We start from the raw sequence: 45,642 nt of genomic DNA on the forward strand, positions 1-45,642 counted from the left end.
AGATGACAACCTGGAGGTTGACATCGTCTCCCGGGGAAAACTCGTTGGTCCCCGCGATATACACGCTCAGGTCGGGGCTGCCGGTCATGAATTTCGTACCGGCCAGCACCGGCGAGACGGCGAGCAGCGCAAGCACAACAGATGCGATGCACAGAAACCGCAGTGCGCTGATGCGGTGTCCTGAAGAATGGTTGTAAGCCCCGTCAGAATGCCTGTTGACAGGTGATATTTTTCCACTTATTTCACTCATGCAGATCCTCGAAAATGTTATACAAATCTTAGTCCATTTTGCAATTCTTACCATATATATTCCGATCCCACATTCCCCGCCGGCCTCAAAACTTCCTCCTGAAACTTCGATTTCATCATACGTTTGCTGCGCCTGTACAAGATGCCCGACATGATTTTAACGTCCGGTTGTTAATGGACATTTTTTAGAGCGCCCGATATTACCTGTCATGAACAACTCTCCTGTTTTTTAAACACTACTCAAGTGTGCGTCTGAAGGTGACGATGCCAAGGACAATCATTGCCGTCGAGAAAACCAAAAGGGCAACAAGATCGATCCCGATTACGTTAAGCCCCTGATTCCTGAGGATGATGCTCCGCAGGGCATGGATCCCGTAATATTCGGGGTTGATGACGGTGATCCAGCGCAGCCAGCCCGGCATCCCGATGACCGGATAAAAAGCACCTGAGGTCATGAACAGGATGAGGTTGAGGAAGGCGATGACGGATGAGTACTCCTGCTGGGACGCGAACCGGGATGCAAAGGAGACAACGAGGCTCGTCACCCCGACACAGGCGATAAGGATCACCAGCAGGACCAGCAGAAAGTCCTGGAAACTCTGGAGGATGATACCGGTGACCAGCAGATCGATCCAGAAAATGGTAAATCCGGCGATAAATGCCCTCACGGTACCACTCGAGATGATCCCCATGATGATACTGGAACGTTTGATCGGCGTGACCAGGTACCCTTCGTGGATACCGTTCTCACGGTCCTTGATGAGTGCAATACCCCCCCCAAACATGGTGGCGGTAAAGATAGCCATCATGATCACACCTACGCCAAAGAACTGGAGGTACTTAATGTCCCCGTAGATCTTGTCGACCGTGACCGGGTTGTGCGCCCCGAGACCGAGAAGGACCTGGTTTACCGCCGCTTCAACAAGCGGTGGCGTTATGGAATCGGAACTATCCACATACAGTCTCACAGCGTTGTCGTTTGAGACCGATGAAGGAAAGACGATCACGGCCGATAGTTTTCCGTTAGCCAGATCCTGTTTGGCTGCCGCCTCATCTGCATAAACCGTAACGTCCAGCAGTTTGTCGGCATCAGTCTGGCTGATATGGTTGAGCTGGTATACTGCCTCTGTAAAGAGCGGCGTATCATTGTAGGGTGGTACTTCCTGTACGACACCGACCGGAATGTGGCTGAGGGTTCCCCCGAACGCATTCCCGAAGATCACCAGGTACATGATGGGCATAAAAAGTGTCATCATGATGATGAACGGGTTGCTCAGGAACTTCTTGAAATCCCGTTTGAAGATGGCGATGGCGCTTCGCATCATAAGGGCCGCCTCCCTCCTTTACCTGGTGTTTCCTGCTCGTCGCCATTGTTGAGCCCCTTCCCGGTCAGGTAGATGAAGATGTCCTCAAGCGAGGGAGAGCGGATCGAGATAGAGATGATGGGTATGGCGTACTGCTCGAATACAGCAAGAATAGCGGGGATCACCCGGCTGCCATTTGTCGCTGATATGGTAACGGTGTGCTCGACAACCGAGACTGCGTTAACCAGGGTGACGTTACGGATCGCTTCTTCGGCGTGCGGGTCCATGTGGTCCACACCGATCTCAATGAGGTCCCCGGCCGGGATCAGTTTCCTAAGATTTTCCATGGTATCGAGAGCGATCAGCTTTCCGCGTTCAACAAAAGCGATCCGGCCGCAGAGTTTTTCTGCCTCATCCATGTAGTGTGTCGTGAGAATGATTGTCGTGTGCTCTGCGTTGAGCATCATGATCTGCTGCCAGACCTCCCTTCTTGCCTCGGGATCAAGGCCGATCGTGGGTTCGTCCAGGAAAAGGATAAGCGGCCGGTGGATGAATGCCCGGACGATCTCGAGCTTGCGCTTCATGCCCCCGGAAAACGTGCCAACTGGCATATATGCCCTATCGGCAAGGCCGGCCATTTTTAAGAGTTCCCAGATCCGGTCCGGGAGGATGTTATCCGGGACGTTTTCGAGTTTCCCGTAGAATTCGAGATTATCGTATGCGGTCAGTTCGGAATCGCTGGTGTAGTTCTGTGCGCATACTCCGATAATCTCCCGGATCTTTTCAGGGTCTTTGGTGATATCGTAATTATTAACAAATGCCTGTCCCGATGTCGGGGAGAGAAGGGTCGTGAGGATCCGTATGAGGGTGCTCTTTCCTGCACCGTTTGCCCCGAGAAGCCCGAAGATCTCTCCGCGATTTACGTCAAACGAGACGTCATTTACGGCAGTTACGGTCTTCGTCTTCCCGGCAAAGACCTTGGAGAGGTGGTTGATCCGTATGATGGCAGTTCCATCATCTACGCGTCCGTCCCCGGAAAAGAGGGGTATACTGCTGTCCGGGACGTAGTCGGATCCGTACGTGCCGGTTTCGTTTTTTTCATCATCGGTTGCGGGTAAGTTTTCGTGACTGAAAAGATGCACGTTTATCTCTCCTGCTGGAGTTTTGCGAGGATCTGGTTCGCTTCTTCGATCGCAGCACACAGTTTTCGGACATCCTGGTCATCAAGACTGGTGAAGTTTTCTTTGAGATCCTTTTTGTACCACGAAATCGATTCTTTAAGGTATTTTTTACCTTTCTCTGTTATTGTGAGATTGATCACCCGGCGATCCTGGGAATCCGGCTGGCGCTCCACCAACCCATCAGCGATCATCAGATCGGCGAGCCGGGTCATGTACGGACGGGAGATATAAAGCTGGCTTCCAATCTCAGACATCGGTACCGATCTGTATTTCATGAGCACCCCGAGCGTGTGGATCTGAGCCAGCTGTACCCCGTTGATCGTATGCCTGTTGCGCATCACGTTCTTGTAGTAGAGGGGTATGAGGGCAAGCAGTGCATCTGCAGCCCGGTCCCTGATATCTTCAGCCATGCGTTCTCAAATCCTGAAACTAGTTTAGCCGCTTAATAGTTAAATAAGTGAACTATTTCTCTAGTGAACTATCTGGAAAATCTGCCTAATCGTGAATGTCATCTGTAGGATCCCACATGACACTTCAGAACCCGGAAGAATAATGTATCCGAAAAGTGACGGCGGATCGGTGAAACGTGGCGCTCGTTTCAGATGATGGATTGCATCAGGATCAGTTCGGCGATCAGCACAACCCCGAACAGAGTTATTACTAGACCGGCAATCCGGTTGATCAGGTGCAGGCGCTCCCGTGTGAGGTAACTTCGCATGGAATCCAGTGTCCCGCAGAGAATAACCCACCAGCCGATCTCTCCAAGTAATACACCGGTAACAAAGATCGCGGGGGTGATCCAGGTGCTTCCGCTGCTCACCACCCAGATGCCCGGGATGACGATGGTAAAGAAGAGGATGGTAAGCGGGTTTGCAAGCGTTATGGCAAGCATCGTGGTAAAGTCAGCAACGTAGGATTCATTCTCGGGAGTTGTGGATATCGCCGGGGGCGCTGCGAACGTGATACGGAGACCTACTGCAATGAGGGCAAGTCCTGCGAACAACCGGAAGAACCACTGGTTCGCCAGCAGGAAGTCAGATATGAGCGCAAAGCCGAAAGCAGTCACCGCCGCATAGAATGCATCGGCAGTGGCAATGCCGAGACCGGACGTGATACCATGCAAGCGTCCATGGGCAAGCGTGCGCTGGATACATAAAATTGCGATTGGACCGACCGGCGCAGCAAGCAGAAGTCCGATGATAATACCATGGATGAACAGTCCGGTCTCCACTTGCATTCACCTTGCAGATTGTCTGTTGCCGGATATGTCGACAGATAAGGGTCGGCACGCAGGACGTCCCTGAGAGATGGACACATCCTGACTCCGGATTTTTTGTCCCTGCACAGACCTGTGTACCGTTACCTGTTGCGTGTCCCGCATCATCAATATGCCACTTGGGTTTGATCTTTAAACGTATCCGTTTAACTCTGTCATAGTTAGATAATCCGACCGCGGGGCAGGGTGAATGAACGTTAATTCAGGAGAAAGCGCCATGTAAGGGCGGCTATGCAGATTACCGAACAGATAACGACAAGTGCGATAGTGATCGCTTTTTCGCGCCCGGTCATATCAGCCCAACGGGATCGCTGCATCTTTGCAAGGTACCCGATAAAAAGGCCGATTGCAGTGCCCGCCATGAGCCCGATCACGGTGACCATGGCAATAGATAGAAAATCAGTACTCATGGAATATATCAATCGTAGATTTGCGCTGCAGGGATATAAAGCACAGCGAGGGTGTTCATGTCGTTCCTGTCGCGGGCATTCATCCGGGTTGGAGGAGAAACTGTGGATCTAAAAAACGGCGGACGGTGGGTATTGCTCGGGAAGTGTGAGGGTTTATGGTGATTTAAGGTGGAATAATATAATCATACGATCCCGGGTTTTCCCGGGACATGGAGAAAATATTATGATCTCACTGCGGTTTTACCGCATCTATGATATCGGCCGGGAGATCGATATCGACTGGCTTGAAAAGTCACTTGCCAGGAATTATTTTACTGCACGTACGAGCTTTGTCCGGGTTAAACCCAAGTCCATCATGCTCGAGTCGTCACCGCTTCTTATCCGAATGCTGCCGGTGACGGTGGAACGGGAGGGACGCTCGTACGAGTTTTCCGCGGTCGCCCGTGTCTACGATATCGGTGTAATCAGCCTCTGTTTTATCTATGATGATGAGCACGCAGACCACCGGGAACTTGAGGATATTGCATTCCGGTTTGCCGGCCAGGAGGGGCTTTCGGATTTCTTCCTCCAGTATCTCAATACGCTGGGGGAGATCATCAAGCCGCACATCAAAAATTTTGCGTTCGACCCGGATTTTTACGAGGATTACACGATCTACGTAACCGACAGGCGGGATGACTCGATCGACCCGGTGCCGTTGCTCCTTGGGGACCGGACCTGTGTCTCACCCCAGATCCGCGAGGACATCCTGAAAAATTCCCTCAGTTACTCAAACGAGGAACTTGCGGTCATCTCCTGGGACTCGGCCCTGCTCTGCGGTCCCGAGAGCCCGACTGATCTCATCGATCTGATCGAGTTTGCAAATGTGCAGGTGCTTGAGCTCCGGTACTATGACCGGGAACTGACCCGTGAGATGGCGCGGATGTACGATGATATCGAGCATGCGGATCGCTTGTCCCTGTTCAGCCGGAACCGTCAGTACCATGCGATCATGAAACACCAGATGAAGACGTCTGCGGAGATCTCGGAGACGATCGAGAAGGTCGACAATCTGATTAAGGTGACCGAGGATATTTACTATGCCCGTGTCTATGCGACGGCACTGAAGATCTTAAGGAGCAGCCAGTGGAGCGAGAGTGTGAGCCGGAAGATCGCGGTGATCCGGGAGAATTACTCGATGCTGTCCGACGAGGTCAGGATCCAGCACTCGAACTTCCTCGAATGGGTCGTGATCATTCTCATCGCGTTCGAGATTGCCGTGATGCTCTTGGAGAGAGTGTGGTAAGCGGGCAAATGCCCGCCCGCATACTTTATTTTCGATGCAGAACACGGTGACTTCCCCCATTTTATCTCCCGTTTCTGCGCCCTGTAAATTCGTTACTTAAAAATATCTGATCTCTGCCCCGGCCATATTTTTTATATCTTCCGGAATCCCCGGAAAACCTATGGCCCACCATACCTTGCGTACCTGGCTTCTGCCCTTGTTCTGCCTCGCAATTCCCCTGAGTGTGGGGATAGTCGGTTCGTTTTTTACCGTGGGGAGCATCCCGGGCTGGTATGCCGGGCTTAACAAACCTGCGATCAATCCACCAGCGTGGGTCTTTGGTCCGGTCTGGACCGTGCTTTACAGTCTGATGGGGCTCTCACTCTACCTTATCCTCCGCTATGGTACTGAACGCGCCTTGATCCAGCGGAGCGTTTTTTTCTTTGCAGCCCAACTGGCACTCAATCTCCTCTGGTCGCTGGTCTTCTTTGGGGGACACGCTATGGCGGCAGCTCTCGTGGTGCTCCTTTTACTTATTGTCCTGATTGCAGCCACGATGCTCACGTTCGGGCGCATTTCACTGCCGGCTGCATGGCTGCTCGTCCCGTACCTCGCCTGGTGCTGTTTTGCTGCGGTCCTCAATATGCAAATCTGGATACTCAACGGAGTGAATGCATAACGTTCAGGGACAACACTCTGGTAATGGCAGCCCTTCACTCCTTAAACCCGGGACAGATCCTGTGGTATGCCGTGGATGCTAAACGACATCATCGGATTACACATAATCCAAGAGAAAATTGCTCTAAAAAAGAAAAAATAATTATACGGTTATGTAATTAGAACCGGGGCTTGCGGTGTTTTGGCAGGCATTCCTGGCAATACACTGGGCGACCTTCGGTTGGCTTAAACGGTACTTCGCACTCTTTTCCACAATCGGAACAGGTGACCTTTGTCATTTCACGTGGGCCGGAGTCTCTGGGACCGCGACCGCCAAAATTGGATGATCCATACATAGCTTTCACATACAGTCAAAAAACTGTGATAGTTAACATGCTGTCCCTGCTTAAGTACTTCTGTATGGTCGCACGGGAAAAACGGTGATTTTTAAGCGTATGCGTGTGCATACGTAGTCCCCGACGGGGATTTGGGATAAAAACGGGTGCCCTCTTTTAGGTCTGGGGCTGCCGGGGCTTCTGGACACTACAGAGCTGGCCGACACTGTTGATACTGTACGATGCGAGAATCATATCATCGCTCATGCTCCGCTCCCCGATTCCGATGCGGGTCAACCGGTCGCGGATCAACCGGATCTTCTTCTCGTTTGTCAGCATATATGAGAAGATAGTTAGCCGTCCGGGACCATGAAACAATGGTTTGCCGGCACTCTTTGCCAGCGAATACACAAATCTTAAAAAAAGCGGCGGATCAGAGATACCGGTTCTTCCGCAGCCAGTCTACCTGGGGCGGCAGGTAGCGGTAGATGATATCGCACTTATCATCCTGGAAACTCCACGGGACAATAATCAGGGTATCCCCTTCCCGGATCCAGACGCGCTTTTTTATCTTCCCCTTGATCCTCCCCATACGGGTGACCCCGTCAAAACAGCGCACACGGATATGGTTTGCCCCCATCATCAGGTCGGCGGAACCAAACATCTCGTTATTCCATTTTTTGGGCAGCCTGACCCGGACAAGTGGCGTCCCGTCAGGATTTACTGCATTGGGATCGAAATCATTGTTCCCTTTTCTCTGGTTATTATCGGTTATACCAACAACTCCTCATATATTAACGGCGTCGGGAATCATTAACATATCCCTCAGGGACCCATGTCCCGGTCTTGTGTCCTTTTCCCTCAGGCCGGATACCCGATGCAGGTTCACCTGCTGAAAGTCCCGTATATTTTTCCCGTCATACTCCCTACAGAACGGGTATGTCCGCACAAGCTACGCCCCCGTCTGCTTCTCATGACACCCCACTATCTGTCATCTCCGGGTTTTTCGGGGGATTTCTTGGCGTAGCCGCAGCCCTTGCGCTCGCCCTCCTTCTCCTCCCCTCAAAACAGTACGTCTCTTTAAGCAATTACCTCCAGATCCTCGCGGCGTTCGCCGGGGCTGCCGTATTCTGTTATTGCTACCTGCGGCATGAGGGCGGGCCGGGCCTGCTCTGGGCGGCCGGGGCGTTTGCCCTCTGGGGTATTGTGAACGTCGCCTGGTATGCCGCGGTCTTTTTCGGGGCCGGAACTTTTTCGTTCCCGAGCCTGATCGACATGGGTTTTGTCGCTGCGATCCTGCTCCTTTCATCGGCATATAACCGGCTCTACCCGAGAAAGCAGGTAGGGGGGCCGGTCCTTCTTGCGCTCCTGTTCCTGATGCTTGTCGTGCCGCTTGCCATCCTTGCCACGGGGGGAATAACCGACAAGACCCTGATGATCCTGCTCTATTTCTTTGCCTGCGGGTCGCTCATCATCACAGCGCTGAACCATTCGTTTACTGAGCACCCGGCAGCGCTTGCCGGGACGATCCTCTTTGCCATTTCGTTCATGATCTACCCGATACGAGAGACCTTCTTTGCCGGGAACGCCGTGCTTGCTATCCTTGGTCCGTGTGTCGCCGCCGGGTTCTCGCTCATTGTCCTCGGGCTCATTCAGAAAGGTAAAGGAACGCACCAGCCTGCCCCGGAGCAACCGGCAGCCGCTCCCCGGGATTTGTAAACCCCGAACCCCCCTCAAAAACGGCACATTTTTTTTGCCTTGGGATACCCGGGCCTCCCTCACGTTAAAACAGGGTCTGCTGCCCGGCGTCCTGCTTCCAGAGCCCCGAGACACGGAGGCCGAGCCGCCGGATCTTCTGCCCTTCACACAGGCTGCGGAGCAGTTCCCCGGCAGAGGACCGAAGCGTTGCCTCGTCGTTATGGTGGTGGAGCAGGGACTTTGATTTGGTTTTTGACACAAACCCTTCGTACCTGACCCGGACTGTGACGGTCTTAAAATGCAGGCCTTCATCGGCAAGCGACTGCGTCACTTCGCGGACGAGCCATTCTATGGTGGCGGCGATCTCGTCAGCGTCGTCCGTGTCACAGGCAAAGGTAGTCTCTTTCGAGATGGACTTTACCCCGTCGCGCTCCACGACTTCACTCTCGTCATGCCCGAGCGCCGCTTCGTGCAGCAGGGCCGCAGAACGCCCGAATGCCCCGATGAGACGCTGGATATTGCATGAGGCGAGGTCGTCGATGGTTTTTATTCCGAGATCTTCGAGGAGTGCGCCGGTTTTCCCGCCGATCCCCGGGATCTTCCGGACCGGCATCGGGGCAAGGAATGCCGGGACATCGTTGGGCTCCACGACCGTCAGGCTGTCGGGTTTGTGGAAATCCGAGGCGATCTTTGCGACGATCTTTGTCGGGGCAACGCCGAGCGAGCAGTTGATCCCGGCCCGGGCCCGGATCTCCTGTTTCAGCTGTGCAGCAAGGTCCCGTGCCGCATCAAAACTCCCGACCGGGCTGATATCGAGAAATGCCTCGTCAATGCTGACCTGCTGGACCCGGTACCCGGTCCCCCGGAAGATGCCCATGATCTCCCCGGACGCCACTGCGTACCGGGCCATGTCGGGCCGGAGGTAGACTGCATCCGGGCAGAGCCGGTACGCCTGCGAGATCGGCATAGCGGACCGCACCCCGAACGCCCGGGCCTCGTACGAGCAGGTGGAGACCACGCCCCTTCCTGATCCTCCCTGCGGGTCGGCGCCGACGATGACCGGCTTCCCGGCTATCTCGGGATGGTCGTGCATCTCGACTGCCGCATAGAAGCAGTCCATATCGGCGTGCAGGATGATCCGCGGACTTGTGGCTCCCGGGTTTTCGCTCACCGTCTCCTCCCGATTGCGTTTGTCATCATTGCCCGGCACCGATCCGTGGTCAGGCTGTCCCTGCGGCACCACCAACTCTCTCCTGCGGATGATGGGGCATGGAAAAATCGCTTAAGGTGCACTGGCGCTGGCGGAGGCTCTCCTTTAAGAGCGTGGTCTCGGTGATGAACCGCTGCATGGGCAGGGTGAAGCGTTCCGAGATGTTGTTTAGTGCCGATTTGAGATCCTCGAACTCGGCTGGCCGTTCCCGCATCGCGTTCCTGACGTTCTCCCGCACGTTAAAGACCCCCATCGGCACATACCCGGGCAGCGCCTCCCGGAGGATGATGGCACCGGCCTGCCGTTGTTCCTGCGCGAGGGCTTCGAGCACCGCCATCTTGCAGGAGTAATAGCAGCCGCCGAGCGGCGAGTAGCCGGTCTTTTTTCTGAACCCCTCGTGATCGGAGAAGACGTACTCCTCGTTCCCGAGCACGTGGAGGAATGCCTCGGTCCACTCGTACTGCCACGCGGTTGGCAGCAGGATCACAGCATACCGGTTGTGCAGGCTTGCATACTCGTACAGGCGCACGGTATCGATCACCGGGCAGGTCTTTACCCGGGTGAGCAGGTTGTCGCCGATCATCGTGTCGCAGGCAGTAATGGACCACCGGGTTGGAACGAGATGCCGATTCGCGTCTCTCCCCATCGTCCCAGCCGAGAACGCCTTCTGGATCGTAGAGAATGGCGTCCCCGTCTGGTGGAGGCCGAGGACCGCATCCCGGGAGAGGAGATCGGTATCGTAGTACACCTTCTCAAGCGAGCGATCCCAGCGCTGTGCCGTAATATCGAAGCGTCCGAGAGGGGCGCTGGGCCCAAAAGGTGTGTGCTCCTCGGAGAATGAAAGGCCGGCGGGCGCGGTCTCAAACGCGGCCTCGCTTTCGATGGAAGTTGCGGAAAGGACAATCTCCTGGAGTTTATTGACAAACCGGTTGTCAATATCGTAGGCGTTATTGAGCATTTTCCCCCGCACAAGGTTCATCCGGTACCCGATGATCTCCTCCTGCGAGTGGTGGCCTGCTATCCAGTCCTCCGGCCGGTCCATGATGCCGGTATCGCCGTGGACAGGTGCGATCATCGGCCCGGCGTAGATGTCCGGGTAATTCCAACTGCCGATAAAAACTGAGGGTGGGGAACTCCCGGTCATCTCCTTTCCCACGTCCACCGATTTCATCTGCATCGTAGCCGCGGTCAGCTGTTTTAAGTATGCCCCTTTCCCGAGGATCATGGTTCATGGAAAGATCCGTAACGGGATATTAAATTCCTTGGGGGTGCGGGGGGAAAGTGACCGGCCTTTTCCCACAGGGGCCATAGTGAGAAAATGATTCATACCCCATGAGCGCCAGACAGATCCATTGTCATGGTATTTTGGGACAGGAAATCCGGCAGGGAACATGCCATTAAAGCAGGAGTCTTTTGTCATGCTTGAACTCCTTGCACAGCAAACGTGGTCGCCGTACGCGGCCGGCGCCGGTATTGGAATTCTGGTCTGCATCTCATTTTTGCTCTCCGATCGTCCCCTTGGGATATCAACGGCATATGCGAAGGTGAGCGGACTTCTGGAAAAAGCACTATCTCATAAAAGGGCAGAAAATGAGTTCTACCGGGAGACTGTGCCCCGTGTTGACTGGATCCTGATGATCCTGCCCGGTGTAATTATCGGGGCATTCCTCTCTGCGATTCTGTCAGGGCAGTTCCATCTCGTCTGGGTACCTGGTCTGTGGGAGACAGCATTTGGTACAAATGCAGCGCTCCGTCTCCTTACTGCGCTTATCGGGGGGATCATCCTTGCCTTCGGTGCACGGTGGGCAAATGGCTGTACGACCGGTCACGGTATCAGCGGTACCAGCCAGCTCTCGCTCTCGGGCATCCTGTTTACTGCCTGTTTTTTTCTTTCGGGAATCGCAACGGCGTTTGTGCTCTCCCGTTTTATCGGGGTGTAAGTAACCCATGACCCTGCTGACACGTCTTCACACGAATGCCCGGCTCCAGCTCGTCATGGGCCTTCTTATCGGAATTGCTTTTGGTTTCCTGCTCCAGAAGAGCGGGGTCACCGATTACAACGTGATACTCGGTCAGTTGCTGCTTCAGGACATGACCTTTTCAAAACTTATGGTTTCTGCGATCATTGTTGCGATGCCCGGTGTTTACCTTCTGGTGCACTTCGGCTGTGCACAGATGCACGTCAAACCCGGAACACTCGGATCGGTTGTGGTTGGTGGGCTCATCTTCGGTACCGGCTTTGCCCTTCTCGGGTACGGCCCGGAGACCGTAGCAGGGGCGGCCGGCACCGGGGCGCTTGATGCCCTTTGCGGAGGGATAATCGGGATGATTCTTGGCTCCGGGCTTTTTGCAGCGCTCTACCCCAAAATAAAGACCCGGTTCCTGAACCGTGGCCCTTTTCCTGCACAGACGCTGCCCGAACTTCTGAACATGAACCCTTGGGTGGCGATTGGTATCGCGGAATTCGTTTTGATCGGAATTCTTATCCTACTGTGAGAAGTTCCTGACGACATAACCTATGTTCAGGGTGGTTTTCAGCCATATAGTCCATTATTCGTATATTGCCGCTTTTTTAATGGAGGATTTCTGGTAATTCCCATAATAGGTGATGGTGTCCGCTGCCGTCCAGTTGATGGTGCAGGCATCAGTCCTATCGGTGCCGGTCGTGATATCCGTCCACTGTTTTCCTGATTCAAGGGCAATTGTCTGGTTACTGTACGTAATATACAGCGTACCGTCAGATGTAAACCCGTTGATCGTCATATTTCCTGAAGTATAGGGAAGGGCATATCCTCCTGAGACCATTCCCGAACTGCCGGTGCCGTAGTCTCCTGACAGGCTTGTGCTTTCCCCATAGATGAGGGTAAGGGAGTCGTTAACCTCAAAAGGTACTACTCCTTCGAGAATCCCTGTGTCAGTGTCGAAGTGGTACGTGGAAAAATTGATCGGCGCCATGGGGCATTTCCCCCCCACCAGCGTGCCGCCATAGTACGTATGGTGGTCGAGAAAAGCGTACTGGTCTCCCTGCGGCATCCCCGAGGGTCGTGGCTGGGACAGGATGCAGCCGGAAACCCCGACAAAAGCCAGTGCAAGTAACAGTGCACAGAGACTCAATCGGAAACCCGGCCGGCTGCTCATATCCATATATTATGCTGGATGCAACATCTCTCTTTTGCACTGGCAGGAGTGATTCCTCTATTAAACCATAAATCCAGACAAAATAAAGAAGATACCGGAATGATCCCGATTCTTTACGGCCTGGTTGTCTTTGCACTTTACATCCTCGCGAATATCTCCGTGTTCTGCCTGTACACGTACGATAAACACATGGCCCGCAACGATGGGTGGCGGATTCCCGAACGTATTCTTCTTGTGGCGGCACTGATCGGGCCGTTTGGCGCATACGGGGCAATGCGCATCTTCCGGCACAAGACAAAAAAAATAAAATTCTACCTGGTACCGGTTTTTATGATCCTTCACATCGCCGGAATGCTATATGTGGCAGTTCTCCTCCTTCATATCTCCCAGTGAATGTCCCGGCATACCAGAACCCTGCTCCTTTAATACCGGGATTTGCCATACTTCTTTGATGCGGACCAACAGGCACCAGTACTTCCTTGACCTTGCACAACGGTGCGCCAACCAGGGCACCTGCCTTCGGCGCAACTTCGGTGCGATCATTGTGGATGAATACAATACCATCGTCTCGACCGGCTACACCGGCGCCCCGCGCAAGCAGATGGACTGCACGGAACTCAACCGGTGCTGGAGAAAAGAGCACAATATCCCCTCGGGCTCGAACTACGAGCGGTGCCGGAGCGTGCATGCCGAGATGAACGCGATGCTCCAGGCAGGAAAACTCGCCCGGGGCTGTACGCTCTACCTTGCGGGATTCGATGTCGCCACCGGGGAACTCACGCAGATCTGGCCGTGCTTCCTGTGCTCGAAAATGATCGTCAATAGTGGAATTACGAATGTTATCATGCGGACGACCCCGGACGAGTGCAAGGAGATGGACCCGATGGTGCTCTACCAGATGCGAAGCCGGGAATCGCTTGGGGAAGATTCCCCGTTATAATCCCTTCTGCAGCTATGCGGCGCCGGTCCGGTATCTGTTCCTAGATGGCACTCGCGTAGGTTTATTCTGGCAGGTTGGTGAGATCGATGTTCCACGTTGCCTCGTAGGGAACCGGGGATGTTCCCTGGAACCTGTATTTGAGGGTCGATCCCTGACTGAGCTGGTTAAGGACACCTTCGGGAAGGGAGATTGTTCCTGTCTGGGTGACTTTGTGACCCGGTGCGATCTGGCTGAAAAAGACCGTCTGCCCGACATATGACTGGCCGATCGGATCATTGAGTGAGGACATAGCGGAGAGGGTCATCGCCTGCTGCCCGGTATTGTCTATGGTAAACGTCACGATTATTGTCTGGTTGTTCTTTATTTCGATGTGATTGATGGCCGCAGTAAATGCGTAATCGTTGTTCTCAAAATTCGCCTGCTGGTTGAGGTTCAGTGTCTGTTGTGAGCCGGGGAGAGACGGAACCGTTGAGGCGCATCCTGCCACGATGATCAAGGCAATGAGTGTCGGCAGGAGAAAAAGCGTTCTCATGGAAAACACTGGTGCATGGTATCATATAAACCTATAGAGGGGCCCATATCCCACAAAAACTATGCTCCCCCACATCCCATGTTTTCCTGACAATGCTCTCTCAATCAATCCCCGTTGTCCTCGTTCATGGCTGGAAGAGTCATCCTGGCATCTGGAACCGGCTCACCCCGCAGCTGAACGAGGCGGGTATCCCCTTCTGGATCTTCGATTACACATCCTTGAACGGTGCATCCATGGAAGAGATTGCGCGAGCCCTTCGGGACTACATCTCTACGCAGCGGGAGGAGCAGGAATATATCGGCAGCATCGACATGGTGTGCCATTCCATCGGCTCCTGCATCACCCGCTACCTGCTTGAGATAATGGATGGCAGCGACCGACACGAGCAGGTGCGCCAGCTCATCGCTATCGGCCCGCCCAACAATGGGTCTTCCCTTGCCGAACTCTTTTGTGACCCGGTAATTGGGCCGGAGATCACCAAAAGACTTGTTGGCACCTTCGTTCCCGAACATTTTGATCCGACCGCCGATATCATCGTCCAGGCCTGCCGGCCGGGGAGCACGACAATGACCGCTCTGCGTAAGGCCGGCATCCGCCCCGATATCGCGTACCGACTCCTCTGCGCAGAAAATACTACGTGTACTCCTTCATTTTTTCCCTGTTTTGAAGGAAAGACCTGTGAATTACAGCCTGACGGAAACTGGCACATGACGTATTCCGGTGACGGCATCGTGCCTCATTCAGATTCGGTTCTTCCTGGTGCGGCCATTGAGATCCTGCCTGCCGATCCCGCAGCGCTTGACGGCGATGCAGCCCAGTACTGCCACATCAGGCTCCCCCGGGCCCCCGAGGTTGTGGAAAGAGTTCTGGGTTACCTTCGCCAGAGTCTCACCACTCCGGGATAACGGGTCGGTCTCATACCGGGTTATTGATCGCCTATAGGTATTTTCGGGACCCGATGTTCAGGCAGCTCTCTTTGCCTCGTTGTAGAGTGACACGAGCGAGATGCTGATCAGGTTGAGCGTGGTTGCACTGTACCACAGGTAGGCTTCCGTTTGCGTCAGCTGCATGATCCAGCCTGACCAGAGCATGAGACAGATAATCGAAAATGAGATCAGGGTGTCCACCGCGAGAAAAAGCATCGGACGGTGCAGAAACCGTCCGAGCTCGGCAAGCGTGCAGTATTCCAGCCGAGTGGGAATATGCAGAAGATCACTTGCTGCACGAATAGCGTTCATAGTAAGATCGGTGGCTGCCCATAGTACTACAATCCACCCAAAACCTGCAATTATAGGATTTGATGGTGTTCCTGCCTTAATGGCGGCAAGACCAAAGAGCCCCTTGAAGATACAGAACGGGATACCAATTGTCAGCGTAAGAAAGAACGGCCGGATAAAGAATTTCTGGATGCGATCCGCTGGATGCATACCGGGGCAGGTTTCCCCACATTCCTGTTTCTGGATCTGTACTGGTGGCATTGGTATGGGACAATGGAATTAGCAGTATCCGTTTTATTGAATTTTCCGTGGCCTGTCAGGTTTCAGTTCTAGATTCGGGCGATCGCCTATGATACTCCGGTGAGCATTAGGGCGGGGAAGAATATGAAGGATTTTGGTACGGGGAATAGCGAACTGGTTACGCGTGGCCATCCCGGTGCAATGGCTACAGCCGGGTACGAGGCATGGTTTTATTATTCCGCAGCGATGAACGCTTGCCTATGTCACCAAGACGCGAACCGGTACCCACGCCCCACGATCACCAGATGCATGATCACGACGCCCATGAAAATGTGCTTGGAAGTCCGGATAAGACCCGTCATGCCGAGCTCCGCGATCACCACCCTGAATCTGGTCCTGCCGTACACCCTCCACATCACCCGCAGAACAAGGCCCCGCTCCCGCCCCGACACAATCCTCACACCGGGCCAGAGAACAAGGCTCTGAATCAGGATCACGGAACGCATGAGGATCGACCACGGCCCGGTAAGATTGCAAAGAAAGGTGACCCCGACAGATCCAAAAAAACAAACCGGTAATTTCATACCATTATGATTACCCCTGCCGGGTTTCTTTTCGGCAATAAGGACTGCTTTTGAACCGATTACTTAGTCTGCCTGTTACCATATACGGCAGAGTGCCGGAAATAGTCCTGCCCGGTTAAGTGCGTCGAAAAGAGGAAACTTACCGGAACCGTACTGCACAGAGCGCAGTCCCGACCGCGATTATGGCAAGGAGAGTGCCTACCGGTGCCGTGGGGGTCGTCGCAGGTGCGGTGACCGGCGTGGTGCCTGCGGTCGTTTCTGGCAGGGATGGAACCGGACTCTGTTCCAGCGTTGCGATGGTTGTGGTTGTCAGGATCGGTTTTGTCGGTCGGGCGGCCACGCCCTCAATCGACACCGAACCTCCGGTCACTGTCGTATCCCCGCGCTGCACGAGAAGCGTCTCGTTGTTTACCGATGTGGGGTTCTCGACCCGGACAGAATATGAAATCATGGCGGTGTTCATGGAAGTCCCGAATGCCACGACTGCCTGTCCTGACTCATCGGTCGTGACCAGCGCGTAATAACTGGTATTAGGCATGAGTGACGAGGAAGGCGCTACATCATCAAGGATCGTACGTCCACCCCCGTTGTAATACCGGTAAGAGCCGATGGTGTAGGGCCCGTTCTCCGGATCCTGCTCCACATTCTCCTGGTTTGGGACAACTATCGGTGGCTGGTCTCCAGCCCCTCCCGACAGCGACCAGGTGCCTGGCAGCCAGACGTAATATGCCGTATTTGGATTTCCCGTTATATCGATGGTGAACTGGTGACCCCTTATCAGTGTGCCCCCGATGCCTGAAGTAGTAGAGATAGCAAGCGCGGGCGCCGCAAGGAGGCAGATACAGCAGGCAGACAGGATAAGGATAACAACAGTAGATTTGACCGACATACTATTACCCCGAGGTGGATTTTTTCCGGTGAGATGACAGTCTACCCCGTGCGGGATAAACATATGCGTTGTGATTTTTTTTAAAAGGGTTCTCTCCTCCAAACACGTGATCGCAGGTTTTTCCTGCCGTACCAATATAATGAGCTTTAAACGTCCCCCGCTCCTATCCGGGATCATATGCACGCAATAGAGGTTTCACATCTGACCAAGAAGTTCGGCGCCCTGACCGCGTTAAACGATGTGAACTTCTCGGTAGATGTGGGAGAAACGTTTGGTTTTCTGGGCCCCAACGGTGCGGGAAAGACCACCACGATCAGGATCCTCACTGGTATTTCTTATCCTACCTCAGGGATCGCGACTATCTTCGGCCACGATATTGGGCGTGACACGATTGCGGCGCGGCTGTCCATGGGGATTGTTTCCGAGACCTCAAATGTCTACGACGACCTGACCGCGTGGCAGAACATGATCTTTTCAGCAGAACTTTATCATGTGGGCCGGGTCGAGCGGGAGAAAAAAGCGGCCAAATTGCTTACCACCTTTGACCTGTACGAGCGGCGCAACGACAAGGTTCATGGTTTTTCCAAAGGTATGAAACGGCGGCTGACGATAGCCATGGGGCTTGTCAACAGCCCGCGCCTGCTTTTCCTTGACGAACCGACATCAGGTCTCGACGTCCAGAGCAATCTCATTATCCGTAATGTGATTACGGGTCTTATCCATGAGGGGGTAACCGTATTTTTGACGACCCATAATATTGAGGAGGCAAACCTGATGTGCGACCGGGTGGCAATCGTGAACCGGGGGAATGTCGCCGCCATCGATGCCCCGGAACGGCTCAAGAAAACGATCCAGAGCGCGCAGTCAATTGTGGTCTCCTTTGACCATGGGTCTGTCGGCCAACTCGAAGAGGTTTGCAGCCTTCCGATGGTCAATGATGCCATAAAGGAAGGAGATAAGTTCCGGCTCTATACGGAAGATCCTGCAACGGTCATTGAATCGGTGATGGAGTATGCCCACTCAAGAAATCTTCGGGTGATCAGCATCTCCACCTTGGGACCAAGCCTTGAGGATGTGTTCATAAAGTTGACCGGTTTGCAGAGAACAGGGGGGGCGATCCATGCCATCGACTGAGGAATGGAAAACCAGCGCATGGTTTGCGCGGTTCAGTCACGAGATCTCCGCAGCGTGGGCGATCTCGCGCAAGGACATGATCACCTACTACATCAAACCCAATATCATCATGATGGGGATACTCTTCCCGCTCTTCATGTTTCTTGCGTTTGCTATCGGGAAGAACGCACCACCCGGCACTCTTATCCCGGGCCTCATCGCGATCACGCTGCTCTTCTCAGCTTCATCGATCGAGCCGGTGTCGATCCCCATTGAGCGGCGGGTTAAAACATTTGACCGGCTGCTCTCGGCACCAATTTCGCTTCATTCACTGGTTTTCGGTGAGAGTCTCAGCGGTTTTCTCTATAGTCTCGGCATTGCATGTCTCCCACTCATAGTTGGGATCATACTGTTTGCCACACCGATTGAACATGCGCCGGTTCTCGTGATTGCAATGGTGCTGACCGCGTTCTGCTTTGCGACACTCGGAACCCTGTTTGCCGCGTACCCCACCGAGAATGTCGGGGAAGTTATGTCGATGCTTAACACGGTCCGGCTGCCGCTCATCTTTATCTCCGGTGTCTTTATCCCGCTATCGGCTATGCCGCAGATCGGCCAGGATATTGCACTTTTCTCCCCTCTAACGTATGGGAACGACATGATCGCATACGCGTATACCGGCACGTCTCTCTTCTCTCCGCTGCTGGATATTGTGGCGCTGCTGATCTTTATTCTGATCTTCCAGTTCGCGGCTAACCGTCTTTATAAAAAATTTAATGAATAGTCAGGATCTCTACAGAACTACAGAGAAACCGGGTCAATCACACCCTGAATTTTTTTATCGTTTTTCCGAGACCGTAGGCCTGATAGACAAAAGGGTAATTTAAGTGCGGCGGGATATCCTGCTGCCCGCGCACGAGACTGGTGATGGAAAAAGCCTATCCTGAAAATGGCAAATTACCGGTATAGCAAAACATGGATGGGGGAGCACGAGAACCATGAGGGCTTCCCGGTCAGGTATATGTAGGGATTGTAAAACGCAAAAAAGACGGGGAATGCCCTTACATCTTTGACTGGTCAAAGGTAATGTTTGCCCCGGCGGGAACATTCCGTTTCCGTCCCTTGGCGTCCGGGAAGAAATCTTTGGATTTTTCCTTATGGGATTTCCGGTTGGGATCGTCACGCTTTGCGGCTTCCTCTTCTGCATGAATGCCAAGGAAGCAGTCCACCGGGTTTTTCCCACCCTGACAAAGATCATTCTTTTTGTCCTCACATTCGCTGCACCCGGGAACATGGGAAGGGAGAAGATGGGGGAAGTGGATCTGCCAGAGGTTGGGATCTATCTTCCCCTCTTCGAGGAATTTTTTTATGTGCCGTGGCGTATACTTCATGGTTCGTACTTATTGTCTCAGGGGTATTTTATCAGTATCTCAAAAACCGGATGGCGGAATCAAGGTTTGTCTGTTATTATTGTCCGACTTTGCGGTACCGATGCGGGGAGGGTAAGGACATCCGGCTTTTTTGGTTTTTACCGGTTCCCGATGCAGAAATTCAAAATATTTTTCCGGTAAGCCTGAATGCCGAGAGACTCGCGTGTGCCTGAGCAAGATCCCGTGCACTCTTCTCGATGACGGGCTGGAACTTGACACGGTTCTTGAAGATCTTCTGCTGGATCGCGTGCAGTTTTTCGATACCGATTAAAAGTTCACGCTCCACCGGTCGGATCTTTGGCTGGAACGTGTGGATCAGGCCCTGAACATCAGATGTGGAGATGCCTTTTCCCTCGTCAAATACAAATCGGTTTTCCTGCTGCTTTCGCCAGTTCATCAGCTCAGTTGTCATTGCGGTATCAAAACCCGGGATGCTCATGACCTTATAGGGAGCGATGTCCGCTGCGGTCTCGATACCAAATGACCGGAGTGTGGCCTTCCGGTTTTCGCCAAGTTTTGAGGAGGTACAGGTATCGATAAAGCAGTTCTCCAGGAATTTCTTTTCCTGCCGCTCCCGTGACGTGTGCTGGAGGGTAACAAGCGCGTTTTTGTATTCCTGTTCAATCGTCTCGTACCTGCCTTTAAGAGCGGTGAGTGCCCCAAGCTGGGCGGTAAATTCCGCGTCGCCGGCCTCGGCTTTCCATTTTTTCTCCCAGAGCCGCCAGCTGTACCGGGCATCTTCGAATTCCTTTTTCCGGCGTTTCTTCTCCGCCGTGTCCCGTCCCGGGTACATCAGGAGAAAACCGGCAATCACAGCCGGGACAAGACCCGCAAGGTCTTTCGTACTATATGTTCCGGTCCATAATGGCCCTACCATGAGACCGGCACTTATGATCAGAAGCAGGGCCGCAGCTACCTGCAGTACCTTCCTGAACTTAAGCGCCCGTGCTATATCCGGGGAGAGCGGTGCCGGCAGGCACCGGTACTTCTGTGGGTTGATCTCGGGAATAGGCCCCGGCGGTTTTATCACAAGGACTTTCTGCCATTCTGCGGCAACATCGATCCTGGAAATGGTATCAGAACTCAAGAATAGCAGGATGCCGGAGCTGTTCTCGAGAGTACACCATGGGCAGGTGGCAATGCCGGTGTAATAGGTGTGCATCGATTCCGTGGGGCATTTTTTAAGCCGTTTTTCCAGTGCGTCGAGTACATTCCACCAGTCGTTTGCGCTCGGGCGTCCCCAGGACTGGATACCGGATTCGGCAAATGCCTGCTCAAAGAGGCTGGAGACCTCTCCCGGTACAACGGAGAGCCCGACAGAATTTGGCGGCGGTGACATCGCCTTGAGTGCTGCACTCCTGCCAAATGCAAACCGGTGCTCGGCTATTGCCCGTTCGATCGGCATATCGTCAGTTCCCTTGTAGACTCCCGAGAAGGGATGCCTCCCCATAAAGAGCAGCAGAAAGATCAGGATCGCAAGCCCGAAGTTGTCGTGGTTCTGCGTGCGCAGCATCTTGAAATCCTTTGACTTCTGGAGTTCTGGCGGCGTGAACTGGGCGACCCCTACTTCGCAGTGGAAGATTTTGTCATGAGTCTGTACCTGGAACGAGTCGCAGTCGATCAGCCGTACGCATGCCTTTTTTGTGACGAGAATGTTTCCCTCGTTGACGTCCCCGACCACGTACCCGTACTTGTGGATGATGTAGAACGCAGCGGCGAGGTTTTTGGCGGTTCGTACAAGGAATTTCCAATCGGCGTTCGGGAAGGATTCCTTCCGGTGTGAGGGGCCGTACACCTTGTGGATCGGTTCGCAATCGATGATCCTCGGCATTACAAACCCGCAGACAGGGCCGTTATTTCCGGCGTGGAGCAGGTCGAGAGGCCATGCGGCAAACTCCTTCAAGTCATCGTTGCAGCCACTCACCATCAGCCGGAGTTTTTCCTGCCTCTCTTCGGTAAGTGGTCGGTGGTAGATCTTGGCGAGCACATCCATGCGGTGGGGTGCAATCTCGTAGACGTCGCCTTCACCCCCGCTTCCCACTTTTTTTCCGAGAGGAACGTGATTCCCTCGGCTGTCAAAGAGGTTGTAGTGCGGCGGCTGGCTCATGTTTTTTCAGCTCACTGGAATATTTACGGCGAGAACCAGGGTCTTGTCGTCATCGCTTCGCGCATTCACGTCGTCCCGGGAGAGCAGCGCGATCAGGTGCGTGGTGAGATCCGCAAAATCGCTGTCGGGTTTTTTCCTGAGTGCGGCAAAAAGGGGCCGGAAAAATCCCTCGTGTACTGTCCGTGTGGAAAACGAGAGTACTAGGTTCTGGAGGCCATCGGTGAAAAGTGCGATTTCGTCTGGTGCGGCGCCTTGGCGTTCAATCTTTATGTGCTCCAAGAATGTGTCATCGGAAACAAAATAGGTCGTGTTCGCGTATTCGCCCTGCTCCGGCCAGAAGATAGTGCGGTATCCGGTACCGTCGCCGGTCACGATGCAACCATCGCCGATCTGGAAATAGAGCGCCTGATCGTTTGTGGCAACAACGCCGATCAGGGTGCAGGCATAATCTTTTATCCGCTGTCCGTTGCCCTGTGCCCGGGCGGCAATGGCCTCCCGGGAAGCGGAGACCCAGGTCCTGATGTTGTCATCTGTGATGGATGAAATATTCTCTCCCTCGCGGATCACGGAAAGGATCTGGAGGTACAGCGTTTCACAGGCAATCTCTGCACCGACTCCCCCGTGGGTCGTGCTCCCCGCCCCATCTGCGGCAAGACTAACAAAAAAATCACGGTCTGAAAACCTGAGGGCACCTGTGCGGCAATAATCCTGACCCGGCTCGTTCCTGTCGCTGTGTGATTTTCCCGTGACCGATAAAGAGAGGTGTTTCCAGATCATATCTCGCTCCACCCTGATGGTGGAGAGAGCAGGATCCTGTCTCCCGGATTGCTGCGGGAGGCAGATTTCATGGAATTGGAGAGCCACTGGAAGAATTCGCGGAACCTGAGTCCCTGGAGCTTGAGCGGCTGCCGGACTGTGATCTGCCGGAGTACCGACATGTCCGCGTTCTGGACGCCGACAGCAAAGAAAGCAAAGGATTTCGAACTCTCACCTTCACGGACTGCAGCGGCCGCACGCTGCCACTCGTCTGTTGGTGAACCGTCGGTAATTAAAAAGATCCAGGGCCGGTAAAAGGAGATCCCGTTTGCCCGGTACTCTTCTTTGCGCTTCCTCACCAGATCTATACCCTGAAGAATGGCATCGCCAAGGGGAGTGTCACCTTCGGCTTCAAGCGTTGGGTCGAGGAAGAAATCTGCGGTGTTGAACTCGGAAATGACCCTGACCGGGCCAAAGGAGACCAACGCCACCTCGACCCGTTTTACCGCAAGAGAATCTCCCTGGAGTTCCTCGTAAAATGATCGCAGGCCGGCATTGAGTTCTGCGATTGGCTTTCCCGCCATGGAACCGGAAGTATCCAGCAGCAAGAGGCAGGGGCAACGGGGTTCGGGATTTTCTGCGAAGGTAACGGGCCCCAGCGGCTGCTGGTCAAACATGGTGTCGTCGCTCATCTGGTGTCTCCAGTTTGTGTAATGATCATATCAACGATTAACTGTATATCTTTGTTGAGGCATTTGTGTATCCCGGGGTGCAGTACTTCACAAATTTCATTTTGGATCAACAACTCCCAAAATTGGTATTCGTCCTGTAAACACCGAAACACCCACCATTTTTCATCATTTTCCTGTACACCTCCAGTCCGGATTCGGGCTCATAGTGACATCCCGGGGCCCGTTCGGGCGCCAGATAATCATCAGGTCGACTAAAAAAATACCCCTTCCAGAACACCGCTAAAGAGAAAATATAACTCCCCGCAATTTGCCCGGTTTATGATTTTCGCCTCAAACCGTGGGGATAATTCCCGTGGTGGACAAAATGGCTCTATTTTTGTGTTCACCACCAGACCCTGATGGGAAAATAAGCCCGTTTCGGCCCCGGATCGAGGGAGAGAGACTGTGTGTGAGGGAAGGGTGGTTTTACGCCTATTGAGGGATAATCATTCACTGTTCATTGAGGCTTCTTTAGTTAATTACTGGGACGGTTTGTATGAGCGTGAGTTGCCCTGCCTTATACTGTTGGATACGTTAAGGATCACTTCTTTACGGCGACCCGGGGAAATTTTCTCTTTTCATCTTGAACCAAAGTTCATGATGACTACGGGAATTTTTGCAGTCAAATAAATCCATAAATAATTATGGATCGCACCATGAACCAGAGAATTGTCTGGAGTGAACGAGTATGAATTTCCCGCTTACGTTTATGGGCCTGGGCGTCCTCTGCCTCGCCGTACTGGTTGTTGCCGGTTGTCTTGGCACCGGCTCGCAGACACCATCAGGACTGACGAATGAACCTCAAAAAACTCCCGCTGTGGGGGAGCACGTTACTATCGATGAGAGCCAGAACGGGGCGACGGTGTATGTAAACCGGACCTCAGATATCATGCTCAAACTTAACGAGAACCCGACCACGGGCTACCGGTGGAACCTGACGGCAACCCCCGGCCTTGTGATAGTCAATGATACCTTTGATCCTTCGAACACGACCGGCAAACTGGTGGGATCGGGTGGCACCCGTCTCTGGGAGATGAACGCAGCAGGTACCGGTACGCAGACAATCAACGCGGTGTACATGCGATCATGGGAACCGGTCACCGGGAATGAAACCACATTTGCGATGACGGTGATCGTGCAGTAAGCATGGTTTCTGGCACCTGATATTTCATTACCGGATCATCCCTCCTTTTTCTACCGGTGTCATGGCCACTCTTCTCCGTCTTTGTGTCATTCCCCATGATACACTCTGTATATTAGCGACCGTCACAGGGAAAAGCACGGTCTTTGAGCGGGGGATCTGAACCGATTATTCGGGAATAAAAAAAGGATTGCCGATCTTTTCAAATGCACGTCCCGGGGATGTTCACTGATATGACTGCCCAACGAAAGGGAACGGTCAACGTTTTCTGTACACGGCAATACCGGCGATAACTCCGCAGCCGATGAGTGCAGAGAACATGTCATAACCCGGTGACTTTTTTGTCATGGTGGCTACCACAGCGTTTTGCTTGGCAAGCCAATCCGCTGTGGAAGAATCAGTTGTTTCGGCAGCCGTGATCGCGAAAGTGGGTGCCAACGGTGTCGGAATCGGTGTTGACTGTGTCACGGTCTGTGCGCCGGTCACCGTTATGAGATTCGTTTCTGTGGCGACATTGCTGCCTTCTGCGTTTGCAGCAGTCAGGGTGACGGTGTACGTCCCGGCAGTTGAGTAGGTATACACAGGATTCTGTACCGAACTTGAACTGCCATCGCCGAAACTCCATGTCCACGATATCGGAGTATTAGTCGAGGAATCACTGAACTGGACCATTAACGGGGCTGCCCCGGACATGGGAGTCGCGGAAAAACTTGCCACCGGTGCCGCAGCCCCAACTACGATATACCCGGTCATAGTTGTTGCGTTCGTACCAATCGAGTTTGTTTCTGTCAGGGTCACTGAGTATGTTCCGTCGTTTACGTAGGTATTGGTTGGATTTTCCAGAGTGCTGGTATTGCCATCCCCAAAGTTCCAGATCCATGATGCCGGGGAACCGGTTGATGCATCTGCAAACGTTACCGAAAGAGGTGCAGATCCAGATGTCGGTGAGGCAGAAAATATTGGTAACGGGACGGTCGTTGCTGCCGAGGCAAAGGTGTATTTGTCACCGGCTACTGAGGTGGATGTGCCGCTGGGTGTCGTAACAAGGATATCAACCTGACCAACCGTTGAACTTGCCGGGGTTGTTGCGGTGATTTCTGTATCGCTGACAACCACGAGATTGGTAACTGCTGTGCCGCCAACGGTTACCGCAGTCGCTCCGGTAAAGCCCGTCCCGGTTATGGTTATTGCGGTGCTGGTGGAAACCGGGCCATATGCTGGTGAGATGGCTGTCACAACGGGAACTGAAGTGGTTGCTGCCGCACTCACCGTTATGGTCTGGGTGTAGGCAGAACTGCTGCCCGCCGGATTTGTTGCTATGAGTGATGCTGTATAGGTTCCTGCGGTCGCGTACGTGTACGATGGGTCCTGGAGAGAGCTGGTGCCACCGTCTCCGAACGTCCAGTTCCATGATGTAGGCGTGTTGGTGGATCCATCAGTAAACTGAACGGCGAGTGGTGCAGTATTTTCTGCGGCAGCCCACGTAACGGTGAATGTAGCAACCGGTGGGGTTGCAGTAGTAGCAGTAACCGTTGGGGTTGCTGTTACAGTTACAGTCGGAGAAGCAGTAACTGTTGGGGTTGCTGTTACTGTTGTGTTAGTACCTGCGGCAACCGGGATAACAATGCCCGCGATGAAGACCAGCATCAGGCATCCAATGAGAAGGATGAGACGGTTTGTCACGAGGCATCACCAGTTATTTCATCATGTATCCTGTGCTTCCTGATTGGGCAGACCATACTTTTTACATCCTTACGTGGGAGACCTGACACATTCTCATGACCCATCGACACGCTGGAGAACAGCGGTACGAGTCGGCTTGCAGGGATATGTGGGGTCTTCGTACCTTTTTGTAAATCAAGCATTACATTTTGTACTATAAACAATCTGCTGTTCAGGGCATCGAAATATTGTCGTTGATCCGGCTGTACCCTTTAAAGGATCACCTTTGCCCTAAACCTGATCAATAGGATCTGAAAGATCCACCATCCTCCGGGTTCTCTTCCTGATAATGATCCGGTCTAGTACGCATCCGTTACCATGCACTATCCTATACAGGAAATTATTTCCTTCATGCGGACTGTATTTTTCATTTTATATTTGTATATTGAATATTATGTCAATCCGGCAAATTGATCATCCTTTTATACCCCTTTACTTCCACTGGAGATTACGGCAAAGGTTACCTTATTTTGTTTGTAAAGACCAGATTTTTGTTTATTTAAATAGGGTTTAAATGGGGATCTGCCTGAAGATCGGTGCCTTGTCATGTGCGTTTTCAGGTTCGCGCGATCGTATCCGGTTGTACTTATAAATTGTTTTGTGTTATGACAAGAGGCAGCGGTGGTCGCTCACAACATTGTCTTTCTAAAGAATAATTCAAGCCTCGTGAACGATGGCCGTGGTAGTGAGTACTCTAAAGGGAATCCAAGGCGCATAACACTAGGTTGCATACGGTTTCTGCCCTTGGTTGAAGTAAAAAAATGGGCTCTTAACGGCGAGCCACACGGTGATGATACCATCCGCGGATTCCTGCGCTCCAGTGTGCTCCCATGCAAACATTAACAAAAAATCCCGGCTCATTCTCTTTTACTGGAAAGCAACAACCATGAAATATCCATTTCTTATTTCTATTCCTCATGGTGGCGTTGAGGTTCCGGCAGAGGTCTCTGGCCGGATCGCTCTTTCAGAGCCGGAGATCCGCTGGTACTGTGATCCCGCGACCCGGCTGCTCTTTGATTTCGGTAGTTCTGTCGAATCTACCATAGATACCTCCATATCCCGGATGGTCATCGATCTCAACCGCCCTCCTCTGCCTCTCCCTCCAAAAGACCCGGATGGTGTTATCAAAGTACTGACTGTCGACAGCCGGAACGTCTACCTGCCCGGGCAACTCCCTGACCTGCCGCTTATCCACCGGCTGATGATGAAGTGGTATTTTCCCTATCACCAGCGCATCGATGAGCTCATCGACCGGTATCCCGTACGCATAGCCTTCGACTGCCATTCGATGCAGCCGTACGGATCAGCGGAACAGAACGACGCCGGGAAACCCCGGCCGCTGATCTGCCTTGGAAACTATGGCGACCAGAACGGCTGGGCAAAGCCCGGGAGCATCACAACCTGTCCGGCAGACTGGATCATCAGTCTCGCAGATGCGTTCAGGGAGGAGTTTCCCGGAACCGGCGATGTGGCGATCAACACGCCTTTCTCCGGTGGTTTTATCTCGAACGCCCATTACTGGCGCAAAGGTGTCCCCTGGATCCAGATTGAGGTAAACCGGACACTGTATGAGCCTCACGGCACTCTGGCGCATCCGTCAGAGATGATCGAGGAACGGATCCCGGTGTTACGCAGCAGGATCTGGTCGGTGCTGACCCGGTTCTGGGACGGGATCACTGTTGATGCACCCCCGGGGGGTGAAGATCTTGCGGGATCGTATGATAAGGAAAGACCCGATGCCCGCACTGGTACACCTATTCACGAGGAAGATAACTGACGAGCGTATCCATGAACTGCTCCATGGTTGCGTGCGTGATTGCAGGAGTTCCATAGCCGGTTACAAGTGTGAGCCGTCCCTTAAATGTCGTCACCCCAAGCGCTATCCCCGGTGGATCGATCACAATACCGGCCACAAACGCGTTTGCCACAGAAAGATCCTGGGAGAATGCCACGCACTCGTCCGGGATAATGCCAATATTCCCTAGGAACGGGGGGTTTGCATGGCGGGCAGCGTAGGTTGTTTTCATCGTCTTTACCCGCTCACGGATGCGGGAGAACCCGGCATACCCGAATGATTCAAGGTCAACTGCAGAGGCAATGCCCGGGTTATGGGCTTTGTGTGCCTGCATCGCGTCGTGGGCATATACTATTATCTCATCTCCTGACTGCGTGTCCGGTTTCATCAGGACCGGGAATGCGACAGACTGGTTGCAGATCGTGTTGTTTTGGGAAACCGGGTGGGGATTGTTGAGATACCTCCTGAGGTCAATTGAGACCATGACCGGCACCGGCTGGCCGGGTGGTGGCCCGATAGTCGTGCAGAGTGTTTGAAAATATGCCGCCAGCAGGACGTCGTTTACAGTTGCCCCCTGCAGTTTCCCGGCACGTTTTACCGCATCGAGACAGACTGCAGGGAGTGTCCGTATCGCAAAGTCATGGGTACTGCCGTCCCCGGGCATGGCAGGAAATGCCCAGCCCTGTGGTGGATCTTCCGGTGCAGTCTGATTGCAGAGATTTTTGGCTTGAGGGAACCCGGCAAGCACCGTGGTGAGGGAGCGATCCGTTGGTTCTGTCTGTTGTGCCGCTTTGCGATCAGGGTTCCGGTAGCACTCAGCCAGCAGGCGGGAGCAGGCAAGTAACCCGTGGGCATCCATTGCCGCATGGTGCACGGTGACACAGAGCGTATCGCTGCAGTTTGTGCGGAGCAGGTGAAGGCATATCTGCGGGCCGGCTGCAGAGTCAACCGGTATGGCAAGTACCCTCGGAAGGTCCCGGTATGGATCAGATGAGAGGTGGATACGGATAAGCGCGGCGCGGTTCATTTCAGGCATATCCTCCCAGTACGGTGCATCGCATTCGACAAACCGTGAGCCGAGAACGGGTACTTCAGCGAGCACGGATACTGCCGCTTCCATAAGGCGCCGTTCATCGATCAATCCTCCAAATGCGATCACCATGTGCATAGATTGATCGCCGAGCGCCTGGAGCGCGTAGTTAAACTGGTCCATCGGAGGTGCGGGAATACGGCAGAGTGGAGAATTGTTCATGTGCTGGCTCCGCATTTTGGTGTTAGTACCTTCTGACATATCCTGAAAACCGGGCCCTGGCAGATCCCGGGTGCAGGTATCAGGATGCGTGAAGAGATCTTGGTGTCCCGGCTCAAATGCATGGCGGCGGTCTCCAGAAATGGATCTTTTAGAACCGGTGCAAGGGTCAGTTATGCATCAAATTTTATAAAAGTGGTTGTTCAGCCTTTGATCACGAAAAAACCGCAAATCTGCGTGCCGGAGGATATAATATTAAATGGGATCAGGAAAGAACAATCGTTAATGATTTCCCTGCTCTATGTCGATGATGAGCCGGCATTGCTGGATGTGTGCCGGCTCTTTCTTGAGCAGGAAGGAGACATTTCTGTCGTTACGGTGTCATCGGTTGGTGAAGCGCTCACCCGCATGGTCTCGGAGAAATTCGATGCCATCATATCCGACTACCAGATGCCTGAAATTGACGGCATCGCGTTTCTCCGCAGTGTCCGTTCGCAGTATCCCGAAATTCCCTTTATTTTGTTTACCGGCAGGGGGCGTGAGGAAGTTGTTATCGAAGCGATCAACAGCGGCGCGGATTCCTATGTTCAGAAAGGTGGCGATCCCCGTGCCCAGTTCAAGGAGCTTTCCCACCTGATCCGGCAGATCGTGAGACGGAGAAAAGCCGAGAATGAACTGCGGCTGATGAAATTTTCTGTTGATCATGCATCTGAAGGCATTATCTGGATGAGGGAGAACGGCGAAATCGCCTACTACAACGATGCCATCTGCTCCATGCTTGGGTACACTTTGCATGAATTCACCAGACTATCTGTCCTGGATATCATCAGGCCCGGATTTACCGCTGCTTCTTTTGCTTCTGGCTGGACCCGGGTGAGTGCCCGGACCAGTGCCACGATAGAAGAGATCCTCAAAAAAAAGGATGGAACGCTTCTCCCGGTCGAAGTGGTGCTCAACTACAACGAACTAGGGTCGGAATCGCTAATGTTTGCATTCATCCGTGATATAAGCGAACGGCGGCATTCGGAACAGGAACTCAAAGAGGCATTTCGTCAGCTGATGATCACCGAGGAGGGGTTGCGTCAGCAGTTTGAAGAACTCAAAAAGAGTGATTACGCTATACGGGAGATACAGCAGAGATATCAGATGCTTTCAGAGGAGACCGAAGACTGGATCTGGGAGAGTACTCCTGACGGTCGTTTCACCGGTTCAAGTGCACAGGTACAGGATATCCTTGGTTACACTCAGAAGGAAATGGCAGGAAAAACATTTGAGGATTTTATGGCCCCTGAAGATGTTGCCCGGGGCGGGTCTGCATTTGCCGACATTCTCGCAAAAAAAGAAGCGTTCCAATCTCTCACGCTGCACGAAGTGCGCCGGGATGGCCAAAAGGTAACAATTGTAGTCAACGGCTTCCCGGTCTTTTCCCGTGACGGGATCTTTTCCGGGTTCTATGGTTTTGCCCGTCTTGTTCCCTCTGAAAATCTGCCTGTGGATGCGTATCCTGCCTGCGTACCCGGGTACCGCTCTGTTCTTGATCAGGCTGGTGATGCGATCTTTGTTGTCGATGTTCAGACCGGTATGCTCCTTGATGCAAATCAGAAAGCACTCCTGCTGGTGAACCGGACACTCCCCGAGATTCAGGCAATGCCTGCATTAGCGCTCCGCCCGGCAGGTGAAGACGGGCAGGATTTAGATCCGTTCCGGTACCAGAGCCCGGAGAATTCGGCTGTCTTTGAGGATGTGGTTGTTGACCGCGACGGGAACCGCATTCCGGTGATCGTAAGCACAAAAATGCTCCAGCTGGGCGAACGTCAGATCCGTATTGGGATATACCACGACATATCGGATCTCCTAGCGATTCAGAATACTCTGCAGGAGAAAACATGGGAATTGGACCGGTTCTTCACGACAGGTCCTGACCTGCTCTGCATCATCGATACCGAGGGTAGGTTGTTACGGCTTAACCCGGCCGGTGAAGCCCTGCTCGGCTGCCCGACTCAGGATCGGCAGGTACAGTCGCTCTTTGACGTCGTACATCCTGATGATTGCGCTGCCACCCGTACCCTCTTCCAGCATATGAACCGGGGCGGAGAGGCTGCAACATTTGTCAACAGGGTCAAACGCCCTGACGGGGTTTGCTTATGGCTCGAATGGCGCGCGTTCATGTCGGGTAAAAAGCGGATCTATGCTGTTGCACGGGATATAACGGAACAGAGAAAAGTGGAGCAGGCCCTAGCGGAGGCGAACCGGACACTTAACCTTCTCTCGGATCTTACGCGCCATGATATCAGGAACAAACTGACCGTGCTGACCGGATATCTTGATCTCTTCCGTAAATGCCCGGCTGAACCCTATTTCTCGATGTATACAGAACGGATTAACGAGATGGTCGCTGCCATTGCGGTGCAGGTCGAATTTACCCGGGTCTACCAGAATCTCGGGACAATAGCTCCGGGCTGGTACAACGTGGACCGGCTCTTCAGTCGTGCATGCACCCAGACGAACGTAACACCCTGTGCCGTGTATTCCGAACCTGATGGGTGGGAGATCTTTACTGATCCTCTCGTGGAACGTGTGCTTTCCTCACTGGTAGATAATGCCATCAGACATGCGACGACGCTCACTGAGATCCGGCGCCGTGCATACGAGACACCTGAAGGTCTTGTGATCACAGTTGAAGATAACGGGGTTGGGATCGCGCAGGAAAACAAGGAACGGATCTTCAGAAAGGAGTCCGGGAAATTCACTGGTTACAGCCATAGTCTCTTTCTCGCCCGTGAGATCCTCGCAATCACAGGTCTGACTATCCGTGAGACCGGTCGGGCAGGCAAGGGTGCCTGTTTTGAGATACTGGTGCCGAAAGGAACGTACCGGGCCGTTGTACCTGCTCCGGAAGAGCCGAGTGAACCGGTGTCATCACCACATTTTATCTCCCCCCCGCATCATAACCACACAATATGATCCGTGAAACGCCGCAGGAATTCCTGGATATCCTCAAATCCTATGTCCCCGATCCGCAGAGGCCGGTCGGGACTGCCCGGCAGGAGTTTTCGGAATTTTTTGCAGAATTCCAGCCTGATGAGCGTCCGGTAGTGGAACAGGTAGCAATTCGGGATGATCTGCGGGGCGTATGGTGCTCGGTGCCTGAGTCGGAACAGGATTACACCATCCTCTTTTTCCACGGCGGCGGTTTCTCTGTTGGGTCAACGGCGGACCACCTTGGATTCTGCGCCGCGCTTGCACGGGCCTCACAGTCCCGGGTTTTTTCAGTTGATTACCGGTTGGCACCGGAGCATACGTTCCCGGCGCAGGTGGAGGATGCGGTCGCTGCGTACCGTTACCTTGCCAGTCACGGGTACCCTCCGCACCGGATTATCCCGGTGGGTATATCTGCGGGGGGAACTCTCGTGCTCGACCTGCTGCTTTCGCTTCGTGATCAGCACCTGCTGATGCCCCCCGCAGCTGTCTGCATGTCACCTATTGTAGACTTGGCTTTTGGCGGGGAATCGGTTATCACAAACCGGGACAGCGACTGGCTTACCGCGGGCCGGCTTGCTGCAATCCGTACCCTGTATCTCGGCGGCAGGGAACCCGATGATCCTCTCGCCTCACCGGTTCATGCAAACCTGTCGGGGCTTCCCTGTCTCTATATCCAGACAGGAACTGGCGAACTCATGTACGATGATATCTCGGCATTTGCAAAAAAAGCAAAATGGGCCGGGGTGCAGGTCAGGTTTGAGATCTGGGAAGATATGTTCCACTTCTGGCAGATATTTGGCAAACAGGTGCCCGAAGCCCGCACAGCGATCGCCCATGTGGGTGCATTTATTCAGGAAACCTTTGGCCGGTAAAGATGGCCTGCAGCTGCCTCAAACATTTTCTGGCACCTCAATAAAGTTCCGGTTCTGTTCTCTGTTTTATCGGATTTAGCCTCCTGCGCACCGGTGCGCGATATGCATGCCGGGATCAGTATTGTTTTTTTCCACATGCCCTCGTCCGTCGGTGAACATTTAGCCGGGCACTCATTTTTGAAAAACATTCATCCCGTAGTACTTCCAACACAAAACTATGTTCGAACGGATTATGCGTAGTCTCGAGCTGGTGAAGGCGAGCTGGCGGATCCTGATGGAGGACAAAAAACTCCTCGCATTCCCGATCATGTCCGGTTTTTTCACCCTGCTTGTGATTGCAACCTTTGTCATACCGCTGATCTTCTCAAACGGTGCGTACTCGCTTGCCACCAACAGCGTCACCGGGATCGTTCTTTTGTTCCTGTTTTACCTGGTCAGTTACTTTGTCGTGATCTTCTTTAACGTGGGTCTGATCAGCTGTGTACATGCAAAACTGAACGGCAAAGACATGACTGTCAGTGAGGGACTCTCCGCTGCCGGCCGCCACATTGGCTCTATCGTAGCTTGGGCAGTTGTTGCTGCGACGGTCGGTCTGATCCTGCACATGATAGAAGACCGGGCCGGATTCCTGGGCCAGATTGCCGCCTCAATTGTCGGTGGGGTCTGGAGTCTGGTTACCCTGTTCGTCGTACCCGTGCTTGCATTCGAGGACAAAGGTGTGTTTTCCGCGATGAAGGAATCGCTGGACCTCTTTAAGAAGACCTGGGGAGAGAGTGTTGTCGGAACGATCTCGATCACCCTTATCTTTGCTGCGATCGGTATTGTCGGTCTGCTCCTTTTAATCGGCACGCTCTTTATCGGCAACACAACGCTCTTTTTCGTTGCGCTTGCGCTCTTCATCGTGCTCGTTGCTGTCCTTGCCATCCTGGCCTCTGCCATGCAGGGAATTTTCACGGTGGCACTGTACACCTATGCAAAGACCGGGTCGGCACCCGGCATCTTTGCCCCCGGTGTCGTTGAGGGTGCGTTCGCTCCCTCCCATCAGCAACAGTTTGGCCCGGGCAATATCTGAACCAAACACGCTCTTTTTTTCTTCACAGTTTCAGGTAAATGTTGCAATGCGGTTACTGACAGGTAGTGTTGTGGTCGGCAGCTTCGAATTGTTTGCAGAAAAGATATGCCCCAAAAGTGTGCAGGGACTGGCAAACCCAATGAAAATAACAACTATTTTCCCTCATTCTTTACAAATACGGTCATAATGAGCGCATCGCGTCCGTGGCAAAAGATGACAGTCAGGGCTAAGATCCTGATTGTATTTTTGTCGCTGTCCATGGTGGCGCTTGGTGTTGTCGGGTACGCTGCGTTCTCGACCATGAGTGACATGGGTGCGTATGCCCTTACCAGCAGCGGGCAGCTGGGAGACCGTGCGGTTTCTGAAAGTTCGACGGCCCTCGAATCAAATGCCGAGGCCTCCCTCTTACAGCTTGCCACCGATCAGGCTGACATCAGCGATGTGGTTTTTGAGCAGGTCGAAAGCGAGATGGATACGCTTGCCGGGTACGCCGCAACAGTGCAGGCCCTGCCCGGTACTTCGTCCCCGCGCCCGCTCTATTCACAGTCTGAACCTCCGCAGGATCCCAATATGTCCTCGGTGTATATCCTCGCCCCCGGTGTCACAAAGACGAGCGTCCAGGACGAACTTTTCTCCCTTGCATCCATGGATGATGTAATGCGTCCGATGCTGGCATCGGATCCCCGTATCACGCAGGTCTACCTTGGCACGGGAAGTGGTATCCTGTACGTCCATCCCTGGGTCACCGGGATATCGTCCTCGTACGATCCCCGTACCCGTGACTGGTATGTCCGGGCCATAAAGAGCGGCACCATCTCCTGGTCTGAACCGTATATCGATGCCGCCGGCAAGGGGCTTATGGTCACCTGCTCGCGGCCGGTTACCGGGGGCAGTGACGGGAAGAACTGGGTCGTTGCATCTGATGTTACCCTTTCGACCATCAATGCCCAGATCATCAATACCCAGATTGGCGACCAGGGTTACGCGCTCCTCATCGACAACCAGGGCAACGTGGTTTCCCGCCCCGGTATCACTGCCGGTGAGAAAGGATGGGACGAGTCGTTTGCGACTGAGAACCTTCTTATGAGTAACAACTCCGCTCTTGCCGCCGTAGCCCGTGATATGGTGGCCGGGAAAAGCGGGACTGCCCGGGTGCCATTTAGCGATGGTGAAAAATATGTCGCGTACGCCCCCTTAAAAAGTGTCAACTGGAGTGTTGCCATTGTTGTGCCGGTTGACGAGGTGATAGCACCAGCCGAGAACACCCGGGCCCAGATCGTGAATGCGACCGGTGAGACCGGGATACAGTTAAACCAGAAGATGGACTCGGCAAAGACCCTTTTTGTTGCGCTCTTTATCCTGCTCTTCATCATGGTGACCGTGCTCTCGATCCTCTTCGCGCAGCTGATCACCCGCCCTGTCGCGGAGCTCAGGCGTGGCTCTGTAGCGATCGGGGCCGGTGACCTTGGGTACCGGGTACAGATTGCCACCGGCGACGAGTTCGAGGACCTTGCGCACTCATTTAACACAATGGCTGCCGATCTCAAGGATCATATCGATGAACTCCAGCGGACGACTGCCGAGAAAGAACGGTATGCAAAGGAACTCGAGATCGCAAAAGGGATCCAGCAGAGCTTCCTTCCCGATGCCGCCCCAAAAATTGCGGGCGTCGAAATTGTTGCAAAAAACATTCCTGCGCTTGAGGTCGGCGGTGATTTCTACGATTTCATCCCTCTCGGAAAAGACCGGTGGGGCTTGGTGATTGCCGATGTCTCTGGTAAGGGGGTACCGGCAGCGCTTTTTATGGCACTTTCACGCACGCTGATCCGGGCAAGTACTCTTGCAAATTCAGATCCGGCAGTTGCAATCGGGCACGCGAACCAGTTGATCTGCGAGGATTCAAAAACGAGCATGTTTGTCACGCTCTTCTACGCGATCCTCGATTCAAATGCGATGACCCTTGACTATGTGAACGCCGGGCATAACCCTCCGCTGCTCCTTAAGGGCACTTCATCGGCGGTTGTCCTTCTCAAGGCAAAGGGTATCGCGCTTGGGGTGACCGACGATGTTGATCTCCAGTCGGTCAGGGTTGATCTGCGGCCCGGTGACGTACTTGTGCTCTATACCGACGGAGTTACAGAAGCGATCAATGACCGCGAAGAAGAGTTCGGCGAAGACCGGCTTCTTCGTGTGATCACCGAGAACCGGACTCTTCCCGCCGATGAGATCCTCGAAAAAATTCTTGCTGCAATCACCGCATTTGCCGGCGACCGACCCCAGCACGATGACATCACGCTCATGGTACTCCGGGCTGTATAGGGGTCTCGCTACCTGGTGGTACATACTCAACCCTGACCCGCTGTTTCAACGGTATTGACAATGCCTCTAATTAGCGCGAACAGTCCTTCTTGTCCGGGTACTTTTTACAAGGTGAGAACGTGTTTTTCCAGTTGCCCGTCGGTGTAGACCATGACGGTGATTGGCGCTCCCTTGTGGTACTGCCGCATCCGGTCATCGTAGATTTTCTGGACGTGCCGGAGCCGGTGCCGGGTAAAATATTCATGCATACATTCCAGGAACGCGATCTGGTGGGCAAGGAACGCATGCTCGTATTCCATGGTCTCACGGGCGATGGCAAGGGATTCATCATCCGAAATCTCCGCATCGTATTCGCCGTGCTGATCAGGACCGGATATCTGGCGCCAGTCCACCTTCCCTCTCTCATCTGGTTCACGGTGGAGCATGTACGGGTAGATGCGGCAGATGGCAAATCTTCGGTCATAGATCCGGCACCTGCCGTTTTCAAGAAACCAGCACGACCTCTCTGAATCATCATGTACCCGTAGTGCATACCCGGAGACATAGAACGTACCGTTCTGGTCACAGAATTCGGGATCCGGTGCCGGTTCGAGTGCCGCGGGATCGATCTCCCGTACTGCGGTCACATCCCGGTCGAGCAGGAAGACATGGCCGTTGAACGCCCGGGTGCAGCACTTCGCGCAGGCGGTGCATCGGAACCCAATCTTCCTGATCACACCAGAGAGCCGGGTTATGGGATACTCAAAAAGGGCATGCTCTTCCTGCGTGAGGGCGGCGATGCGGTAGGGAATGGGGATGAGAGAAACAATAACCACCGGTGCGTACGAATGGGTAGGATGGCGCAGGATATGATTTTTACGTCCTCCCATCGCTCTTCTGGTATTGTATGGTAGTTACCGTTCAGTGTTTGATTCTATCCTTGTGGAATATAACTGAAAAAGAACAGGGATTCCGGGAAAAAGCATTACCGGAAAACGGCACAACCCTAGGTGTGTAAGTTATCCCAGTATGTCTGAAAATATTTCCGTTAAAAATTTTTTACTGGTGTTTTCAGATAATGGTGCGCAAAGTGGCGATGTTCTTTTCCAGTTTCGCGAGGATCTTCTCCCCGGCCCGGTTCCGCGGGGCCGTGGTTTCCGGGCTGAAATTTTTCCCCATCCCGTATTTCACAAAAATCTCTCCCTCTGTGCTGAGATAAATATTATTGAGGATCTGCTGATCACGCAGGTTGTCAAAATCCGTGATCCCTTTTTGTGACAGGATCTCACGTATTCGTTTTACTTTTCCGCGTTCATACGCGCTCAGGTTCCGTGAGCCTTTTGGTCGTCCTCGTGGCATATACAAAAAGTTTTGTCTGGATGTATATATAGGAATAGGGTTATATGAGGTGTAAAATCAGCATTCTGCACAAAATTTTACCAAATATCCGGGAACGAACATCTCTTTCCATGGCAATTATACACGTTATCTCTTAAATTGATGGAAAAACAGGGGAATTAATCCGGGACTACCCTGTTAAAAAAAATATGCGCGGGGGATTATAAAAAACAAAAAAAATCCGGTGCACAGCTAGGATCCAACCATGATCGGGGTCTGTTTTTCCGGGGCCTTCTTTTGCACCGGCGGTTTTTGGGGCTGGGCGGGATGCGCGGGTTCTTTTGGTTTTTCCTCATGCCCGGTCAGGATATGGTTCTGGTGTGCAAGTGCCGCAAGGATCTGACGGCTCACTTCAAGGTTCTCCTTGGTGAGTGCCGCCATCTCGCTCATGATCTTTGTCTGCTCGGTTATCAGTGCCTGGATCTCGCGGGAAGCTGCTGTGCCGGTTTCTGCCTGCGGCAGGGTCTGTGGCCGTTTCTTTGCAAACTCGCTTCGGCGTTTCCAGATCTTGCTGATACTATCGAGACCTTTCTTTGTATCCGGGAAGACCTTGAGATACTGCTCGTAAAATTCGTGGCTATCCCTGCACTTGAGGACGAGGTCGATCTCTGCCTCCTCGACTACCTGGTATTTACGGCCTTGAGGTTTCTGCATAACTACACCCTCCTAAGTCACCCCTGTGGGAAAAAAGAATTGTGGTTCTTTTTCCATAGTGGCTCTCCTGAACAACGGCGACAGAAACTGGCATGTATCAAAAATGAAAAGTTTCCGTTGTCCGGCCCATCAGTATCATGTATCCTGAGATTGCCCAAGGGATGTGTGTGCTACATGCCGTGGTTCTGGGGGATCTGGCTCCGCTGTCCTCTTCATTTTCAACTTACTTCTGAAGTATCCACCAGGATCAGCCTGTGCCAGACCGCCTACCGGTTATTTTACGGAGTCTTCCGGTATCGCTCATTTTCACCCTGCATGCCGGTGTGAATAAAAGGCCGACGCCGCACTACACTATATGGCGTTTGAAGAGGTGCTCGTGTATGTTGTCATCGCTCTTGTGATCGGGTTTGCGCTCGGCTGGTTTTTTGTAAAAGCGCAGATCACTGCAATTGAGGCACGGTACCGGGCGGAACTTGAGCGGTGGAAAGTTGAGGCTGCCGGGGAGATCCGGAAAGACTCGGTGAACCGGTCCCGCTCGACCCTGAAAGGAAAGATCGCCGAACAGATGGCACCCCTGCTTCCCGCTTTCGGGTATCTCCCTGCAGATGCCCGGTTTATCGGATCTCCGATCGATTACATCATCTTTGATGGCCTTTCAGCGGTTGCTGACGATAAAGGGTCCACCATCAGGATTGTGTTCATGGATGTGAAGCATGGCAGCGCTACGCTCACCCGGACACAGAGGGTGATAAAAAAAGCCGTGGAAGACCGAACTGTTACATGGCAGACCCTCCACCTTACGGATGAATGAGCCCAAAAAGCCGGCCGGCGAACTAAAAAATCTGGCTATCATGATCCACCATTACGTATCGTTGGTATAGTAGTCCGGCAATACGGGCTGAACGGCACCTGTATGAGATGCAGATTATATGTCGCCAAGAACTCCTGAAGTAAAAAAAGGTTAATTGTAGGACCGGAAGGGAACGTACTCGTCAATAATTTTGACCTTGTCACCCTGCGTGGTGTACACCCAGACTTCGGCCCGGTCATTGTTGCCGGTCGATCCTGCGAGGCTGACGGTTTTACCGACATAGAGTGGCTGTACCATCTTGTCGCTTTCCACCGTACCATCGGAACGCGTGAGGGTAATGTCGATTTCAGGGATTACATTCATACCCTTGCCGCCCCGGAATGTGAGGATCACCTGAGGGTTGATCGACTCGCCGTTGCTCGCGACTTGGACATCAACTGACTGTGCGCTTGGCAGTGTTTCAGTGGGGCCTGGGGTGGCTGGAACAAATGTTGTCGGTACTGCCGTAGCCGCGGAAGTGGTTACCGGTATTTCCATGGTTGTAGCGGCCGTAGGGGCCGGGGTCGCCTGCTGGGTCGCAGATTGCGTGCATCCGGCGACGACGAGCAGGAGCACCAGAAGAGCGATACCGCCAAATATAACTTTCATATTCATGGAGAATATTTCGCCCTGTGAGATATTGAGGATTGCGTGAGGCCGGTCCAGAAAAATTGTATGCCCGGTTCAGGCAGTTTTGGAAGTATCGGCCCTAATAATAATTGTCGCTGAAATGATGGCGCAGGCAAGACAGAGTACTGCACCCCACAGGAACGCGGCCCTGAACCCTGTAGCAAGAATAGTCGGGGAGATGTCCATGGTAGCACGTACGGTCATGGTGCTGATGATCACAAAGACTGCGATCGTCCCGAACAGGGCAACACCAAAGGCAGCCCCGACATTACGGATGGTCATCATCATGCTGGATGCCACACCTTCACTGCCCGCTCCGCAGCTGGTCCCGAGGATCTGGCTCATGTTGGGCGGGAAGAAAAGTCCCAGTGCCACGCCAAAAAGGGCAAGTGTGGCGATGATACAAGGGACCCCGGTATCAACGTCAAACCCGGAAAACAAAAAGAGCGCACCTGCGGCAAGGAGGGCCGCTCCCGTTGTAAGGATGCGGGGGCCGTACCGGTCGCTGAGCATACCGGCAATAACCCCGAAGACCATGAGTGTGAGGGCAGGGACGGCAAGGAGCAGCCCGGCACTATCCACCGGCAGGTTTTTCGCGTTCTCAAGATAAAATGGCATGAGAAAGAGCGTGCCGCAATCGACCAGCATAAGGATCATACCGGCAGCGTTTCCAAGAGCAAAATTCTTGGAAGCCAACAGATGCATATCGATGAGTGGACCGTTAGTGCGCCGTTCGTGCACAAAGAAGAGTGTCCCGCAGACAAGTGTAAGGAGAAGCGTGCCGATAATGACCGGCGATGTCCAGCCGAGTTCAAGGCCCCGGTTGAGCGTGTAGATCAGTGAGGAGAGTGCCGCAATGATGAGCACCGATCCGGCATAGTCAAATCCGGCGCTCTTTTGAATTTCAGGATCCCCCGGCAGGAGCCGGAATGCACCGATGATGGCCACGATACCGATGGGGACATTGATAAAGAAGATCCAGTGCCAGCTTGAATATTCCGTAATAAATCCACCGAGGATCGGCCCCGCCGCAATACCGATCGATACGACGGTGGCAAGCACCCCGAGTACCCTGCCCCGGGTCTCCTCGGGGAGGTAGAGAACGATCATTGCCGGGGCGAGTGCGTCAAGGGCCGCTCCTCCGATTCCCTGCATGGCCCGGAATGCGATGAGCTGGTTCAGCGTCGCGGAGAGTCCGCATGCGAGCGATCCGATGGTAAACATGACAAACCCGGCGATGAACACCTTCCTGAACCCTTTGAGGTCGGCAAGCCGACCGAGGATCAGCAGGAAACCGGCCAGCGCCAGAATGTAGGAAAGGGACACCCACGAGATCATGCTGATGTCGGCGTCAAACGATTTTGCAATGCTCGGAAGTGAGATGTTTACGATCGTCGAGTCGAGGGACGCCATGAAGACCGCAAACGCGATAATGACAAGAACAAGCCGCTGTTTGCGGGCCGGCAGTACTGTATGCCCGCTCATGGTAAGCGATCTTTTTGGGATGATAAATAGGGTTTTTTATTTGTATCTGCCGGTGCAGTCTTATTCACGTCGGCCCTGCGCCGGTTCTATGCCGGTAGGCTGCCCGCGGATCGTGCGCTCCTTCATAATCGTGTAGACCTCATCTGCACAGTCGCGCGGGATCTCGACAAAGGAATAGGTGTCGAGAATCCGTATTGCCCCTATGGATTTTCCGGCGATCCCGGTCTCATTTGCGATGGCACCTACGATGTCCTTTGGTGCGACATTATGGTCGCGGCCAAGGCCCAAGAAGAACCTCACCATACCGGCCTCTGCCCCGGTGTCGCCGAAATCTGTCGGTTTTGCATGCTCCTTTTTAGCGTCCGTGCCCGGCTCCATGCGCATTTTCAGGAGCGCGGCTGCGATTTCCAGTGTGGTGAGATCTCCTTCGCTTTCCCGCTCGACCATACGGGAGTATGGCTCGATGCCGCCCTGCCTGATTGACTCGCGCACTTCTTCGAGGATCATTTTCGTCTTTGATTCGACCACATCGATTGCAGTCGGGAGGGGAATTTTTGGGATCTGGACTTTTATATATTTCTGGATCTCGCGGAGTTTGGTGAGGTCTCGTGGCGTGACAAGAGTGATCGCCCTGCCGCTTTTCCCTGCCCGTCCCGTCCGCCCGATCCGGTGGACATAGTATTCGACGTCCTGTGGAACATCGTAGTTGATCACAAGGTCCACATCATCGACGTCGATCCCGCGTGCCGCTACGTCGGTTGCGATCAGGATATCGATGGAGCCTTTCCTGAATCCGCCCATAACCCTATCACGCTGTGTCTGTTTCATGTCGCCATGAAGTTCTTCTGCGCGGTAGCCCCGTGCCCGGACACGACCAGCGAGATCTTCCGCGCCTCTCTTCGTGTTGCAGAAGATGATCGCAAGGTGCGGGTCGACAACATCGATCACCCTGCAGAGGGATTCGAGCTTGTCACGATCCCTGACTTCTACATAGGACTGTTCTGTGGCAGGGACGGTGAGTTCCTGATACTCGACACGGACAAACTCGGGTTTGTTCTGGAACCGTTTCGATATTTCTATGATAGGCTGGGGCATCGTCGCCGAGAAAAGGAGTGTCTGCCTGTTCTGCGGGACGCGTTTTAAGATGCGCTCGATGTCGTCCCGGAAACCCATGTCGAGCATCTGGTCGGCCTCGTCGAGCACTACCATCGAGACGTTGTCAAGCAGGAGGGTGCGGCGCTTGAGGTGGTCCATAACACGACCGGGGGTACCGATCACGATGTGGACTCCGTGGGCAAGCGCCTTGAGCTGGCGTTCGATCGGCTGGCCGCCATAGACCGGGAGAACTGAAATTCTTGAGGTGTTGGCGAGGAGGTGGGAGAATTCTTCGGCTATCTGGATGGCGAGTTCCCGGGTGGGGCACAAGACGATGGCCTGTACGACCCGTTGCGATGCATCAATCTTTTCAATGACGGGGATGCCAAATGCGGATGTCTTACCGGTGCCGGTCTGTGCCTGTGCGGTCACGTCCCTGCCGGACTGGATGAGGGGGATGGCAAGTGCCTGAATAGGGGTGGGCTCTTCAAAGCCCATATTTTCTATGGCTTTCGTGATCTCTTTTGATAGTGAGAGATCCGAAAACTGCAACCTTGAGTTCATATCGCACGACTATTTGGCGCGTGGGTTCATAAGATGGTACCCTAAACCCGACACATCAGGATCCATCCGGTGCGCTCAACACTTAAGCAGCCATACATGAAGGGAGATACCTGTTGTCTGATGCCATTTGTTACGGTATCTCCCGGCCTACTGACAGGATTATGTGCGTGGCGATGCCATAGGGAATTATCAGGGAGAAAATGAGCATGAAAGTTGTCGCAATCAACGGAAGCGCACGCAAGGACGGAAACACCGCGATCCTCGTGCGGACGCTCTTTACAGAACTGGAAAAAGAAGGGATCAAGACCGAACTGGTGCAGCTCGCAGGAAAGAAGGTGCATGGGTGCACGGGATGTGGAAAGTGCTGGGAAAAGAAAGACCGCCGGTGCGTGATCGATGATTTTGCGAACGAGTGCATTAAAAAGATGGACGAGGCGGACGGGATCATCCTTGCTTCGCCGACATACTTCTCGGATGTTACAGCAGAGATGAAGGCCCTGATCGACCGGTCGGGTTTTGTTGCCATGGCAAACGATCACATGTTCCGGCGCAAGGTTGGCGCGGCAGTTGTTGCTGTGCGCCGGGGCGGGGCGATCCACACATTCGACACGATCAACCATTTCTTTTTTATCAGCCAGATGGTGGTGCCGGGCTCATGCTACTGGAATGTCGGGATCGGGCTTGATCCCGGGGATGTGGAGAAGGATGAGGAGGGCCTTACCACTATGAAAGTGCTGGGCGAAAATATGGCATGGGTGATGAAAAAACTGCAGAAATAATTTATTTCATGTTTTTTTATTCAGGTGCAGATACTCCAGAGATGCTGATTCTGATAGGAATACCTAGTAATTATCATCGCCCGGTTCTTATGCCTTCCAGCAATCGAGTGCGCTCGTATCTTCATTAATCCTGCTGTGGTGCCGGCTGTAGAGAATATAGATCACAAGCCCGACGGCGAGCCAGAGTACAAAGCGCAGATGGGTGACAAGCGGGAGCGCGAGGATCAGGTACCCGCAGGAGAGGATGCAGAGACTCGGCACAAGGGGGACGAGCGGACACCGGAAGGGCCGTGGAAGGGATGGCTGCGTGATACGGAGCACGATCACGCCCAGCGAAACGATGATGAATGCGGCAAGCGTCCCGATGTTGACGAGTTCTGCGATTGTCGTGAGCGGGAGAAACCCGGCAAGGACTGCAGTGACGGCCCCGACAAGGATGGTGACCTTGACCGGTGTCCTGTACACCGGGTGGACCTGCCGGAAAAGACCGGGAAGCAGGCCGTCGCGTGACATTGCAAAGAAAATACGGGTCTGCCCGTACATGAGGACGATAATGACAGAAGTGATCCCGCAGATCGCCCCGACAGAGATAAGCGCCGAACCCCACGAGATCCCGATCTGTCCCAGAGCGAAGGCAACCGGTGCGCTTGTCCCGGCAAAGAGCGAATACGGCACAATCCCGGTAAGGACTGCGGAAACTGCGATGTAGAGCACGGTCGCGATCGCAAGCGAGGAGAGGATTCCGATGGGCACGTTCCTCTGCGGATTATTCACTTCTTCTGCCGCAGTCGAAACCGCGTCAAAACCAATATACGCAAAAAAGACGATTGCGGCCCCGGTAATAACCCCGCTCCAGCCAAACGGCATGAACGGCACCCAGTTGGCCGGCCTGATGTGCCCGAATGCAAGATACAGGAAAAGCAGGATAACGCCGATCTTGATGCAGACGATTACAGTGTTGACTCGGACACTTTCCTTGACCCCGATAACGAGCAGAATGGTTACGAGCAGGATAATGGTCATTGCTGGGATATTGACCAGTCCCCCGCCCGTCCCGGGTGGGTTTGCGAGTGCGGCGGGGATCGTAATCCCGACACCTGCTGCGAGGCTTGTTATGTATCCCGACCAGCCGACCGCAACTGCTGCAATCGAAACCGCATATTCGAGGATCAGATCCCAGCCGATGATCCAAGCCCAGATCTCGCCAAGCGACGCGTAACTGTAGGTATATGCACTCCCGGCGACAGGCACCATCGCGGCAAACTCCGCATATGAGAGGGCGGCAAAGGTGCAGACGATGCCAGCGATGACAAATGAAACGACAAGTGCCGGCCCGGAATAGTTCGCTGCGACGACCCCTGTTATCACGAAGATACCCGTGCCGATGATAGCGCCGATGCCCATGAGCGTGAGGTCGAGCGGGGAGAGGACTTTTTTGAGCGCGTGCTCGCCACCGGTACACTCCGTGAGTTTTTTAATGGTCTTGGTTTTGAATGACTGGGCGTTTTCCGGGATGAGCGCTCGGAGATTCATGGTGCTTATGAAAGTGATCGGTGTCCCGGGTAATAGAGGGAACGGAGCGGGCATGGGTGGGGGGGTTTGCACGACTGCATCCCCCTTTCCCAGTACTTCATTAATTTCAGAATGGATCAATAACCCCAAAGTTTGCTGCACACCCCCAATCCGGATTCTGGCCCATAATGGCCTCCGGGAACCCGATCGGGTACCAGACAATACAAAGTCCGATCAAAAAACACTCCTTACAGAACACCGCTAAAGGGAAAATATAACGCCC

The 45,642-nt window shown here is 53.6% G+C and carries 46 protein-coding genes and 1 pseudogene; 18 read left to right on the plus strand and 29 right to left on the minus strand.

Going from position 1 to position 45,642, the window contains the following annotated elements:
• The 6 genes and pseudogenes from WCE46_RS10610 to WCE46_RS10635 form a co-directional block, all read right to left on the minus strand.
• Nucleotides 1–250 (minus strand): annotated as a pseudogene (locus WCE46_RS10610) (hypothetical protein); the annotation flags it as partial.
• Nucleotides 251–485: 235 nt separating this feature from the next.
• Nucleotides 486–1,574: an ABC transporter permease gene (locus tag WCE46_RS10615; RefSeq protein WP_424733692.1), complete on the minus strand. Its 1,089-nt coding sequence runs from the start codon at nucleotides 1,572–1,574 to the stop codon at nucleotides 486–488.
• Nucleotides 1,571–2,695: an ABC transporter ATP-binding protein gene (locus WCE46_RS10620; RefSeq protein ID WP_424733693.1), complete on the minus strand. Its 1,125-nt coding sequence runs from the start codon at nucleotides 2,693–2,695 to the stop codon at nucleotides 1,571–1,573. Before WCE46_RS10620 ends, WCE46_RS10615 begins: the two co-directional genes overlap by 4 nt.
• Before the next feature lie 2 nt (nucleotides 2,696–2,697).
• Nucleotides 2,698–3,144, minus strand: a complete 447-nt coding sequence (locus tag WCE46_RS10625; protein ID WP_424733694.1) for a MarR family winged helix-turn-helix transcriptional regulator — start codon at nucleotides 3,142–3,144, stop codon at nucleotides 2,698–2,700.
• Between the two features lie 188 nt (nucleotides 3,145–3,332).
• Nucleotides 3,333–3,965 (minus strand): LysE family translocator, encoded by a 633-nt coding sequence (locus tag WCE46_RS10630; RefSeq protein ID WP_424733695.1) that lies wholly within the window; start codon nucleotides 3,963–3,965, stop codon nucleotides 3,333–3,335.
• Between the two features lie 242 nt (nucleotides 3,966–4,207).
• On the minus strand, nucleotides 4,208–4,420 hold the full coding sequence (locus tag WCE46_RS10635) for a hypothetical protein (protein WP_424733696.1): 213 nt from the start codon (nucleotides 4,418–4,420) through the stop codon (nucleotides 4,208–4,210).
• Between the two features lie 223 nt (nucleotides 4,421–4,643).
• On the opposite strand from WCE46_RS10635, the gene WCE46_RS10640 reads away from it, so the two are divergent.
• On the plus strand, nucleotides 4,644–5,705 hold the full coding sequence (locus WCE46_RS10640; RefSeq protein ID WP_424733697.1) for a hypothetical protein: 1,062 nt from the start codon (nucleotides 4,644–4,646) through the stop codon (nucleotides 5,703–5,705).
• Between the two features lie 160 nt (nucleotides 5,706–5,865).
• Complete coding sequence (locus WCE46_RS10645; RefSeq protein ID WP_424733698.1) at nucleotides 5,866–6,363, plus strand: TspO/MBR family protein; 498 nt, start codon at nucleotides 5,866–5,868, stop codon at nucleotides 6,361–6,363.
• 157 nt (nucleotides 6,364–6,520) lie between these two features.
• Here WCE46_RS10645 and WCE46_RS10650 read toward each other — a convergent pair whose 3' ends face one another.
• The 3 genes from WCE46_RS10650 to eif1A all read right to left on the minus strand — a co-directional run bounded on the left by WCE46_RS10650 (nucleotide 6,521) and on the right by eif1A (nucleotide 7,451).
• The gene (locus WCE46_RS10650) at nucleotides 6,521–6,697 is read right to left on the minus strand and encodes a CxxC-x17-CxxC domain-containing protein (RefSeq protein ID WP_292427250.1); all 177 of its coding nucleotides are present in this window, start codon (nucleotides 6,695–6,697) and stop codon (nucleotides 6,521–6,523) included.
• 156 nt (nucleotides 6,698–6,853) lie between these two features.
• Nucleotides 6,854–7,015: a hypothetical protein gene (locus WCE46_RS10655; RefSeq protein ID WP_424733699.1), complete on the minus strand. Its 162-nt coding sequence runs from the start codon at nucleotides 7,013–7,015 to the stop codon at nucleotides 6,854–6,856.
• 94 nt (nucleotides 7,016–7,109) lie between these two features.
• Nucleotides 7,110–7,451, minus strand: a complete 342-nt coding sequence (gene eif1A / locus WCE46_RS10660; protein ID WP_424733738.1) for a translation initiation factor eIF-1A — start codon at nucleotides 7,449–7,451, stop codon at nucleotides 7,110–7,112.
• Between the two features lie 164 nt (nucleotides 7,452–7,615).
• Here eif1A and WCE46_RS10665 point away from each other — a divergent pair, with 164 nt between their 5' ends.
• Complete coding sequence (locus WCE46_RS10665) at nucleotides 7,616–8,395, plus strand: hypothetical protein (protein ID WP_424733700.1); 780 nt, start codon at nucleotides 7,616–7,618, stop codon at nucleotides 8,393–8,395.
• A 64-nt stretch (nucleotides 8,396–8,459) separates the two neighbouring features.
• On the opposite strand, the gene dinB is transcribed toward WCE46_RS10665, so the two are convergent.
• Complete coding sequence (gene dinB, locus WCE46_RS10670) at nucleotides 8,460–9,545, minus strand: DNA polymerase IV (RefSeq protein ID WP_424733701.1); 1,086 nt, start codon at nucleotides 9,543–9,545, stop codon at nucleotides 8,460–8,462.
• A 49-nt stretch (nucleotides 9,546–9,594) separates the two neighbouring features.
• Nucleotides 9,595–10,809, minus strand: coding sequence for an Nre family DNA repair protein (locus WCE46_RS10675; protein ID WP_424733702.1), 1,215 nt, complete (start codon nucleotides 10,807–10,809; stop codon nucleotides 9,595–9,597).
• A gap of 166 nt (nucleotides 10,810–10,975) precedes the next feature.
• On the opposite strand from WCE46_RS10675, the gene WCE46_RS10680 reads away from it, so the two are divergent.
• Complete coding sequence (locus WCE46_RS10680) at nucleotides 10,976–11,524, plus strand: YeeE/YedE thiosulfate transporter family protein (protein WP_424733703.1); 549 nt, start codon at nucleotides 10,976–10,978, stop codon at nucleotides 11,522–11,524.
• 7 nt (nucleotides 11,525–11,531) lie between these two features.
• Nucleotides 11,532–12,080 (plus strand): YeeE/YedE thiosulfate transporter family protein, encoded by a 549-nt coding sequence (locus WCE46_RS10685; protein ID WP_424733704.1) that lies wholly within the window; start codon nucleotides 11,532–11,534, stop codon nucleotides 12,078–12,080.
• 54 nt (nucleotides 12,081–12,134) lie between these two features.
• On the opposite strand, the gene WCE46_RS10690 is transcribed toward WCE46_RS10685, so the two are convergent.
• The gene (locus tag WCE46_RS10690; protein ID WP_424733705.1) at nucleotides 12,135–12,698 is read right to left on the minus strand and encodes a hypothetical protein; all 564 of its coding nucleotides are present in this window, start codon (nucleotides 12,696–12,698) and stop codon (nucleotides 12,135–12,137) included.
• A gap of 123 nt (nucleotides 12,699–12,821) precedes the next feature.
• On the opposite strand from WCE46_RS10690, the gene WCE46_RS10695 reads away from it, so the two are divergent.
• Nucleotides 12,822–13,115 carry a DUF1294 domain-containing protein gene (locus tag WCE46_RS10695; RefSeq protein WP_424733706.1) on the plus strand — a complete coding sequence of 98 codons (294 nt, stop codon included), beginning with the start codon at nucleotides 12,822–12,824 and terminating at the stop codon, nucleotides 13,113–13,115.
• Nucleotides 13,116–13,173: 58 nt separating this feature from the next.
• Nucleotides 13,174–13,662, plus strand: a complete 489-nt coding sequence (locus WCE46_RS10700) for a deoxycytidylate deaminase (RefSeq protein WP_424733707.1) — start codon at nucleotides 13,174–13,176, stop codon at nucleotides 13,660–13,662.
• A gap of 61 nt (nucleotides 13,663–13,723) precedes the next feature.
• On the opposite strand, the gene WCE46_RS10705 is transcribed toward WCE46_RS10700, so the two are convergent.
• Nucleotides 13,724–14,194, minus strand: coding sequence for a hypothetical protein (locus WCE46_RS10705; protein WP_424733708.1), 471 nt, complete (start codon nucleotides 14,192–14,194; stop codon nucleotides 13,724–13,726).
• A 92-nt stretch (nucleotides 14,195–14,286) separates the two neighbouring features.
• Here WCE46_RS10705 and WCE46_RS10710 point away from each other — a divergent pair, with 92 nt between their 5' ends.
• A complete protein-coding gene (locus tag WCE46_RS10710) occupies nucleotides 14,287–15,099 on the plus strand; it encodes an esterase/lipase family protein (RefSeq protein WP_424733709.1) in 813 nt (270 codons plus the stop codon).
• A gap of 57 nt (nucleotides 15,100–15,156) precedes the next feature.
• Here WCE46_RS10710 and WCE46_RS10715 read toward each other — a convergent pair whose 3' ends face one another.
• The 3 genes from WCE46_RS10715 to WCE46_RS10725 all read right to left on the minus strand — a co-directional run bounded on the left by WCE46_RS10715 (nucleotide 15,157) and on the right by WCE46_RS10725 (nucleotide 17,124).
• Nucleotides 15,157–15,621 (minus strand): hypothetical protein, encoded by a 465-nt coding sequence (locus WCE46_RS10715; RefSeq protein WP_424733710.1) that lies wholly within the window; start codon nucleotides 15,619–15,621, stop codon nucleotides 15,157–15,159.
• A gap of 293 nt (nucleotides 15,622–15,914) precedes the next feature.
• The gene (locus WCE46_RS10720) at nucleotides 15,915–16,148 is read right to left on the minus strand and encodes a hypothetical protein (protein ID WP_424733711.1); all 234 of its coding nucleotides are present in this window, start codon (nucleotides 16,146–16,148) and stop codon (nucleotides 15,915–15,917) included.
• A gap of 226 nt (nucleotides 16,149–16,374) precedes the next feature.
• Nucleotides 16,375–17,124, minus strand: a complete 750-nt coding sequence (locus WCE46_RS10725; protein WP_424733712.1) for a hypothetical protein — start codon at nucleotides 17,122–17,124, stop codon at nucleotides 16,375–16,377.
• 177 nt (nucleotides 17,125–17,301) lie between these two features.
• Here WCE46_RS10725 and WCE46_RS10730 point away from each other — a divergent pair, with 177 nt between their 5' ends.
• Together WCE46_RS10730 and WCE46_RS10735 are read left to right on the plus strand one after the other, a co-directional pair.
• Nucleotides 17,302–18,258 (plus strand): ATP-binding cassette domain-containing protein, encoded by a 957-nt coding sequence (locus tag WCE46_RS10730; protein ID WP_424733713.1) that lies wholly within the window; start codon nucleotides 17,302–17,304, stop codon nucleotides 18,256–18,258.
• Nucleotides 18,245–19,021: an ABC transporter permease gene (locus WCE46_RS10735; RefSeq protein WP_424733714.1), complete on the plus strand. Its 777-nt coding sequence runs from the start codon at nucleotides 18,245–18,247 to the stop codon at nucleotides 19,019–19,021. Before WCE46_RS10730 ends, WCE46_RS10735 begins: the two co-directional genes overlap by 14 nt.
• 277 nt (nucleotides 19,022–19,298) lie before the next feature.
• On the opposite strand, the gene WCE46_RS10740 is transcribed toward WCE46_RS10735, so the two are convergent.
• The 4 genes from WCE46_RS10740 to WCE46_RS10755 all read right to left on the minus strand — a co-directional run bounded on the left by WCE46_RS10740 (nucleotide 19,299) and on the right by WCE46_RS10755 (nucleotide 23,222).
• On the minus strand, nucleotides 19,299–19,628 hold the full coding sequence (locus WCE46_RS10740) for a hypothetical protein (RefSeq protein ID WP_424733715.1): 330 nt from the start codon (nucleotides 19,626–19,628) through the stop codon (nucleotides 19,299–19,301).
• 160 nt (nucleotides 19,629–19,788) lie between these two features.
• Nucleotides 19,789–21,774 (minus strand): helix-hairpin-helix domain-containing protein, encoded by a 1,986-nt coding sequence (locus WCE46_RS10745; RefSeq protein ID WP_424733716.1) that lies wholly within the window; start codon nucleotides 21,772–21,774, stop codon nucleotides 19,789–19,791.
• Between the two features lie 6 nt (nucleotides 21,775–21,780).
• Nucleotides 21,781–22,551 (minus strand): PP2C family serine/threonine-protein phosphatase, encoded by a 771-nt coding sequence (locus WCE46_RS10750; protein ID WP_424733717.1) that lies wholly within the window; start codon nucleotides 22,549–22,551, stop codon nucleotides 21,781–21,783.
• Nucleotides 22,548–23,222: a vWA domain-containing protein gene (locus tag WCE46_RS10755; protein ID WP_424733718.1), complete on the minus strand. Its 675-nt coding sequence runs from the start codon at nucleotides 23,220–23,222 to the stop codon at nucleotides 22,548–22,550. The genes WCE46_RS10750 and WCE46_RS10755 overlap by 4 nt, the downstream gene beginning before the upstream one ends.
• A gap of 727 nt (nucleotides 23,223–23,949) precedes the next feature.
• Here WCE46_RS10755 and WCE46_RS10760 point away from each other — a divergent pair.
• Nucleotides 23,950–24,405, plus strand: coding sequence for a protease inhibitor I42 family protein (locus WCE46_RS10760; RefSeq protein WP_424733719.1), 456 nt, complete (start codon nucleotides 23,950–23,952; stop codon nucleotides 24,403–24,405).
• 255 nt (nucleotides 24,406–24,660) lie between these two features.
• Here the strand turns inward: WCE46_RS10760 and WCE46_RS10765 are convergent, their stop codons facing one another.
• Nucleotides 24,661–26,085 carry a PKD domain-containing protein gene (locus WCE46_RS10765; protein WP_424733720.1) on the minus strand — a complete coding sequence of 475 codons (1,425 nt, stop codon included), beginning with the start codon at nucleotides 26,083–26,085 and terminating at the stop codon, nucleotides 24,661–24,663.
• 925 nt (nucleotides 26,086–27,010) lie between these two features.
• On the opposite strand from WCE46_RS10765, the gene WCE46_RS10770 reads away from it, so the two are divergent.
• The gene (locus tag WCE46_RS10770; protein ID WP_424733721.1) at nucleotides 27,011–27,901 is read left to right on the plus strand and encodes an N-formylglutamate amidohydrolase; all 891 of its coding nucleotides are present in this window, start codon (nucleotides 27,011–27,013) and stop codon (nucleotides 27,899–27,901) included.
• On the opposite strand, the gene WCE46_RS10775 is transcribed toward WCE46_RS10770, so the two are convergent.
• Entirely contained in the window at nucleotides 27,879–29,171 is a 1,293-nt protein-coding gene (locus WCE46_RS10775; RefSeq protein WP_424733722.1) for a hypothetical protein, read from the minus strand. The genes WCE46_RS10770 and WCE46_RS10775 overlap by 23 nt on opposite strands.
• Before the next feature lie 282 nt (nucleotides 29,172–29,453).
• Between WCE46_RS10775 and WCE46_RS10780 the strand changes: the two genes are divergently transcribed.
• The 4 genes from WCE46_RS10780 (at nucleotide 29,454) to WCE46_RS10795 (ending at nucleotide 36,413) form a co-directional block, all read left to right on the plus strand.
• Nucleotides 29,454–32,132 carry a PAS domain S-box protein gene (locus WCE46_RS10780; RefSeq protein ID WP_424733723.1) on the plus strand — a complete coding sequence of 893 codons (2,679 nt, stop codon included), beginning with the start codon at nucleotides 29,454–29,456 and terminating at the stop codon, nucleotides 32,130–32,132.
• Nucleotides 32,129–33,022: an alpha/beta hydrolase gene (locus WCE46_RS10785; protein WP_424733724.1), complete on the plus strand. Its 894-nt coding sequence runs from the start codon at nucleotides 32,129–32,131 to the stop codon at nucleotides 33,020–33,022. Before WCE46_RS10780 ends, WCE46_RS10785 begins: the two co-directional genes overlap by 4 nt.
• A gap of 217 nt (nucleotides 33,023–33,239) precedes the next feature.
• Nucleotides 33,240–34,094, plus strand: coding sequence for a DUF6159 family protein (locus WCE46_RS10790; RefSeq protein WP_424733725.1), 855 nt, complete (start codon nucleotides 33,240–33,242; stop codon nucleotides 34,092–34,094).
• Between the two features lie 213 nt (nucleotides 34,095–34,307).
• On the plus strand, nucleotides 34,308–36,413 hold the full coding sequence (locus WCE46_RS10795; protein ID WP_424733726.1) for a SpoIIE family protein phosphatase: 2,106 nt from the start codon (nucleotides 34,308–34,310) through the stop codon (nucleotides 36,411–36,413).
• A 104-nt stretch (nucleotides 36,414–36,517) separates the two neighbouring features.
• Here the strand turns inward: WCE46_RS10795 and WCE46_RS10800 are convergent, their stop codons facing one another.
• From WCE46_RS10800 to WCE46_RS10810, 3 genes are all read right to left on the minus strand, one after another.
• Nucleotides 36,518–37,282, minus strand: coding sequence for a YkgJ family cysteine cluster protein (locus WCE46_RS10800; protein WP_424733727.1), 765 nt, complete (start codon nucleotides 37,280–37,282; stop codon nucleotides 36,518–36,520).
• Between the two features lie 181 nt (nucleotides 37,283–37,463).
• Nucleotides 37,464–37,751, minus strand: a complete 288-nt coding sequence (locus WCE46_RS10805) for a hypothetical protein (RefSeq protein ID WP_424733728.1) — start codon at nucleotides 37,749–37,751, stop codon at nucleotides 37,464–37,466.
• Nucleotides 37,752–37,982: 231 nt separating this feature from the next.
• Nucleotides 37,983–38,444, minus strand: coding sequence for a hypothetical protein (locus WCE46_RS10810; protein WP_424733729.1), 462 nt, complete (start codon nucleotides 38,442–38,444; stop codon nucleotides 37,983–37,985).
• Between the two features lie 355 nt (nucleotides 38,445–38,799).
• On the opposite strand from WCE46_RS10810, the gene WCE46_RS10815 reads away from it, so the two are divergent.
• Nucleotides 38,800–39,255, plus strand: a complete 456-nt coding sequence (locus tag WCE46_RS10815) for a Holliday junction resolvase-like protein (RefSeq protein ID WP_424733730.1) — start codon at nucleotides 38,800–38,802, stop codon at nucleotides 39,253–39,255.
• 150 nt (nucleotides 39,256–39,405) lie between these two features.
• On the opposite strand, the gene WCE46_RS10820 is transcribed toward WCE46_RS10815, so the two are convergent.
• From WCE46_RS10820 to WCE46_RS10830, 3 genes are all read right to left on the minus strand, one after another.
• The gene (locus WCE46_RS10820; protein WP_424733731.1) at nucleotides 39,406–39,909 is read right to left on the minus strand and encodes a hypothetical protein; all 504 of its coding nucleotides are present in this window, start codon (nucleotides 39,907–39,909) and stop codon (nucleotides 39,406–39,408) included.
• A gap of 69 nt (nucleotides 39,910–39,978) precedes the next feature.
• A complete protein-coding gene (locus WCE46_RS10825) occupies nucleotides 39,979–41,409 on the minus strand; it encodes a DHA2 family efflux MFS transporter permease subunit (protein WP_424733732.1) in 1,431 nt (476 codons plus the stop codon).
• A gap of 60 nt (nucleotides 41,410–41,469) precedes the next feature.
• On the minus strand, nucleotides 41,470–43,068 hold the full coding sequence (locus tag WCE46_RS10830) for a DEAD/DEAH box helicase (RefSeq protein WP_424733733.1): 1,599 nt from the start codon (nucleotides 43,066–43,068) through the stop codon (nucleotides 41,470–41,472).
• 206 nt (nucleotides 43,069–43,274) lie between these two features.
• Between WCE46_RS10830 and WCE46_RS10835 the strand changes: the two genes are divergently transcribed.
• Nucleotides 43,275–43,847, plus strand: coding sequence for a flavodoxin family protein (locus tag WCE46_RS10835; RefSeq protein WP_424733735.1), 573 nt, complete (start codon nucleotides 43,275–43,277; stop codon nucleotides 43,845–43,847).
• A gap of 87 nt (nucleotides 43,848–43,934) precedes the next feature.
• Here WCE46_RS10835 and WCE46_RS10840 read toward each other — a convergent pair whose 3' ends face one another.
• Complete coding sequence (locus tag WCE46_RS10840) at nucleotides 43,935–45,380, minus strand: amino acid permease (protein WP_424733737.1); 1,446 nt, start codon at nucleotides 45,378–45,380, stop codon at nucleotides 43,935–43,937.
• Nucleotides 45,381–45,642 lie beyond the last annotated feature (262 nt).

Source organism: Methanoregula sp. (genome assembly GCF_049690535.1).
In the GTDB taxonomy this organism is placed as follows: Archaea; Halobacteriota; Methanomicrobia; order Methanomicrobiales; family Methanospirillaceae; genus Methanoregula.

Coding starts and splice junctions, on each gene's coding strand:
- WCE46_RS10760 (WP_424733719.1), top strand. CDS start 23,950: ATGAATTTCCCGCTTACGTTTATGGGCCTGGGCGTCCTCTGCCTCGCC.
- WCE46_RS10775 (WP_424733722.1), bottom strand. CDS start 29,171: ATGAACAATTCTCCACTCTGCCGTATTCCCGCACCTCCGATGGACCAG.
- WCE46_RS10795 (WP_424733726.1), top strand. CDS start 34,308: ATGACAGTCAGGGCTAAGATCCTGATTGTATTTTTGTCGCTGTCCATG.
- WCE46_RS10680 (WP_424733703.1), top strand. CDS start 10,976: ATGCCATTAAAGCAGGAGTCTTTTGTCATGCTTGAACTCCTTGCACAG.
- WCE46_RS10650 (WP_292427250.1), bottom strand. CDS start 6,697: ATGTATGGATCATCCAATTTTGGCGGTCGCGGTCCCAGAGACTCCGGC.
- WCE46_RS10730 (WP_424733713.1), top strand. CDS start 17,302: ATGCACGCAATAGAGGTTTCACATCTGACCAAGAAGTTCGGCGCCCTG.
- WCE46_RS10835 (WP_424733735.1), top strand. CDS start 43,275: ATGAAAGTTGTCGCAATCAACGGAAGCGCACGCAAGGACGGAAACACC.
- WCE46_RS10805 (WP_424733728.1), bottom strand. CDS start 37,751: ATGCCACGAGGACGACCAAAAGGCTCACGGAACCTGAGCGCGTATGAA.
- WCE46_RS10705 (WP_424733708.1), bottom strand. CDS start 14,194: ATGAGAACGCTTTTTCTCCTGCCGACACTCATTGCCTTGATCATCGTG.
- WCE46_RS10685 (WP_424733704.1), top strand. CDS start 11,532: ATGACCCTGCTGACACGTCTTCACACGAATGCCCGGCTCCAGCTCGTC.
- WCE46_RS10715 (WP_424733710.1), bottom strand. CDS start 15,621: ATGCATCCAGCGGATCGCATCCAGAAATTCTTTATCCGGCCGTTCTTT.
- WCE46_RS10625 (WP_424733694.1), bottom strand. CDS start 3,144: ATGGCTGAAGATATCAGGGACCGGGCTGCAGATGCACTGCTTGCCCTC.
- WCE46_RS10725 (WP_424733712.1), bottom strand. CDS start 17,124: ATGTCGGTCAAATCTACTGTTGTTATCCTTATCCTGTCTGCCTGCTGT.
- WCE46_RS10700 (WP_424733707.1), top strand. CDS start 13,174: ATGCGGACCAACAGGCACCAGTACTTCCTTGACCTTGCACAACGGTGC.
- WCE46_RS10735 (WP_424733714.1), top strand. CDS start 18,245: ATGCCATCGACTGAGGAATGGAAAACCAGCGCATGGTTTGCGCGGTTC.
- WCE46_RS10820 (WP_424733731.1), bottom strand. CDS start 39,909: ATGAATATGAAAGTTATATTTGGCGGTATCGCTCTTCTGGTGCTCCTG.
- WCE46_RS10665 (WP_424733700.1), top strand. CDS start 7,616: ATGTCCGCACAAGCTACGCCCCCGTCTGCTTCTCATGACACCCCACTA.
- WCE46_RS10675 (WP_424733702.1), bottom strand. CDS start 10,809: ATGATCCTCGGGAAAGGGGCATACTTAAAACAGCTGACCGCGGCTACG.
- WCE46_RS10695 (WP_424733706.1), top strand. CDS start 12,822: ATGATCCCGATTCTTTACGGCCTGGTTGTCTTTGCACTTTACATCCTC.
- WCE46_RS10800 (WP_424733727.1), bottom strand. CDS start 37,282: ATGGGAGGACGTAAAAATCATATCCTGCGCCATCCTACCCATTCGTAC.
- WCE46_RS10745 (WP_424733716.1), bottom strand. CDS start 21,774: ATGAGCCAGCCGCCGCACTACAACCTCTTTGACAGCCGAGGGAATCAC.
- WCE46_RS10815 (WP_424733730.1), top strand. CDS start 38,800: ATGGCGTTTGAAGAGGTGCTCGTGTATGTTGTCATCGCTCTTGTGATC.
- WCE46_RS10790 (WP_424733725.1), top strand. CDS start 33,240: ATGTTCGAACGGATTATGCGTAGTCTCGAGCTGGTGAAGGCGAGCTGG.
- WCE46_RS10830 (WP_424733733.1), bottom strand. CDS start 43,068: ATGAACTCAAGGTTGCAGTTTTCGGATCTCTCACTATCAAAAGAGATC.
- WCE46_RS10785 (WP_424733724.1), top strand. CDS start 32,129: ATGATCCGTGAAACGCCGCAGGAATTCCTGGATATCCTCAAATCCTAT.
- WCE46_RS10770 (WP_424733721.1), top strand. CDS start 27,011: ATGAAATATCCATTTCTTATTTCTATTCCTCATGGTGGCGTTGAGGTT.
- WCE46_RS10840 (WP_424733737.1), bottom strand. CDS start 45,380: ATGAATCTCCGAGCGCTCATCCCGGAAAACGCCCAGTCATTCAAAACC.
- WCE46_RS10825 (WP_424733732.1), bottom strand. CDS start 41,409: ATGAGCGGGCATACAGTACTGCCGGCCCGCAAACAGCGGCTTGTTCTT.
- WCE46_RS10635 (WP_424733696.1), bottom strand. CDS start 4,420: ATGAGTACTGATTTTCTATCTATTGCCATGGTCACCGTGATCGGGCTC.
- WCE46_RS10755 (WP_424733718.1), bottom strand. CDS start 23,222: ATGAGCGACGACACCATGTTTGACCAGCAGCCGCTGGGGCCCGTTACC.
- WCE46_RS10645 (WP_424733698.1), top strand. CDS start 5,866: ATGGCCCACCATACCTTGCGTACCTGGCTTCTGCCCTTGTTCTGCCTC.
- WCE46_RS10780 (WP_424733723.1), top strand. CDS start 29,454: ATGATTTCCCTGCTCTATGTCGATGATGAGCCGGCATTGCTGGATGTG.
- WCE46_RS10655 (WP_424733699.1), bottom strand. CDS start 7,015: ATGCTGACAAACGAGAAGAAGATCCGGTTGATCCGCGACCGGTTGACC.
- WCE46_RS10740 (WP_424733715.1), bottom strand. CDS start 19,628: ATGAAGTATACGCCACGGCACATAAAAAAATTCCTCGAAGAGGGGAAG.
- WCE46_RS10710 (WP_424733709.1), top strand. CDS start 14,287: ATGCTCTCTCAATCAATCCCCGTTGTCCTCGTTCATGGCTGGAAGAGT.
- WCE46_RS10810 (WP_424733729.1), bottom strand. CDS start 38,444: ATGCAGAAACCTCAAGGCCGTAAATACCAGGTAGTCGAGGAGGCAGAG.
- WCE46_RS10640 (WP_424733697.1), top strand. CDS start 4,644: ATGATCTCACTGCGGTTTTACCGCATCTATGATATCGGCCGGGAGATC.
- WCE46_RS10750 (WP_424733717.1), bottom strand. CDS start 22,551: ATGATCTGGAAACACCTCTCTTTATCGGTCACGGGAAAATCACACAGC.
- WCE46_RS10615 (WP_424733692.1), bottom strand. CDS start 1,574: ATGATGCGAAGCGCCATCGCCATCTTCAAACGGGATTTCAAGAAGTTC.